The 55,867-nt window shown below is 61.9% G+C and carries 54 protein-coding genes (2 of these 54 cut by a window edge); 33 read left to right on the forward strand and 21 right to left on the reverse strand.

What is annotated here, in order from left to right; all coding sequences use genetic code 11:
* The 22 genes from thiL to ISP19_RS16835 form a co-directional block, all read left to right on the forward strand.
* On the forward strand, nucleotides 1-829 hold the 3' portion of the coding sequence (gene thiL, locus ISP19_RS16730; protein ID WP_204683553.1) for a thiamine-phosphate kinase. 131 nt of this gene lie to the left of the window's left edge; only the last 829 of its 960 coding nucleotides appear in the window; its start codon lies beyond the left edge, outside the window; it ends in the stop codon at nucleotides 827-829.
* Nucleotides 826-1,323: a phosphatidylglycerophosphatase A family protein gene (locus ISP19_RS16735; protein ID WP_204683554.1), complete on the forward strand. Its 498-nt coding sequence runs from the start codon at nucleotides 826-828 to the stop codon at nucleotides 1,321-1,323. Before thiL ends, ISP19_RS16735 begins: the two co-directional genes overlap by 4 nt.
* Before the next feature lie 20 nt (nucleotides 1,324-1,343).
* Nucleotides 1,344-2,156, forward strand: a complete 813-nt coding sequence (locus tag ISP19_RS16740; RefSeq protein WP_204683555.1) for a hypothetical protein — start codon at nucleotides 1,344-1,346, stop codon at nucleotides 2,154-2,156.
* Between the two features lie 66 nt (nucleotides 2,157-2,222).
* Nucleotides 2,223-3,191, forward strand: coding sequence for a potassium channel beta subunit family protein (locus ISP19_RS16745; protein WP_204683556.1), 969 nt, complete (start codon nucleotides 2,223-2,225; stop codon nucleotides 3,189-3,191).
* A gap of 214 nt (nucleotides 3,192-3,405) precedes the next feature.
* Entirely contained in the window at nucleotides 3,406-3,561 is a 156-nt protein-coding gene (hemP, locus tag ISP19_RS16750; RefSeq protein WP_239556918.1) for a hemin uptake protein HemP, read from the forward strand.
* A gap of 114 nt (nucleotides 3,562-3,675) precedes the next feature.
* Nucleotides 3,676-4,245 (forward strand): hypothetical protein, encoded by a 570-nt coding sequence (locus ISP19_RS16755; RefSeq protein ID WP_204683558.1) that lies wholly within the window; start codon nucleotides 3,676-3,678, stop codon nucleotides 4,243-4,245.
* Between the two features lie 175 nt (nucleotides 4,246-4,420).
* On the forward strand, nucleotides 4,421-5,692 hold the full coding sequence (locus ISP19_RS16760) for an efflux RND transporter periplasmic adaptor subunit (RefSeq protein WP_204683559.1): 1,272 nt from the start codon (nucleotides 4,421-4,423) through the stop codon (nucleotides 5,690-5,692).
* Nucleotides 5,693-5,762: 70 nt separating this feature from the next.
* Nucleotides 5,763-6,485: an ABC transporter ATP-binding protein gene (locus tag ISP19_RS16765; RefSeq protein WP_204683560.1), complete on the forward strand. Its 723-nt coding sequence runs from the start codon at nucleotides 5,763-5,765 to the stop codon at nucleotides 6,483-6,485.
* An 87-nt stretch (nucleotides 6,486-6,572) separates the two neighbouring features.
* Nucleotides 6,573-7,883 (forward strand): ABC transporter permease, encoded by a 1,311-nt coding sequence (locus tag ISP19_RS16770; protein ID WP_204683561.1) that lies wholly within the window; start codon nucleotides 6,573-6,575, stop codon nucleotides 7,881-7,883.
* A 15-nt stretch (nucleotides 7,884-7,898) separates the two neighbouring features.
* Entirely contained in the window at nucleotides 7,899-9,131 is a 1,233-nt protein-coding gene (locus ISP19_RS16775) for an ABC transporter permease (protein WP_204683562.1), read from the forward strand.
* Between the two features lie 38 nt (nucleotides 9,132-9,169).
* Nucleotides 9,170-10,489, forward strand: a complete 1,320-nt coding sequence (locus ISP19_RS16780; protein WP_204683563.1) for an ABC transporter permease — start codon at nucleotides 9,170-9,172, stop codon at nucleotides 10,487-10,489.
* A gap of 10 nt (nucleotides 10,490-10,499) precedes the next feature.
* The gene (locus ISP19_RS16785; RefSeq protein WP_204683564.1) at nucleotides 10,500-11,726 is read left to right on the forward strand and encodes an ABC transporter permease; all 1,227 of its coding nucleotides are present in this window, start codon (nucleotides 10,500-10,502) and stop codon (nucleotides 11,724-11,726) included.
* A 52-nt stretch (nucleotides 11,727-11,778) separates the two neighbouring features.
* Nucleotides 11,779-13,104, forward strand: coding sequence for an ABC transporter permease (locus ISP19_RS16790; protein WP_204683565.1), 1,326 nt, complete (start codon nucleotides 11,779-11,781; stop codon nucleotides 13,102-13,104).
* A gap of 11 nt (nucleotides 13,105-13,115) precedes the next feature.
* Entirely contained in the window at nucleotides 13,116-14,369 is a 1,254-nt protein-coding gene (locus ISP19_RS16795; RefSeq protein WP_204683566.1) for an ABC transporter permease, read from the forward strand.
* 29 nt (nucleotides 14,370-14,398) lie between these two features.
* Complete coding sequence (locus ISP19_RS16800; RefSeq protein WP_204683567.1) at nucleotides 14,399-15,703, forward strand: ABC transporter permease; 1,305 nt, start codon at nucleotides 14,399-14,401, stop codon at nucleotides 15,701-15,703.
* A gap of 1 nt (nucleotide 15,704) precedes the next feature.
* Nucleotides 15,705-16,940 (forward strand): ABC transporter permease, encoded by a 1,236-nt coding sequence (locus ISP19_RS16805; RefSeq protein WP_204683568.1) that lies wholly within the window; start codon nucleotides 15,705-15,707, stop codon nucleotides 16,938-16,940.
* Between the two features lie 94 nt (nucleotides 16,941-17,034).
* Nucleotides 17,035-18,378, forward strand: a complete 1,344-nt coding sequence (locus ISP19_RS16810) for a sigma-54-dependent transcriptional regulator (RefSeq protein ID WP_204683569.1) — start codon at nucleotides 17,035-17,037, stop codon at nucleotides 18,376-18,378.
* Nucleotides 18,379-18,659: 281 nt separating this feature from the next.
* Nucleotides 18,660-20,450, forward strand: a complete 1,791-nt coding sequence (locus ISP19_RS16815) for a hypothetical protein (protein WP_204683570.1) — start codon at nucleotides 18,660-18,662, stop codon at nucleotides 20,448-20,450.
* A 326-nt stretch (nucleotides 20,451-20,776) separates the two neighbouring features.
* Entirely contained in the window at nucleotides 20,777-22,144 is a 1,368-nt protein-coding gene (locus ISP19_RS16820) for a sensor histidine kinase (protein WP_204683571.1), read from the forward strand.
* Between the two features lie 60 nt (nucleotides 22,145-22,204).
* Entirely contained in the window at nucleotides 22,205-23,137 is a 933-nt protein-coding gene (locus tag ISP19_RS16825) for an SPFH domain-containing protein (RefSeq protein ID WP_204683572.1), read from the forward strand.
* Between the two features lie 103 nt (nucleotides 23,138-23,240).
* Entirely contained in the window at nucleotides 23,241-23,687 is a 447-nt protein-coding gene (locus ISP19_RS16830) for an NfeD family protein (protein WP_204683573.1), read from the forward strand.
* A gap of 220 nt (nucleotides 23,688-23,907) precedes the next feature.
* On the forward strand, nucleotides 23,908-25,170 hold the full coding sequence (locus ISP19_RS16835) for a threonine/serine exporter family protein (protein ID WP_204683574.1): 1,263 nt from the start codon (nucleotides 23,908-23,910) through the stop codon (nucleotides 25,168-25,170).
* Between the two features lie 319 nt (nucleotides 25,171-25,489).
* Here the strand turns inward: ISP19_RS16835 and ISP19_RS16840 are convergent, their stop codons facing one another.
* The 4 genes from ISP19_RS16840 to ISP19_RS16855 all read right to left on the reverse strand — a co-directional run bounded on the left by ISP19_RS16840 (nucleotide 25,490) and on the right by ISP19_RS16855 (nucleotide 29,324).
* Nucleotides 25,490-25,762 carry an XAC0095 family protein gene (locus tag ISP19_RS16840; RefSeq protein WP_204683575.1) on the reverse strand — a complete coding sequence of 91 codons (273 nt, stop codon included), beginning with the start codon at nucleotides 25,760-25,762 and terminating at the stop codon, nucleotides 25,490-25,492.
* Between the two features lie 652 nt (nucleotides 25,763-26,414).
* Nucleotides 26,415-26,744: an H-NS histone family protein gene (locus ISP19_RS16845; RefSeq protein ID WP_204683576.1), complete on the reverse strand. Its 330-nt coding sequence runs from the start codon at nucleotides 26,742-26,744 to the stop codon at nucleotides 26,415-26,417.
* Nucleotides 26,745-27,018: 274 nt separating this feature from the next.
* Nucleotides 27,019-28,716, reverse strand: coding sequence for a proline--tRNA ligase (locus tag ISP19_RS16850; protein WP_204683577.1), 1,698 nt, complete (start codon nucleotides 28,714-28,716; stop codon nucleotides 27,019-27,021).
* A 164-nt stretch (nucleotides 28,717-28,880) separates the two neighbouring features.
* Complete coding sequence (locus tag ISP19_RS16855) at nucleotides 28,881-29,324, reverse strand: DUF4124 domain-containing protein (RefSeq protein WP_204683578.1); 444 nt, start codon at nucleotides 29,322-29,324, stop codon at nucleotides 28,881-28,883.
* 170 nt (nucleotides 29,325-29,494) lie between these two features.
* On the opposite strand from ISP19_RS16855, the gene pssA reads away from it, so the two are divergent.
* From pssA to rimI, 3 genes are read left to right on the forward strand one after another with little or no spacing between them, the layout of a single operon-like run.
* The gene (pssA, locus tag ISP19_RS16860; protein WP_204683579.1) at nucleotides 29,495-30,271 is read left to right on the forward strand and encodes a CDP-diacylglycerol--serine O-phosphatidyltransferase; all 777 of its coding nucleotides are present in this window, start codon (nucleotides 29,495-29,497) and stop codon (nucleotides 30,269-30,271) included.
* A complete protein-coding gene (locus tag ISP19_RS16865) occupies nucleotides 30,268-30,747 on the forward strand; it encodes a DNA polymerase III subunit psi (protein WP_204683580.1) in 480 nt (159 codons plus the stop codon). The genes pssA and ISP19_RS16865 overlap by 4 nt, the downstream gene beginning before the upstream one ends.
* Nucleotides 30,747-31,217, forward strand: a complete 471-nt coding sequence (rimI, locus tag ISP19_RS16870; protein ID WP_204683581.1) for a ribosomal protein S18-alanine N-acetyltransferase — start codon at nucleotides 30,747-30,749, stop codon at nucleotides 31,215-31,217. Before ISP19_RS16865 ends, rimI begins: the two co-directional genes overlap by 1 nt.
* Nucleotides 31,218-31,423: 206 nt before the next feature.
* Here rimI and ISP19_RS16875 read toward each other — a convergent pair whose 3' ends face one another.
* Entirely contained in the window at nucleotides 31,424-34,336 is a 2,913-nt protein-coding gene (locus tag ISP19_RS16875; protein WP_204683582.1) for a valine--tRNA ligase, read from the reverse strand.
* Between the two features lie 306 nt (nucleotides 34,337-34,642).
* Between ISP19_RS16875 and ISP19_RS16880 the strand changes: the two genes are divergently transcribed.
* Nucleotides 34,643-35,596: a hypothetical protein gene (locus ISP19_RS16880; RefSeq protein ID WP_204683583.1), complete on the forward strand. Its 954-nt coding sequence runs from the start codon at nucleotides 34,643-34,645 to the stop codon at nucleotides 35,594-35,596.
* Between the two features lie 28 nt (nucleotides 35,597-35,624).
* A complete protein-coding gene (tsaB, locus tag ISP19_RS16885) occupies nucleotides 35,625-36,317 on the forward strand; it encodes a tRNA (adenosine(37)-N6)-threonylcarbamoyltransferase complex dimerization subunit type 1 TsaB (RefSeq protein WP_204683584.1) in 693 nt (230 codons plus the stop codon).
* Nucleotides 36,318-36,384: 67 nt separating this feature from the next.
* Here tsaB and ISP19_RS16890 read toward each other — a convergent pair whose 3' ends face one another.
* Nucleotides 36,385-37,425, reverse strand: a complete 1,041-nt coding sequence (locus ISP19_RS16890) for a YeiH family protein (protein WP_204683585.1) — start codon at nucleotides 37,423-37,425, stop codon at nucleotides 36,385-36,387.
* Nucleotides 37,426-37,519: 94 nt separating this feature from the next.
* On the opposite strand from ISP19_RS16890, the gene ISP19_RS16895 reads away from it, so the two are divergent.
* The gene (locus ISP19_RS16895) at nucleotides 37,520-38,416 is read left to right on the forward strand and encodes a LysR substrate-binding domain-containing protein (protein ID WP_204683586.1); all 897 of its coding nucleotides are present in this window, start codon (nucleotides 37,520-37,522) and stop codon (nucleotides 38,414-38,416) included.
* A gap of 85 nt (nucleotides 38,417-38,501) precedes the next feature.
* On the opposite strand, the gene ptsP is transcribed toward ISP19_RS16895, so the two are convergent.
* The 12 genes from ptsP to ISP19_RS16955 form a co-directional block, all read right to left on the reverse strand.
* Entirely contained in the window at nucleotides 38,502-40,244 is a 1,743-nt protein-coding gene (gene ptsP / locus ISP19_RS16900) for a phosphoenolpyruvate--protein phosphotransferase (protein ID WP_204683587.1), read from the reverse strand.
* A gap of 126 nt (nucleotides 40,245-40,370) precedes the next feature.
* Nucleotides 40,371-40,640: an HPr family phosphocarrier protein gene (locus ISP19_RS16905; RefSeq protein ID WP_204683588.1), complete on the reverse strand. Its 270-nt coding sequence runs from the start codon at nucleotides 40,638-40,640 to the stop codon at nucleotides 40,371-40,373.
* Nucleotides 40,633-41,025, reverse strand: coding sequence for a PTS sugar transporter subunit IIA (locus ISP19_RS16910; protein WP_204683589.1), 393 nt, complete (start codon nucleotides 41,023-41,025; stop codon nucleotides 40,633-40,635). The genes ISP19_RS16905 and ISP19_RS16910 overlap by 8 nt, the downstream gene beginning before the upstream one ends.
* A 43-nt stretch (nucleotides 41,026-41,068) precedes the next feature.
* On the reverse strand, nucleotides 41,069-41,962 hold the full coding sequence (gene rapZ / locus ISP19_RS16915) for an RNase adapter RapZ (protein WP_204683590.1): 894 nt from the start codon (nucleotides 41,960-41,962) through the stop codon (nucleotides 41,069-41,071).
* A gap of 5 nt (nucleotides 41,963-41,967) precedes the next feature.
* Nucleotides 41,968-42,918 carry an HPr(Ser) kinase/phosphatase gene (gene hprK, locus ISP19_RS16920; RefSeq protein WP_204683591.1) on the reverse strand — a complete coding sequence of 317 codons (951 nt, stop codon included), beginning with the start codon at nucleotides 42,916-42,918 and terminating at the stop codon, nucleotides 41,968-41,970.
* 168 nt (nucleotides 42,919-43,086) lie between these two features.
* The gene (gene hpf, locus ISP19_RS16925; RefSeq protein WP_204683592.1) at nucleotides 43,087-43,413 is read right to left on the reverse strand and encodes a ribosome hibernation-promoting factor, HPF/YfiA family; all 327 of its coding nucleotides are present in this window, start codon (nucleotides 43,411-43,413) and stop codon (nucleotides 43,087-43,089) included.
* Between the two features lie 162 nt (nucleotides 43,414-43,575).
* The gene (locus ISP19_RS16930; protein ID WP_204683593.1) at nucleotides 43,576-45,048 is read right to left on the reverse strand and encodes an RNA polymerase factor sigma-54; all 1,473 of its coding nucleotides are present in this window, start codon (nucleotides 45,046-45,048) and stop codon (nucleotides 43,576-43,578) included.
* Between the two features lie 142 nt (nucleotides 45,049-45,190).
* Nucleotides 45,191-45,907: an LPS export ABC transporter ATP-binding protein gene (gene lptB / locus ISP19_RS16935; protein ID WP_204683594.1), complete on the reverse strand. Its 717-nt coding sequence runs from the start codon at nucleotides 45,905-45,907 to the stop codon at nucleotides 45,191-45,193.
* A gap of 7 nt (nucleotides 45,908-45,914) precedes the next feature.
* The gene (gene lptA, locus ISP19_RS16940) at nucleotides 45,915-46,568 is read right to left on the reverse strand and encodes a lipopolysaccharide transport periplasmic protein LptA (protein WP_239556888.1); all 654 of its coding nucleotides are present in this window, start codon (nucleotides 46,566-46,568) and stop codon (nucleotides 45,915-45,917) included.
* Complete coding sequence (gene lptC, locus ISP19_RS16945) at nucleotides 46,516-47,199, reverse strand: LPS export ABC transporter periplasmic protein LptC (RefSeq protein ID WP_204683596.1); 684 nt, start codon at nucleotides 47,197-47,199, stop codon at nucleotides 46,516-46,518. Before lptC ends, lptA begins: the two co-directional genes overlap by 53 nt.
* Nucleotides 47,196-47,738, reverse strand: coding sequence for a KdsC family phosphatase (locus tag ISP19_RS16950; RefSeq protein WP_204683597.1), 543 nt, complete (start codon nucleotides 47,736-47,738; stop codon nucleotides 47,196-47,198). Before ISP19_RS16950 ends, lptC begins: the two co-directional genes overlap by 4 nt.
* A 17-nt stretch (nucleotides 47,739-47,755) precedes the next feature.
* Complete coding sequence (locus ISP19_RS16955) at nucleotides 47,756-48,766, reverse strand: KpsF/GutQ family sugar-phosphate isomerase (protein ID WP_204683598.1); 1,011 nt, start codon at nucleotides 48,764-48,766, stop codon at nucleotides 47,756-47,758.
* 157 nt (nucleotides 48,767-48,923) lie between these two features.
* On the opposite strand from ISP19_RS16955, the gene ISP19_RS16960 reads away from it, so the two are divergent.
* A complete protein-coding gene (locus tag ISP19_RS16960) occupies nucleotides 48,924-49,163 on the forward strand; it encodes a BolA family protein (RefSeq protein WP_204683599.1) in 240 nt (79 codons plus the stop codon).
* A gap of 48 nt (nucleotides 49,164-49,211) precedes the next feature.
* Entirely contained in the window at nucleotides 49,212-50,471 is a 1,260-nt protein-coding gene (gene murA / locus ISP19_RS16965; protein WP_204683600.1) for a UDP-N-acetylglucosamine 1-carboxyvinyltransferase, read from the forward strand.
* A 50-nt stretch (nucleotides 50,472-50,521) separates the two neighbouring features.
* On the opposite strand, the gene ISP19_RS16970 is transcribed toward murA, so the two are convergent.
* The 3 genes from ISP19_RS16970 to purM are packed head-to-tail and all read right to left on the reverse strand — an operon-like array spanning nucleotide 50,522 to nucleotide 53,019.
* On the reverse strand, nucleotides 50,522-51,229 hold the full coding sequence (locus tag ISP19_RS16970; protein WP_204683601.1) for a DUF3108 domain-containing protein: 708 nt from the start codon (nucleotides 51,227-51,229) through the stop codon (nucleotides 50,522-50,524).
* Nucleotides 51,230-51,273: 44 nt separating this feature from the next.
* The gene (gene purN, locus ISP19_RS16975; protein WP_204683602.1) at nucleotides 51,274-51,936 is read right to left on the reverse strand and encodes a phosphoribosylglycinamide formyltransferase; all 663 of its coding nucleotides are present in this window, start codon (nucleotides 51,934-51,936) and stop codon (nucleotides 51,274-51,276) included.
* A gap of 54 nt (nucleotides 51,937-51,990) precedes the next feature.
* Entirely contained in the window at nucleotides 51,991-53,019 is a 1,029-nt protein-coding gene (gene purM / locus ISP19_RS16980) for a phosphoribosylformylglycinamidine cyclo-ligase (protein ID WP_204683603.1), read from the reverse strand.
* Nucleotides 53,020-53,275: 256 nt separating this feature from the next.
* Here purM and ISP19_RS16985 point away from each other — a divergent pair, with 256 nt between their 5' ends.
* From ISP19_RS16985 to ISP19_RS16995, 3 genes are all read left to right on the forward strand, one after another.
* Nucleotides 53,276-54,268: a DUF2066 domain-containing protein gene (locus ISP19_RS16985; RefSeq protein ID WP_204683604.1), complete on the forward strand. Its 993-nt coding sequence runs from the start codon at nucleotides 53,276-53,278 to the stop codon at nucleotides 54,266-54,268.
* A gap of 139 nt (nucleotides 54,269-54,407) precedes the next feature.
* On the forward strand, nucleotides 54,408-55,016 hold the full coding sequence (locus ISP19_RS16990) for a CDP-alcohol phosphatidyltransferase family protein (RefSeq protein WP_204683605.1): 609 nt from the start codon (nucleotides 54,408-54,410) through the stop codon (nucleotides 55,014-55,016).
* Nucleotides 55,017-55,092: 76 nt separating this feature from the next.
* A protein-coding gene (locus tag ISP19_RS16995) for an AI-2E family transporter (protein ID WP_379946037.1) crosses the window boundary here: on the forward strand, nucleotides 55,093-55,867 show its 5' portion. Its footprint extends 398 nt past the window's final position; only the first 775 of its 1,173 coding nucleotides appear in the window; its start codon is at nucleotides 55,093-55,095; its stop codon lies off the right edge, out of view.

Consider the following 55,867-nt stretch of genomic DNA (forward strand, 5'->3'; position numbering starts at 1 on the left):
TACCTTGGTCGAAGGCGTGCATTTCCCGATCGGTACAGCGTCCGCCGATATCGGCTGGAAGGCGCTGGCCGTCAATCTGTCCGATCTTGCAGCCATGGGCGCAACGCCGGCCTGGGCCTTGCTGGCGTTGAGCTTGCCGAAGGCAGAACCGGCCTTTATCGATGAGCTGGCCACCGGCTTCGCGCAGCTTGCACGCGCATATCGGCTGGCACTGGTCGGCGGCGACACGACGCGCGGCGCGCTCACGCTCAGCGTTGCCGTGCACGGCTTCGTGCCACCGGGCAAGGCGCTGCTGCGTGCCGGTGCACAGGTGGGCGATGTCGTCTTCGTCACCGGTACGCTCGGCGATGCGGCGGCGGGCCTGGCGCTGTTGCAGCGGGGCGGTAATGCGGATGCGCGTTCGGCGTATCTGATTGAACGCCTCAACCGTCCGACGCCGCGGGTTGCCGCAGGCCTCGCACTGCGTGGGCACGCCCATGCATGCATCGATGTTTCCGACGGGTTACTGGCCGACCTCGGCCACATTTGCACGAGCAGCCAGGTGGCTGCGGAGATCGAGGTGTCCTTGTTGCCGCGCTCGTCCGCCTTGTTGGATCTGTTTGACGACGCAACCTCGCGCCAGTTTGCCTTGAGCGGTGGCGACGATTACGAACTGTGCTTCACCGTGCCCGCACAGCATGTGGCCGACGTCCAGGCCGATCTTGCGCGACTGGGCTGCGGCGCTACCCGCATCGGCCGCATTGTCGAAGGCAGTGGCGTACGTGTGCGTGATGCGGATGGACAATGGCTGGAACCCGAACACCGCGGCTGGGATCATTTCGGCGTATGAACGAACGCAAGACCTTGACCGACGCACAGCGCCGCGCCTTGCTGTCCAGTCCTGCAGGTTGGCTGGCCTGCGGCTTCGGGTCGGGCCTCACGCCGGTCGCCCAAGGCACGTTCGGTTCGCTGGCGTCGATCCTTCCGTGGCTGTGGCTGCGTCATGGTTCGTTGTCGCTGAACCTGCTGGTCATCGTTATCGGTTTTGCGATCGGCGTATGGGCTTGCGATGTCGCGAGCCGCACGCTGGGTGTGGACGATCATCGCAGCCTGGTGTGGGATGAATTCATCGGCCAGTGGATCGCACTGCTGCCCGCGCTGCTTGCGCCGTGGTGGGCGGTTGTCGCCGGCTTTGCGCTATTTCGCCTGTTCGATGTCTGGAAACCCTGGCCTATCCGCTGGCTGGACAAGCATTTGAAGGGCGGCCTGGGTGTGATGGTGGATGATGTGATCGCCGGCATTTTCGCGGCGATCGTGTTGTGGGTGATACTTCGTCTGTTTTGAACGTCTCTAGAGGATGGGTCATGGGCTTTGCCACGAAGAAAAAGTTTTTCGCTTTAACCCTGGCTTCGACACTCATCGCTGGATACGCCGGATCAGCTAGCAGCATGCAGGCGATGGATCCCAATGGCCCTACCGCGCCGCCGAGCAATGCGCCTTCCGTAGGATCAAGCTATTTCTCAAAGCACTTCAGCACCGATGCCCTGAGCATTGACGTCAAGAACGCCGTGCTCCAGGCCAATCTTGCGCCGGTCTCGTTCAAGAGGATCACGGTGCATACGCGCGATCAGGTGACTGCCAGAGGCGAGGGCACGGGACAGCCCAACCAGGCCACGTATACCGTCACCATCGAGATGGAAGACGGTGGCCATGGGCTGGTGCGACAGACACAGTCCGCACAAAGTCGTGACGGCAATACGATCGTGCGGTTCGAACTGTCCTATCGCGGATATTTTCCATTCCTCACCCAGAGCGTTCCGGCCAACGCCGATTCCCTGCCGCCGGTGATCGAAGCGCGCAAGGTGATGCACTTCGATACGCATACCGACGGCCATATCAACTTCACCTATTTGTACGGCCCAAGCGGAAAGCCGACCTTTGCCGATCCGGGGCAGGTCATTTGCGATAGCGGCAAAAGCTACAGTGCGTCGGAACTCAATCCGGCCATTCAAGGCCAGGCCTTGGAACTGAACTGCCAGAACGTCGACACGAACGGCATGACCACCAGCAAGATCAAACTGGCCTATCTGGAAAACTACGGCGTGGCGCTGATGGTGCACACGCAGAATCCCGAAAGTTCGCTGGACAGCACCATTGTCGATTTCACAGCGGAGTAACGGGTTTTAAGCCATATGATCGGCAGTCATCGCCGATGATGGTTCGCTATCGCCAAGGAGATTTCCATGCAGTACCGCCGTCTCGGCCACACTGGCTTGCAGTTGTCCGCGCTGTCTTTCGGAGCATGGGTCACCTTCGGCCGGCAGGTTGGGCGCTCCGAGGCGCGCGACATGATGGCGATGGCGTGGGACAACGGCGTCAATTTTTTCGATAACGCCGAAACCTACAACCACGGCGAGGCCGAACGCCTGATGGGCGACGTACTGGCTGACCTGCGCTTTCCGCGCGACAGCTACTGCGTGTCGAGCAAGGTGTATTTCGGCGCTGCGGAAAAACCGCGGCCGACGCAGCGTGGCCTGTCGCGCAAGCACGTGATCGAAGCCTGCAATCAGGCACTGGAACGCCTGCGCGTGGGACACCTGGATCTTTATTTCTGTCATCGCCCGGATCCGGAAACGCCGATCGAAGAAACCGTCGCCGCGATGGATACCCTGGTCCGCCAGGGCAAGGTGCTGTACTGGGGCACCAGCGAATGGCCGGCGACCGCCATTCACGAAGCGCATCGCGTTGCACAGGCCATGCACATGTATGCGCCGGTGGTCGAACAGCCGCAATACAACCTGCTGCATCGCGAACGCGTGGAGCAGGAATACGCGCCGCTGTACGCCAGCTATGGCATGGGCACCACGATCTGGTCGCCGCTGGCTTCGGGTTTGCTCAGCGGCAAATACAGTCAGGGCGTACCGCAAGGGACACGGCTTACCCAGCCGGGCTACGAGTGGCTGCGTGACATGGTGCTGGGTGAGAGCGGCGAACGCGTGGAGAAGGTCAAGCAGCTGCCCGCCGTCGCGGCGGAGTTGGGAGCGACGCCGGCGCAGCTGGCGATCGCCTGGTGCCTGGCCAATCCGCATGTCTCGACGGTCATTCTGGGAGCGAGCCGAAAAGAGCAACTGGAACAGAACCTGGGCGCGCTGGCCTTGCTGCCGAAATTCGACCTGCCTCTGAAAGAGCGCATCGAGCGCTTGCTGGCCTGATCGTCGCGCCCCGTCGCCCCGGCGCAGGCCGGGGCCCAGCGTCTTTAGCTTCAAAGGCCGGGAACAGCCGCCTTTGCGGGCGCGACGGATGCCTGGGCCAGACCTGTTGACTTATAAATGAGAATTATTATCATTTGACTCGTCACCCTGACGACGGAGCCGAGTCATGTCCACCACCGGTACGCTAACCCTTTCCCGTCCCTCGCAACCGCCGATGCTGGCCAGCATCGAGGCCGCTCCCGCCGCAGCCGTGCGCCGCATTTCCAGCCAACGCCTGCTCGCCGGGGAGCGCGAACTGGTCATCCAGCACCTCGGCAGCGAGTACCACCTGCGGTTGACTCGCAACGGCAAGCTGATCCTTACCAAGTAAGCGCCTGCGTGCCCTCTGTGGTGTGCAGAGGGCGCTCATTTGCCGATTCCTTTCTTACCTGTCCGCCAGCGCGCCCAGGCGCATGCCAGCCGGGTCTTCACTCAGGAGATCGCCATGTTCGGCTGGTTGGCCGCTCGTTCCACGTCACTCTGTAGCCGCGCGCCGTTAACCGTCGTATCGCGGCGCGTCCGACCCATCAAGCCGCAATCATTGCTAAGCACGTTGCCCGCGTTCGGCAGCGTGCTTTATCTGCACGCTTCAGCAGAGGCGGTGATGCGGGATAGCCTGCCATCGGGTTTGCTGGTCACGCAGCGCGCCTTCGCACCGTTGCTGGACACCTGCTGGCTGGTGGCCACCAGCGTGGTCACCGACGACGGTCCACGTGAATGGTTCGAATGCATCGACCGGTTTGGCCATCCGCGCGCGCGGCTGCATCTGCTGCCCGACACGGACTATCTCGCCTGGGATGCGCTGATGAGTTCGTGCGAACCGGATGGCGGGCTGCCGCGCTTGCCTGGCGCCACACCGCTGCGACCCGACAGCGCGATGGTGGTGAATTTCCAGTTGCGCAAGTTGGCTGGATTGTTGCTGTTGGAGCAGGGCCGTGCGGTTTCGCTATCGCCCTTGGGCGACCGCATTGCGGCGCGTATCGCCCATGCCGAATCGGCGGCTTTGCTGAAGTAAGCGTGTCCGGACCGTCCTGTCCATCTGTCCGCCTAAGTGTCCGCGGACAGCGGGTGGCTTGCGTAGTGCAATGATAAGTCATTGATCAATAGTCGATTATTGCGTGTCCGCAGGCTGGCACGCAGTTTGCTGAACATGGGTGGGGGCCGCACTGTCCGCGGCCAGGGACACATCAATGATTCGCGACACCTCCGCGCAGGACCGCCTGATCCAGGTCAAACCAAGCCGGAAGAAAAAAATGCTTTGGGTCGGGGCTGCCGTCGCCGTTGTAGTGGTGCTGGCTCTGATCCTGCCGGGTATCGCCCGGCTGTTTTCCGCCGACGCATCGGTCAGCGCATCGCGCCTGGCCTTCGCCACGGTGCAACGCGGTCCATTCATTCGCGATATCGCTGCCGAAGGCCAGGTGGTCGCCGCGGTAAGCCCGACGCTGTATGCCACCTACGGCGGTGCGGTCACCTTGCAGGTGCATGCTGGCGACACGGTGAAGAAAGGCCAGGTACTGGCGGTGATCGACAGCCCTGAATTGCGCAACAAGCTGTTGCAGGAACAATCCAACGCCGATGCGATGGAAGTCGATTACATGCGCGCGCAAATCGACGCGCGCAAGCAGCGTTCCGAAATGCAGACGGCGTACGACAACGCCAAGATCGACGCAGAAACCGCCGCACGCGATTTCGATCGCTATCAGAAAGCCTACAGCCAAGGCGGTGTGCCCAAGATGGACGTGGACCGCGCCCAGGACACACTGGACAAGGCCAAGATCACGCTGGAACACGCCAAGAATAATCTGGGCCTGGACAACGACAGCGAGACCTTTGATATCCAGGCGAAGAAGCTCGCCCATGAGCGCCAGTTGCTGCTGGTGCAGGATCTGCAACGCCAGGTCGACAACCTCAATGTGCGCTCGCCCGTTGACGGCCAGGTCGGCCAGCTGTTTATCGCCGAACGCGCCACCGTCGCCAAGGATGCGCAGTTGCTCAGCGTGATCGATCTGTCCGCGCTGGAAGTGGAAGTGAAAGTGCCGGAAAGCTTCGCGCGGGATCTGGCCATCGGCATGTCCGGTGAAATCAGCGGCAACGACAACACCTGGAAGGGCATCGTCAGCGCGATCTCGCCGGAAGTGGTCAATGGCGAAGTCGCCGCACGCGTACGCTTCGACGGCGAAACGCCCAAGCAACTGCGCCAGAACCAGCGCCTGTCCGTACGCATCCTGCTCGACCATCGCGAAAACGTGCTCACGGTGCAGCGAGGTTCGTTCGTGGATGAATCCGGCGGCAGCTATGCCTATGTGGTACGCGATGGCATGGCCACCAAGACGCCGATCCGCGTGGGTGAAAGCAGCATCGACAAAGTGGAAATCCTCGATGGCCTGAAGGAAGGCGACAACATCGTGATCTCCGGTACCGACAACTTCAAAGGCGCGCAGCACGTCGTGATCAGCCGCTGAGCAAGGGGATAGGGATGGGGTCCGCCCCAGTCCCCCATCCCTGTTCCCCTAACTACCAAAGGAAAAAACAATGCTGAAGATGACGCATCTCTCCAAGGTCTATCGCACCGAAGTGGTGGAAACCTACGCGCTTCGCGATTTCAACATCGATGTGAAGGAGGGCGAATTCGTCGCCGTGACCGGTCCGTCCGGTTCGGGCAAGACCACCTTCCTGACCATTGCCGGTCTGCTCGAAACCTTCACGGGTGGCGAATATCACCTGGATGGCATCGAAGTCAGCCAGCTCAACGACAACGCGCGCTCAAAGATCCGCAACGAAAAGATCGGTTTCATCTTCCAGGCCTTCAACCTGATTCCCGACCTCAACGTGTTCGACAATGTGGAAGTGCCGTTGCGTTATCGCGGCATGAAAGCGCCGGAGCGCAAGGAGCGCATCATGGGTGCGCTGGAGCGTGTCGGCCTGGCCTCGCGCGCCAAGCACTATCCGGCTGAATTGTCCGGCGGCCAGCAGCAGCGCGTCGCCATCGCCCGCGCGCTCGCCGGCAGCCCGCGCCTGCTGCTCGCCGACGAACCCACCGGCAACCTGGATACGCAGATGGCCCGTGGCGTAATGGAACTGCTGGAAGAAATCCATCGCGACGGCGCCACCATCGTGATGGTGACGCACGATCCGGAACTGGCCGCACGCGCACAACGCAATGTGCACATCATCGACGGCCAGGTGGTGGATCTGGCGGAAGATCCGCGCTTCCACACGGCCTATACCGCCGCCGCCGGACAAATACGCGGCTAGCGCGTTTCTCCCTCTCCCCTTTGGGGAGAGGGTTGGGGTGAGGGGCCACCCTCGCCATAACTTTCAGAAGACCAACATCGAGCCATCATGTTCGCCTACTACTCCCAGCTCGGCCTGCGTAGTCTCAAGCGCAACCCCATGCTCACCGCGCTGATGGTGATGGCGATCGGCTTTGGCGTGGCCGCGTCGATGATTACCTACTCGGTATTCCGCGCGGTATCCGGCGATCCGATTCCGCAAAAGTCTGCACAGCTGTTTATGCCGCAGATCGACAGCTGGGGCCCGGAGCAAAATGAAAAGGGCGATCCGCCCGGCGCACTGAATTATGTCGATGCGATGGCCTTGATGCGGGCGCATCAGGCTTCGCGCATGACCCTGATTTATTCGGTGATGTTGTCAGTGCTGCCGCATGATGCCAACAGCGTGCCGGCCTCGACCAATGGCTTCGCCGTGACGGCTGATTTCTTCACGATGTTCAATGTGCCATTTCAGTACGGCAGTGGCTGGAGCAATGCCGATGACGATGCCCGTGCGGCGGATGTCGTGATTACCCAGGAATTCAATCAGCGGCTGTTTGGCGGTGCGAACAGCGTAGGGCAAAAAATCACCCTGTCCGGGCACGACTACCGTATCGTCGGCGTGACCAGTCACTGGGATCCATCGCCGCGTTTTTACGATGTATGGGGCGAAAGCGGTTTCGACGATGCGCCCGATTTCTACCTGCTGCTCAACCGCGCCCTGGATCTCAAAGTCGACAACAGCGGTCGGAACAGCTGCCGCGGCGCGATTACCTACAACAGCTGGGACACATACCTGCAAAGCAACTGCGTCTGGCTGATGCCCTGGGTGGAACTGGATAACCCCGGCGATGTCGAGCGCTATCGCAGCTTCCTGCAGGCTTATTCGGCTGATCAGCAGCACGCCGGCCGCTTCGGCTGGGCGCCGAATGTGCGCTTGCCCAACGTGACGGGATGGCTGGATTACGAGAAGGTGGTGCCGCCCGAGAGCCGCATTTCGCTGGTGGTGGCGCTGAGCTTCTTCGTCATCTGCCTGGTCAACACGATCGGCCTGTTGCTGGCGAAATTCATGCGCCGGGCGGGCGAAATCGGCGTGCGTCGTGCGCTCGGTGCAACCCGGCATGAGATCTACGCGCAGTACCTGGTCGAGGCCGCGGCGGTTGGACTGGCCGGAGGCGTGCTGGGCTTGCTGCTTACCGCGGCGGGCATGTCCGGTGTCGGCCTGCTGTTCGAGCCCGAGATCGCGCGGCTTGCGCATCTGGATGTGTCGCTGATCGGTTTGACCCTGGCGTTGGCGGTCTTCGCCACCGTGGCCGCCGCGTTTTATCCCGCCTGGCGTGCCGCGCAGGTGCAGCCGGCCTGGCAATTGAAGTCCAACTGAGGCGAGGAAGCGAACATGCAGATTCACCCCATTCTCGCCGCACTGCGTCGACACAAAGCCGGTACCGTGCTGATCGCCTTGCAGATCGCGTTGACCCTGGCGATCGTCTGCAACGCGCTGTTCATCATCGACCAGCGCCTGGCGCACATTTCCGAGCCGAGCGGCGTCGATGAAGCTAACCTGTTCGTGATCAAGAATCTGTGGGGCGAGCAGTACTCCACCCAGCAAGCGGTGGAGCGAATCGAAGAGGACCTCAACACGCTGCGGCAATTGCCGGCGGTCCAGGATGCCACGCCCGTCGACGGCTATCCCATGGGTACAACCAATGAGGACAACTTCATCACGATGAAGCCGGATCAGCGCGCCCCGACCACCGACGCGTCGTTTTATACCGGGGATGATCACTTCCTGCGCACGTTCGGGCTCAAGCTGATCGCCGGCCGTGACTTTCGCCCCGATGAAATCGAGAACAAGGGATTGCGGGACAGCATCGTTCCACCGGTCGCCATCATCAGCAAGACGATGGCCGACAAGATTTATCCGAACGGCGACGCGCTCGGCAAGACGTTCTATGCCATGACTCCCACGCCGATCACCATCATCGGCATTGTGGAAACGCTGCATCGGATGGATGTGTCGACCTGGAGCGCGCCCTACACCGGTGAATCGATGTTGACGCCCGTACGCATGGCCATGCCCATAGGGATTTACTACGCCGTGCGGGCCAAGCCAGGTCAGCGCGATGTGGCAATGGGCGAGGCGCGCAAAGCGCTGTTTGCGGAAAACCGCATGCGCATCATCGATCCCAAGGACGGCATTCTGAGCTTTACCGAAATTCGCCGTCGTGCCTTCGACAGCGATCGCGGCATGGCCATCCTGATGGGCATCATCTGCCTGGTGCTGCTGGCGATCACCGCCGCGGGCATCGTCGGCCTCACCAGCTTCTGGGTGGGCCAGCGCCGCCGGCAGATCGGCGTGCGCCGTGCGCTGGGCGCGACCCATCGCGACATCCTGAACTACTTCATGACGGAAAACCTGCTGATCAGTCTCGGCGGTGTCCTCATCGGCGTGCTGCTGACGTTTGGACTCAACCTGTGGCTGGTGACCCGTTTCACGCTGAATGTGCTGCCGCTGACCTATGTACTGGGCGGCATCGTCATCCTGTTGTTGCTGGGGCAGGGCGCGGTGCTGGCGCCGGCGCTGCGTGCATCGCGCGTGCCGCCGATCGAGGCGACGCGGCCGGCATGAGCAGGCATCCACGCCAACGGACCGGGGAGTAAAACGAGATGCTTGCCTATTATCTCCGCCTGGGTCTGCGCAGCTTGCGGCGCAATCCGATCCTGACCACGCTGATGGTGCTGGCCATCGGCGTGGGCGTGGCGGCGTCAATGACCACCTACGCGGTATTTCGCGCCGTCTCCGCCAATCCCATTCCCGGCAAGTCCGGACAGCTGTTTGTGCCGCGCATCGATATATGGGGACCGCAGGCGCGCACTCAGGGCCGTCGCGTGCCGGACATGCTCAGTTATACCGACGCGATGGCACTGATGCGCGCGCATAGGGCGGTTAATCAGGCGGCGATTTATCCGGTCGGTTTTACGGTTGTTCCGCAAGACAGCTCGGTGAACCCGTTCGCGGTCAAGGGCGATGCGACCTATGCCGAGTTCTTTCCCATGTTCGATGCGCCGTTCGCTTATGGCAGCGGTTGGGATGCAAGTGAGGATGAAGCACACGCTGCGGTGGTGGTGATCAGCAGCCGTCTCAACCAGCAGCTGTTCGGTGGCGCAGACAGCGTCGGCCGCACCATCCATCTGGATGATCACGATTATCGAATCGTGGGTGTGCTGGCGAACTGGAATCCGCAGCCGCGCTTCTACGACGTCAACGTCTACTCGCGCACCTTTTCCGGAGCACCGGATTTCTTCGTGCCGTTCACGCATGCGGTGGATCTGCAAACGGATACCAATGGCAACAGCAGCTGTTATGGCAGCGCCGGCCGTGCGCCCGGCTGGCAAGGCTGGTTGCAGTCCGATTGCGTGTGGGTGTCGCTATGGGTGCAGTTGCCCGATACGGCAGCGGCGCGGGCCTATCGCAGTTTCCTGAAAGGATATGCCGCCGAGCAGAAGGCTGCCGGCCGCTTCGATTGGCTGCCCGAAGTGCAATTGGTCGGTTTGCGCCAATGGATGGATGTCGAGGAAGTGGTGCCGCCGGAGACGCGGATGTCCTTGTTCCTGTCGATCGGCTTTCTGCTGGTGTGCCTGATCAATACGATCGGCCTGCTGCTGGCCAAGTTCATGCGCCGCTCGGCCGAGATCGGTGTGCGGCGTGCATTGGGCGCTTCGCGAACGGAAATCGTCCGGCAGTTTCTGGCCGAATCGATCATGGTCGGTCTGGCGGGAGGCGTCGCGGGCCTGCTGTTTACCGGAATTGGCGTGCTGGCGATCGGCCTGGTGTTTGAGCCGGATATCGCGCGGCTTGCGCATATGAACCTCAGCCTGATGCTGCTCACCATTCTGTTGTCGCTGGCGGCATCAATGACGGCGGCGTTCTATCCCACCTGGCGTGCCGCGAACGTGCAGCCGGCCTGGCAGTTGAAGAGCAACTGAGGCGAACGTGATGCAGATCAGACCCATCCTCGCGGCACTCCGGCATCACAAGGCAGGCAGCCTGCTCATTGCCTTGCAGGTTGCCTTGACGCTGGCGATCGTGTGCAACGCGCTGTTCATCATTCATGGCCGGCTTACGCACCTGTCGCAGCCCAGCGGTGTCGACGAGGACCGGCTGCTGGTGGTGGAAAACCAGTGGGCCGGCAAGCCGGATGCCGGCCATATCGGCTCGATGATGAGCGCGGACCTGAACTTCCTGCGCCAGATGCCCGGCGTATCCAACGCCTACGCCACCGATGCCTATCCGTTGCGTGGTGGCGGCATGTCCTACGGCATCGGCCTGGTTCCGGACAAGTTGAAATACGCCGCCGAATCGGCCCTCTATTTTGCGGATGAAAACGGTATCGACACGCTTGGGCTGAAGCTGGTTGCCGGCCGTAACTTCCGTGCGGATGAAATCGGCCAGATAGATGCGCACAGTCCGATCGAGCCGGCGGAGGCGATCATTACCGTGGATCTGGCCAAGGCGTTGTTTCACGGCCAGGCCGCGGTGGGCAAGGTGATTTATCTCAGCGCCAAGCCGACCGTGATCATCGGCGTGGTCGAACGCATGCAGATCCCGTGGACCTACAGCGACATGGCGAAATGGTCCGGGAACTCCACCTTGATTCCCCTGCGTCAGCTGGTGGATACCTTCGATTACGTGGTGCGCACCGAGCCGGGGCAGGTGGACGAGATCGCCAGTCGCGTACGCGCCGCACTGTATGCGCAAAACCGCATGCGCGTGATCGATGCCGACGGTGGCGTACTGACTTATGCGCAGGTGCGCGCCAAAGCCTATAAGAACGATCGCGGCATCGCGATCCTGATGAGCGCGATCAGCCTGGTGCTGCTCGCCATCACCGGCGCCGGCATCGTGGGATTGACCAGCTTCTGGGTCGGCCAGCGCCGCAAGCAGATCGGCGTGCGGCGCGCATTGGGCGCGACGCGCAACGACATTCTCAGCTATTTCCTTACCGAGAACCTGCTGATCGCGGTGGCGGGGGTGACGATCGGCGGTGTGCTGGCGGTCGCCTTGAACTTCTGGCTGATGAAGCAGTTTGAAATCGATCGATTGGCGCCGGGTTATGTGCTGGCCGGCGTGGTGGCGTTGTTGGTATTGGGGCAAGCGGCCGTATTGGCGCCGGCGTTGCGTGCTTCGCACGTGCCGCCGGTGGAAGCGACACGGTCGGTATGAAAAGGACGGGATCCCCGCACGGGGATTTTCAATCATCAGGTGGAGGTGGCTCATGTTGGGCTATTACGTGGATCTGGCAATTCGAAGTCTGAAAAGAAGCCCTGGCCTTACGCTGCTGATGATCCTGGCGGTGGCTTTCGGCGTGGCGGCCTCCATGACCAGCTACTCGGTGTTTCGTGCGGTATCGGGTGACCCGATACCGTGGAAATCCTCGCAGCTTTACGTGCCGCAGATCGATATCTGGGGCCCCAAGGGACGCCTGGATCAGACCGATAACAACGATCCGCCGGATGCGATGGATTACGCCGAAGCGGTCGACCTGATGCGTGCTCATCGCGCCAAATTTCAGTCGGCGATGTATCGCGTTTCGCCGTCGATCGTGCCGCCCGATCCGACCATGCACCCGATCAACGTCGGCGGTCACGCTGTGTATAGCGAGTTCTTCCCGATGCTCGACGTGCCGTTCAAGTACGGCAGCGGCTGGAGTGCCGAAAGCGACGCGCAACGTGCCGCCGTGGTGGTGATCAGCAGCAAGCTCAACCAGAAACTGTTCGGCGGCGCGAACAGCGTCGGCAAGACGCTGGATATCGACGGCAAGGATTATCGCGTCGTGGGTGTACTGGACAACTGGAATCCTAAGCCGGTGTTCTATGACGTGGTGAACACCGGTGGTTTCACCACCGAGCAGGAGGATGTGTTCCTGCCATTCCAGCGCGCCATCGATGTGGCCATGCCGAACGACGGCAACACCAATTGTTCGGAAATGCCCAAGGGATCGGGCTTCGTGGGTTTGCAGCAATCGACCTGTGTATGGATCGCCTATATGGCCGAACTGGACGACAAGGCCGCCGCGGCCGCCTATAAGGACTATCTGGACGGCTATTTTCGTGAGCAGAAAGCGGCCGGCGGTTTCGATTGGCCATTGAACAACCGCCTGCGCAACCTGCCCGAATGGCTGGCATCCGAGCACGTGGTGCCGAGCGATACCAAGATCTCGCTGGTCGTGGCGCTGGGCCTGCTGGTGGTTTGCCTGGTGAACACCGCAGGTCTGTTGCTGGCCAAGTTCCTGCGCCGCAGTTCCGAAATCAGCGTGCGCCGGGCACTGGGTGCGCCACGGATGGCGATCTATACGCAGTTCCTGATCGAGGCGGGCACCGTTGGCCTGACCGGCGGCCTGCTTGGTCTACTGCTGACCTGGGTCGGGGTGTGGGGCGTGAGCTGGGTGTTGCCGAAGGAAATTTCCACGCTGGCGCATATCGATGTGAGCCTGCTCGTGCTGACCCTGCTGGTGGCGGTGGTCACCACCATGCTGGCAGGCCTTTATCCCACCTTCCGTGCTTCGCGCGTGCAACCCGCGTTGCAGCTGAAATCGAATTGAGGACCGGCACCATGACCTTGCATCCCATGATTGCAGCGCTGCGCAAGCACAAGGCAGGCGTTGTGCTGATCGCCATGCAGATCGCGCTGACACTGGCCATTGTCTGCAATGCGATCTTCATCATCTACGCGCGCGTCGAGAACGTGCGTCGGCCGACTGGAATGGACGAAAGCAACTTGTTCATGGTCACCCAGCAATGGGTCGGCGCGCCAAGCGGTGACGATGCGGCCAGCATCCAGAAGCTTGACGCCATGCAGCGCGAAGACCTCAATACCTTGCGCTCTCTGTCCGACGTGGAGTCCGTGACGCCGGTGGATACGCTGCCGCTGTTTCCGTCCAGCTGGAACGGTTCGGTCGCGCTGAAGCCAGGGACTGATTTGCGTAGCGGCACCGCGCGTAGCACCTATTACTTCGGCGACGAACAGTTGTTGAAGACGCTGGGCCTGCACCTGATTGCAGGCCGCAATTTCACCGCGGCGGATATCACCAACAAGGGATTTCGTGATCCTGCCGAAGCAAGCATGGTGATCATCACCAAGGCCCTGGCGGACAAGCTGTATCCGCAGGGCGATGCGGTCGGCAAGGTGATCTACCTGGATGGCGGCAACAAGCCGACGACCATCATCGGTGAAGTCGAGCGCCTGCAGGTGCCTTCGGTCGACAGTTGGGCCAGCAGTTTCGTCTGGAACTCGACTATCGAACCGATGCGCCTGAACGCCAATTTTTCGCGCTACGCGATCCGCGCCAAGCCAGGCCGGCTCGACGCGGCGATGCGTGCGGTGCCGCCGGCGCTGTACGCGGCGAACCCCATGCGCGTGCTCGATGACGACAGCATCAAATCGTTCAAGGATATTCGCGCCGAAGCGTACCGGGCCGACATCGGCATGGCGGTGCTGATGGGCGTGGTCTGCGTGATCCTGCTGGCGGTGACGGCGGCGGGCATCGTCGGCCTGACCAGCTTCTGGGTCGGTCAGCGTCATCGCCAGATCGGCGTGCGCCGCGCACTGGGTGCAAGGAAGGTCGACATCCTGCACTACTTCCAGTTGGAGAACCTGCTGATCGCCGGCACCGGCGCGGTCATCGGCATTGCCCTGGCGATCGGCCTCAACATGGTGCTGATGGAGAACTTCGCGATGGATCGCATGCCGGTGGTCTATGTCTTGTGCGGTCTGGTGATCGTGATGGTGCTGGGACAGGTCGCAGTGTTCGTGCCGGCACGGCGGGCATCCAATGTGCCGCCGGTGGTGGCTACGCGCACGGTCTGAGCGATTCGATACGGGAAAAAGGTTTCGTCATGCTGGTTTATTACCTCGATCTTGCCTTTCGCGGCCTGAAGCGCAATCGCGTACTCACGGCGTTGATGGTGCTGGCGGTCGCGATGGGTATTGGCGCGTGCATGACGACGTTTACCGTGTTGCATGTGTTGTCGGGCGATCCGCTGCCGGGGCGCAGCGGATCGCTGTACTACCCGCAGATCGATCCGCGCGATATGGAGAGTTACACATCCGGCGTGGAGCCGCCGGAGCAGGTGACCTGGCTCGATGGCCTGTATTTGTTGCACGCCAGGCGCGGTAGCCATCAAGCCTTGATGACGGGCGGCATGGTGCCGTTGCAGCCGGCGCAATCGAGCATCGATCCGTTCCATGCGAATGCGCGCTACACCACGGCTGACTTCTTTCCGATGTTCGGCGTGCCGTTCCAGTACGGCAGCGCGTGGAGCCAGGCCGAGGATGACAGCAAGGCCCGTGTGGTGGTGATCAGTTCCGCGTTGAACGACAAGCTGTTCGGCGGCAAGAACAGCGTGGGCAAGACCATCCGCTTGCAGCAGACGGATTTCCGCATCATCGGTGTCCTGGGCGACTGGCGCCCCAATCCGCATTTCTACGATCTGTACATGGGCGCCTATGCCGACTACGAAGATGTCTATGTACCGCTTTTTACCGCGCGCGACCTCTCCATGGACCACGACGGTACGACCGATTGCTGGGGTAATGGCGCCTCCGATCCGCAACACCTGGAGCAGTCCAGCTGTACCTGGCTGCAGTTCTGGGTGCAGTTGGATAACCCGGCCAGCGTAACGGCATACAAGGCTTTCCTTCAGCACTATTCGGAAGACCAGCACGCTGCCGGCCGGTTTGTACGGCCGCCGAACGTGCGCCTACGCAATGTGACGCAATGGCTGGATTTCAAGCAGGTGGTGCCGAGTGATACACGCCTGCAAGCGTGGCTTTCCGTGGGATTCCTCATTGTCTGCCTGATCAATACGGTGGGTTTGATGCTGGCCAAGTTCATGCGCCGCGCGGGTGAACTCGGCGTGCGCCGGGCGCTGGGCGCATCGCGGAGGGCCTTGTTTGGACAATTGCTGCTGGAGTCCGGCGTGATCGGCCTGGCGGGCGGCGTGTTGGGTCTGTTGCTCTCGCTGCTTGGCCTGTGGCTGATCCGCCAGCAGCCATCGGACTACGCCAAGCTTGCACACATGGATTCGCTCATGTTGCTGGCGACGTTTGCACTTTCCGTGGTGGCGAGCATGTTGGCCGGGTTGTTGCCCGCCTGGCGCGCTTGCCGCATTGCTCCGGCCCTGCAATTGAAGGCGCAATGACATGGATATCCGGCCGATTCTCGTGACCCTGCGGCGGCACAAATTCACCTGTTGCCTGCTGGTGCTGCAAATCGCTTTTACCTGCGCGATTGTCTGCAATGCGATTTTCTTGATTGGCCAGCGCCTGGAACGCATGCGCACGCCAAGCGGCATTGCCGAGAACGAGCTGGTTTACATCCAGATGGCGGACATCGGTAACCGTCCCGATGCCAAGGCCCGCGCTGCTGAGGATTTGGCAGCGTTGCAAGCGATTCCCGGGGTGAAATCGGCTGCCTTGGTCGACGAGTTACCCTTCGACATGGGATCGGACAACATGGATGTCCGGACTGACCCCAATCAGCGCATGGCTACGCTCAGTGCTTCGCAGTACTTCGGCGAAGGCCTCACGAAAACACTTGGCGTGAAGCTGATCGAGGGGCGTGACTTCCGTCCCGAGGAGTTTGTGGATCTGTCGGACGTCTACACTGCGCTGGCGCAGCAGCAGTATGAGAAATTGCCGAAGACCACCTTGATCACGCGCGATATGGCAGAGCGTCTCTGGCCGGGACAGGATCCGCTGGGCAAGCAGATCTATGTCGGCACCGGCCTTCCTTTCACGGTGATCGGCGTGCTGCAGAATCTGATCCGGCCAGGCCAGGATCGGCTGGAGCTCGGCGCGCAATATAGCTCAGTGTGGCCAGTGCGCATTCCACTGGTGCAGGGCGCATCCTTTCTGATCCGGTGTGCGCCACAGGATCGCGAACAGGTGCTCAAGTCGGCGGTCGACAAACTCAAGGCGCTGGATCCCAACCGCATTGTGTTGGGCAAGGGCACCATGGAGCAGCATCGCCGCGACTTCTTCCAGAACGATCGCGCCATGGCCGGCATTCTCTTCGGTGTGTGCCTGGCGTTGCTGGTGGTGACGGCACTGGGCATCGTCGGCCTGGCCAGTTTCTGGGTCGCCCAGCGCAATCGCAGCATCGGCGTGCGCCGCGCGCTGGGTGCTACGCGCGGCAACATCCTGCACTACTTCCAGACCGAGAATTTCCTGCTGACCACGATGGGCATCGTGCTCGGCATGGTGCTTGCGTACGGCATCAATCTGTTCCTGATCGTGCATTACGAACTGCCGCGCATGCCCGCCATGTATTTGCCGATTGGCGCCCTGATCCTGTGGGGCATCGGGCAGGTGGCCGTGCTTGGACCCGCGTTACGCGCCGCCGCGGTGCCACCGGTGGTGGCGACACGATCGGTCTGAGCCGGACAAAACAAAGTTCTCATATACGTAGGCCGATCGGCATGGCAACCTTTTGGGCAGGAGCGGCATCCATGCCTGCATGTGTAGGAAACGAATGCGAACCGTACTGATCATTGACGATAACCCGGCCGTGGGCGAGGCCCTGTCGCTGTTGCTCTCTCTGCATGATGTGCGGCCGCTGGTCGCGCTGACGCCGGATGAGGGCCTGGACAGGCTGGGGCGCGAGTCCGTGGATGTGGTCATCCAGGACATGAACTTCACCGCCGACACCACCTCGGGTGAAGAAGGCGTGGAGCTGTTCCGCGCCATCCGCGAGCGCCATGCGGACCTGCCAGTGATCTTGCTGACCGCGTGGACGCACCTGGAGACGGCCGTGGAGCTGGTCAAGGCCGGCGCAGCCGATTACCTGGCCAAGCCGTGGGACGACGCCAAGCTGCTGGCCACGGTGGAAAACCTGCTGGAGCTCTCCGAATCCACCCGCGAGGTGAATCGCACCCGGCAGGAGCGTCGCAAGCGCCGCGACGCGCTGCAACGCAAGTACGATCTGGACGGCTTGGTCTTTGCCAGCGAAGCGATGGCGCGGACGCTGGATCTGGCGTGTCAGGTCGCGCGTTCGGATGTGCCGGTCTTGATCACCGGTCCGAACGGCGCGGGCAAGGAGCGGATTGCTGCGATCGTGCATACCAATTCATCGGTGAAGAACGGTCCGTTTATCGCGGTCAATTGCGGTGCACTGCCCGGCGAGCTGATCGAGGCCGAGCTGTTCGGCGCCGAGGCCGGTGCGTACACCGGCGCCAACAAGGCACGCGAAGGGCGCTTTGAACTGGCCGATGGCGGCACCTTGTTCCTGGATGAAATCGGCAACCTGCCGCTGCCCGGCCAGATGAAGCTGCTGCGCGTGCTGGAAACCGGACAATTCGAGCGCCTGGGTTCGGGCCGCACCCGCAAGGTGAAAGTGCGCGTGCTGAGCGCGACCAATGCCGACCTCAAGTCGATGATCCGCGCGGGCACCTTCCGCGAGGATCTGTATTACCGCCTCAACGTGATCGACGTGAACTTGCCGCCGCTGTCCGAGCGCATCGACGACATCCTGCCGCTGGCTGAGCATTTCCTCGCCGGCCGTGCACAGCTCAGCGATGCCGCACGCGAAGCGTTGCTGATTTATCCCTGGCCCGGCAACGTGCGTGAGCTGAAAAACGCGATCGAGCGCGCCGCCCTGCTGGCCGGCAACGGCCCAATCACGCCCGAGCAGCTCAACCTGCCGCAACATGCCGGCACCGCGGTTGCGCGCAACCTGGATGAGCCAACCCGCGAGGTGGTTGAATCGGCGCTGCAGAAGGCGGAAGGCGTGGTGAGTCGCGCAGCCCAGTCGCTGGGCCTGTCGCGCCAGGCGCTTTATCGACGCATGGAGCGCTACGGATTGACGTCGCAGGCGTGATGTTCGCGCGAAAAATCAGTCGGTCATTACAACCGTAACAACAACCCTGATGTGACTGTCCCTGCTGCCGAAGTGGGGGAAGTACTCCAATACGCAATGGGATCGCCTGGATAAATCCAGGGCGACGGGCTGGTTTTTTCCATTGCCTTGACCATCATTCGTGTCTGGCGAGTTAGTTTTAGAAGCGACGAAGCCAAGGCAAGGGGCGTCATGTGCTTCTTGCTGATGATCGCCAGGCGTCAGGCTGTGCGACAGGTTTCTAATTGCGGCTGGGGTTGCTGATGACGTTGCTTTTCGTTGGTGGTTTTTTAATTTGCCTCACCATGACGCTTGCCATCGGATGGCCGATAGCGGTGTTTTTGGGATTCAGCACAAGGCTTGGTTCAATCGGGTTTTCTGTGGGCCTTGGTCTTGGCGTGATTCTTATCGGCTGCAGGGCAGTCCAGTTATGGTTTTCAATCGCGCAGGTTACATGGCACATGTGGCTTTGCGTGTTCGGTTACCTGCTTGCGGCATGGTGGCCGGTGAAAGTCAGGTCTGCCCTGGTGGATTACGTCGGAAAATATCGGGTGCATCTTGCCTTGATCGCGGTGGCCATTGCCGCGGTCGCCATGGCGCTTAATGTTCCCATCCTGCTGGGTGAAGCGATTCAGTTCGACGGATCTCGAAACGCGGATTCCTTCACCTTCGTAAGTAGCGCCAGGTATATGGCGCACCACGCCTTTTACGGGGACGGCGATTTCAATCCGTCGCGTCCTGTCTACAGCATATTGCGCAGTTACTTCGGCGAAGGCGCGATTCAGCCTCGTCCGGCTGCCGAGGGTTTGCTGGCATGGCTTGGGGCGACGTTTGATGCCGATCCCATGTATCTCTACAACGGTTTGCTGACGGCGGGGATGCTGCTGGGCGGTTTGTCCATCATGGCTTTTTTGCCTGAGCACATGGCTCTTTCGCCGGAAAGGTTCGCGCTGCTTCTGCCCTTGATGCTCGCGTGTCCGACGTTGCTTTTTGTGGCGATAAATTCCAATTTTGCAAATGCTTTCATGTTGGCCCCGGCGACGGTCTACGTTGCATTGGGCGGCGTGCAGAGAAGGTGGGGGACCTTTGTCGCTGGCGTCATTGCCGTGGGGTGTCTCATGTCAGGCTATCCGGAGCTGCTGCTCTTTGTTGGTCTTATGCGATTCTTTGCGGTAGTCGGCAGGGGAATCGTTACTGCCCGCTTTTTGCCGATTGCGTTCAATTCGGGCCTGCTCCTGCTGGAGGTTCTGGCGTCTTGTGCGCTATTCCCCTGGGCCGCCAAGAGTGCCTTGATTGTCTACCGGACAACGCTGGGAGTAAGTCGAGCCGGCGCGTCTGATCAAGTCGGAAACATGTATGCCGGGGTCCCTGCGGCGATCGTCGCTGCCGCATTCTTGTTGACGGCGTGGAACGATCTGAAGCGGTACGCGAGTGGAGAGCGGTTGCGTACGCTGTTTGCAGGGGTGCTGCTGGCCTTTACCGCCGCGCAGCTGCTGATGGTGATAAGAGGCTACCCCTATGGCGGCTTCAAGATCGCCGAATACTTTGTCACGGTGCTGAGCGCAATGGTGATGGTGTGTGGCGCTATCGGCCTTTCCGTTGAAGCAGGTGCCTCCCGCACCCGGATGCAGCAGTCACGCCTGGTATTGATTGCCAGCACCGTCCTGGCCGTCCTTTGGCAGGATGTCCGTCTGTTAAAGCGGTCATGGGCTTTTGCCGAGGACAGGCAGGTGACGCATGATCTGGTGGCGGCAGGCAGGTGGATGCAGCGCCATATTCCCAATGGCCCGGTAGCACTAGGGCATACGTCAGCGTCTTTCTACTATGGGCATTGGGTTCCCTACGTCACCGGCGCGCATCTGGTTTATGACTGGGCGGATCCTGATGCGGCAGGCTATCTCTCACCTTATTTGCGCGAGGCCGAGACGGTGCGCTTTTCCGATGCGCAGGTCCTATTGTTCATCGATGACATCGGGATGCCCGATGAAACACCGGATTCGGAACTGGCGCGCTTCGGCCGCATTCACCTTGTGTGCAAGCCATCTGATGAGTGACTCCTCGTCGTGGTCAAACGATGGGCATGCCCTCCGGGGCAGGGATGACCAAAAGCACGTGCGTAGACCGCTGGGGCCTGTTCAAAATGGCTGCAAATTGCACGGTTTGGGCCATCCTTGGTTCCGCTGCGTGCATGTGGCAGAGGCATGCAGGGGCCCCTGGTCCATGCATGAGAGAGTAGGGACTCGCCATGCACCGCCGTGAACATCCGCACATACATCCATTCTTGCAGTAGTGGCGAACTCGGCCTTAGACGTGTAGAACTGGCACATTCCTTGGGGAGACCAACGATGCGGCATCGTGCAGACCACACCGGGATGGACCCATGCGCCTGAGGTCGCTGGAAGTACGCCTGGCTGTTCTGCTTGCCGTGGCCGCCCTCACCGGCGCGCTGCTCTACATCGGCGTCACGCACTGGCCGTTGCCGCAGATTCTCGCCTGGCTGCATGAAGGTTTGAAACGAAGCATGCGCGCACCGGATCGCACCGATGCGGTGATCATCTGCGCGATTATCCTGCTGCCGTTGTCGTGGTGGTTCGCGCATATCGTGATGCAGCCGGTCAAGCGTCTGCTGCGTGCGCTGGAAGGTGCGGTGGCCAGTTATCGCGACGGCGATTTCAGCATTTCGATCGCGGTGCATCGTAGCGATGAATTGGGCGATCTGATTCGCGTGCATAACGAGTTGGGGCAGACCTTGCGCGAACAGCGCCAGAATCTTGCGCAACGAGAATTGCTGCTCGATACGGTGGTGCAGAACACGCCCGTCGCACTGGTGCTGACCGATGCCAACGGGCGCGTCGCTTATGCCAACATCGCGGCGCGGCATCTGTTCAACGAAGGGCGCAGCCTCAGTGGCCTGCATTTCGCCACGCTGATCGCCGATGCGCCCGAGGCCTTGCGCAAAGCCACCGAAGGCAGCGAAGACGCGCTTTTCAGCGTGGAAATGGACGGTAGCGAGGAAACCTTCCATCTTTCGCAACGTGCTTTCCGCCTGCAAGGGCGTCCGCATCGTCTGCAATTGTTCCGGCGCATGACGCGTGAGCTGTCGCGCCAGGAAGTGGCGGCGTGGAAGCGCGTGATCCGCGTGGTCAGCCATGAATTGAACAATTCATTGGCGCCGATTTCCTCGCTGGCGCATTCCGGCGCGGAGCTGGCTCGCCGCGGCACTATCGAGCGCTTGCCTGGGGTGTTCGCCACGATCGGCGAACGCGCCAAGCATCTACACGGTTTTATCGACGGCTATGCGCGTTTTGCCAAGCTACCTACGCCGCGTGTGGCCGCGGTGGAGTGGAAGCCTTTTCTGGATGGCCTGGCGCTGCACTGCAGCTTCCAGTTGCACGGGCATGCACCGACACAACCGGGCTGGTTTGATCCGGTGCAGATCGAGCAGGTGCTGATCAACCTGGTCAAGAACGCCCACGAATCCGGCAGTGCACCGGAGGGCGTGACCTTGGCGCTGACCCAGGTCGGGCATGAGTTACGCATCGAAGTAGCCGACCGTGGCCCGGGCATGAGCGAGGCGGTACTGGCGCAGGCGCTGCTGCCGTTCTATTCCACCAAGCGTTCCGGCACCGGCCTGGGGCTGGCGCTGGCGCGCGAGATCAGCGAAGCGCATGGCGGACGCATTGCGTTGGCCAACCGTGAGGATGGCGGCTTGCGTGTCACGTTGGTGTTGCCGCAATCCGCGAGCTGACCCCGTTACGGACAAAGACTAGCCTATACTCGGCCGATCAAACGGAAGCGAGGTAAGGGTATGGGAGCGACTATTTTTGGCTTGATCGTTATCGTCGTGGTTATTGTTGTAATAGCCAAGCTGGTGCGCATCGTTCCGCAAGGTTACGAGTGGACGGTTCAGCGCTTCGGCAAATACACGGGCACGTTGACGCCGGGTCTGCATTTCCTGATCCCTTTCATCTACGACATCGGCCGCAAGATGAACATGATGGAGCAGGTGCTGGATGTGCCGAGCCAGGACGTGATCACCAAGGACAACGCGGTGGTGCGCGTCGATGGCGTGGTGTTCTATCAGGTGCTGGATGCTGCCAAGGCGGCGTACGAAGTCGCCAGCCTGGAGCAGGCGGCGCTGGCGCTGGTGATGACCAACATCCGTACCGTGCTCGGCTCGCTGGATCTGGACGAATCGCTGAGCCAGCGTGATGCCATCAACGCCAAGTTGCTTACCGTGGTCGATGAAGCGACCCATCCCTGGGGTGTGAAGGTCAATCGCATCGAGATCAAGGACATTGCGCCGCCGCGCGATCTGGTCGATTCGATGGCGCGCCAGATGAAGGCCGAACGCGAGAAGCGTGCGCAGATTCTGGAAGCCGAGGGTTTGCGTCAAAGCGCGATCCTGAAAGCAGAGGGTGAGAAGCAATCGGCCATCCTCGCGGCGGATGGCAAGAAGGAAGCCGCATTCCGCGAAGCCGAAGCCCGCATTCGCCTGGCCGAGGCCGAAGCACAGGCCACCAAGCTGGTCTCCGATGCCATCGCCAGCGGTAACGTCAACGCGCTGAACTACTTCGTCGCCAACAAGTACGTGGAAGCGTTGAAGGAAATGGCGAACTCGCCGAACCAGAAGATGCTGTTGCTGCCGGTGGAGGCGACCGGAATCCTCGGCTCGCTGGCAGGCATTGCCGAACTGGCCAAGGAATCACTAGGGCAGCAACGGCTAAAGAACGAGAAGTAAAGACCAAGCGTGGAAGCGCACACATGCCGCGCTTCGCAGCTTTCTGTCACTTCTCACTCCTATTCACTCACTCCTAGCTTTTCCCCTCGGTCGGAGACGCTCCATGTCTGCGAATATCGCGGCGCATTACTTGTGGTGGATCGTGGCGCTGGTGTTGATCGCCATCGAAGTGATCATGCCCGGCTATTTCATGTTGTGGATCGGCATCGGCGCCGCAGCAACGGGTTTGCTGGTGTTGGTGGCGCCGGGGTTGCCGCTGCTGGCCCAGGCGATCGCTTTTGCCGTGTTGGCCTTCGTATCGTGCGCGGTGTACTGGTATGCGATCCGCCCGAAGCTGCAACGGAACGAATCGGGCGATGAGCGGCTCAACCGTCGTGGCGAGCAGTTGATCGGCCAACGCTATGTGTTGATCGAGGCCATCGTCAATGGTCGTGGCAAGGCCCGGGTCGGGGATGGGCAGTGGTTGGTCAGTGGACCGGACCTGCCGGCCGGGAGCACGGTGGAAGTGGTGGCGGTGGAGGGGGCGATGTTGAAGGTTCGGCCTGCATAGCTGCGCGTGGCGTCTTGCTGTTAGAGGGATATACACCGTGGGCTAAGCGCCAGACGGTATAACGTCATGCCAAGCCGCGCTGTTTACAGGGGCGGTCATGCCTGATAGTTCTCTGTGACATGCCTAACCAACACGCTTCTGGTAAGAATGGCGCCATGCCTGCATCGACCGCCCACCTCTCTTCGCCCGCATTTGCCGCCACCGCCAGGGTGGCCCGGGCATGAGTGGCCAGTTCGCGACCATCTCGCTCAATACCCGCATCGCTTTTCTGGTGGAGCTTGCCAGCCGCCTGCACAAGTACGGCACCTCATCGCCGCGCCTGGAAATGGCGGTCTCCGGCTCCGCGCAGCGTCTTGGCGTGGGTGCCGAAGTGTGGTCGAGCCCCACGGCGATCATCATCTCCTTTACGGATCTCGCGCATGGCGAATATGGGCGTCTGGCGCAGACCACCCAGGTGATCCGCCTGACGCAGGGCGATGTGAATCTCGACAAGCTTTGCCGCGCCGACGAGATCGCTGACCGGGTCATTGCCGGCGAGCTGGATCTGCGTGAAGGCTTTCGCCTGCTGCGTGAGCTGGAGTTGCCGGATACACGCGCTCAACAGGCAGCCGTGATCGGAAGCTATGGGCTTTCCGCCGCGGCCATCGCCGCGCTGTTTCTGCACAGTTCCTGGGTGGATTTGCTGGTCGCTGCCGTGGTGGGTCTGATCATCGGCACCATCACCATTCTTTCGGCCACGCGTCCGCGCCTGGCGGTGGCGAGCGATGCGATCTGCGCCATGGTCGCCACCTTGGTGGTGATCATCTTCAGCGCCTTCGTGGTGCCGCTGGCGATCAAGTCGGTGATCCTGGCCGGTTTGATCGTGCTGGTGCCGGGCATGTCGTTGACCACCGCCGTACGCGAGATTTCCAGCCAGCATCTGGTGTCCGGCATGGCGCGCATGGGCGGTGCGATGGCGACCTTGCTCAAGCTCACCTTCGGCACCGTGGCGGCCACGCAGATCTGCGCCGTGCTCGGCATTCAGCCGCGCGATTTCGCACTACCTGAATTGCCCAAGTGGGTCGACTATCCGGCGCTGCTGGTGGCGGCGATTGCCTTTGCCATCCTGTTCCGCGCGGCCAAGCGGGATTGGCCGGCGGTGATCGTGGCGGTGATCGTGGGCTATCTGGTTACGCGCCTCGGCGGTGAGATCTCGGTGAATTTGCCGGGTGCGCCCTTCGGCGTGTTCCTGGGTGGTCTGCTGCTCAGTGCGATGGCCAATATCTATGCCCGTTATGCGCACCGTCCCGGTGCCGTCATCCGCGAACCGGGCATTTTGCTGCTGGTGCCGGGCAGTGTTGGGTTTCGCAGTGTTTCCTATCTGCTTGCGCACGATGTGACCTTGGGTTTCGACACCACGGTGTTACTGGTGACTTTGCTGATAGCACTGGTGGGCGGGCTGATGTTCGGCGAATTGCTGGTGGCGCCGCGACGTTCGCTTTGAGGCAGCGTTCATTCTGCTTTACTTCCTCTCCTCGCTCCTCAGAGCCGAGCACATCCATGTGCTCTCCCCGCGTGCGCCGGGCTTGATCCGGGGGTTGGGGTGAGGAGCCGCGCTTGCCGATAGCGTCAATCTTCGCGTGATCAATGCCGCATTCGTTCTTGATGCTCGATGTGATTGTCTCCAACGCTTCACCAATCAGCCGGGTAGTTTGGTAGGTTGGGTTAGCGCAGCGTAACCCAACGATGGTTGTCGCTTCGATCGAATTCCGTTGGGTTACGCTGCGCTAACCCAACCTACCAAACCGCCGGCCTGGGCTTGATCAATGCCGCAAGCGGTCCCGATGTTCGATGCGGTTGTTCTGCTCCAATTGCTCCAGTGCCTCACCAATCAGTCTGCTGATCAGCTGGAAGGTGAGTTGCATCTCCCAGCGGGGAATCATCACGGTGCCATCGTCGTCGGTGGGCGACTTCTCATCGGCGGCGACGTCCGCCATGGCCAACAACAGGCGCTGAAGGTTTTTCAGTTCGATGTAGTCGTCTTCGGACAATAGGTAATGCTTCAACCCGAACGGGTCGATGTAGGTGGTTTCCATCGGCGTTCTCCACGCGTTTAGGTCGCCCGCGCATTGCGCGCGGGCGAAGGGACTGCAGGAAAAACCTGCTCGTTTCAGCGGAATGTGCAACTTCCGCTAGGACGATTACCCACTTGGGCCCGACGCCGCGCAGTCTGAGCGGCGGTGAAGTAGCGCTGATGTCGGCTTGGCGGGGTCACGCGTAGGCGTGCGTGCCGTAAAATCGGGGATAACCATGGTGAACTCACTCTCAGTTTGTTATGGCCAGCGGATCGTTTGGGGTGCTAGCCCAGGCGATCCGCGCTACTTCTCTAGTGTCGGGCGTGTCGTGGTCATCGCTGGGATGGGCACGTCCGACGCGCATACGATTGCATAAGCAAGATCGATGGTGTTCAAGAAGGGGCGAATTTTTTGGTGATGGAAAATTCGCCGCGTCCGCTTTGGCTCCCTCTCCCCTTCGGGGAGAGGGTTGGGGTGAGGGGCTGGGCTTGCGGGGAAATTCAGAGCTTGCTTGAAGTTTCTTTGCAGTCCATCGCGAGGTTGGCCCCTCACCTCGATCCTCTCCCCGGAGGGGAGAGGAAGAAAAGCGGGCAGTTTTATTTTCATCGCAACAGAAAATAAAAACGCCGGCTTCAAGCCGGCGTTTTCAATATGCGCATTCCGCCAAAGCAAATCAGATCGCGAGATCTTTTTCTTTCTTGCCGGCCTTCAGCGCATCGTTGAACCAGCGCGGGCGCTTGCCGCGGCCGGACCAGGTCTGCTCCGGATCAGCAGGGTTGCGGTATTTGGGAGCTACCGCGCCGGTGCCGCGACGCTTGGTGACAGCGCCACGTGCGCCGCCGAAAATATCGTCGAAGCTGTAGCCTTCGGCCTTGATCATGGCCAGCACTTTTTCGCGCAACTTGCCGACCTTTTCCTTGCGCAGCTCGTCCTGACGAGCCTGGGCCTTGCTGATCAGCTCGGTGAGCTGGGTGTGATTGAGATTCTTGATATCAACGGCCATAAGGGCGCTCCGGTAAATGAATTAAATGTTGCAGTACTCCGGGCTATTGAATTATCGAATAGGTGCCCGGTGGGATTTTCGATTTTCACGCATGAGTGGCCAAATTGCAAAACAATATCAGCGAGATAATCACTGTGCCTTGTCGGAATGGTCCTATGTGTTTATTGCGGGATGGTTAATGAGCAGAGAGTGGAGTAATGCTTCGCAGCTTTCCTTTGCACGCATAAAAAAAGGCCGCATGCAGCGGCCTTTTTCAATAAACGGATGAAGCAGATCAGCCGAGGATTTCGAATAGCTGGTCACGTGTAATGGCGCTGCTGTCAGCGGCATCACGCGCGCGATATTCCAAGGTGCCGGCCGCCAGACCGCGTTCACTCACCACTACGCGATGCGGGATGCCGATCAATTCCATATCGGCAAACATGGCGCCGGGGCGCAGGCCGCGATCGTCCCACACGGTTTCAATGCCGCGCGCGGTCAATTCGTTGTAGAGCGATTCGGCCGCGGCATGCACTTCCGGTGCGTTCTTGGGATTGATCACGCACACCGCCACGCGCCAGGGCGCCATGGCTTCGGGCCAGATGATGCCGGCGTCGTCGTGGCGTTGTTCGATGGCTGCGGCAACGATGCGGCTGACGCCGATGCCGTAGCAGCCCATCCACATCACCTGTTTCTTGCCCTGGTCATCGAGCACGGTGGCGTCGAGCGCCTCGGCGTATTTCTGGCCTAGCTGGAACACGTGCCCGACTTCGATGCCGCGCGCCATGTGCAGCGTGCCGTGGCCGTCCGGCGAGGGATCGCCGGCCACGACCTGACGGATATCTTCGATGCGCGTGATGCGTGCATCGCGTTCCCAGTTGGCGCCGGTGTAGTGGGTGTCGTTGGCATTGCCGCCGCAGACGAAATCGGCCAGCACCGCCGCACTGCGATCGACGATCACCGGAATCGAATCGGGCAGGCCGACCGGGCCGATAAAGCCGGGACGCGAGCCGACGGCGGCGAGAATTTCCTCTTCGCTGGCCAGCACGGACTCATCCGGCAGTTCGGCAAGCTTGGTCGCCTTGACTTCGTTGATCTCGTGATCGCCGCGCAGGCACAGCGCGACCAATCCTTGCTTGCCACGCACGAGCACGGTCTTGAGCACGCGATCGGCGCTGATGCCGAAATGCGCGGTGACGTCTTCCACCGTGCGCACGCGCGGCGTGTCCACGCGTTGCAGGTTGGCGCAGGGGGCAGGGCGTGCGATGGTCGGCGCGAGGGCTTCGGCTTTTTCGATATTGGCGGCGTATTCCGAGCCATCGGAGAAGGCGATGGCATCTTCGCCCGAGTCGGCCAGTACCTGGAATTCGTGGCTGGCATTGCCGCCGATCGCGCCGGTATCCGCCTGCACGGCGCGGAATTTCAGGCCCAGGCGGGTGAAGATGCGGGTGTACGCCTGGTACATCGCCTCGTAGGTTTCGGCCAGCGATTCCGGGCTGAGGTGGAAGGAGTAGGCGTCCTTCATCAGGAATTCGCGCGCGCGCATCACGCCGAAGCGCGGACGGATTTCGTCGCGGAACTTGGTCTGGATCTGATAGAAGTTGACCGGCAGCTGCTTGTAGCTCTTCAGCTCATTGCGCGCGAAGTCAGTGACGACTTCTTCGTGGGTGGGGCCGTAGCAGAATTCCTGCTCCTTGCGGTCCTTGATCTTCAGCAGCTGGCCGCCGAATTTTTCCCAGCGGCCGGTTTCTTCCCACAGTTCGCGCGGCTGCACGGAGGGCATCAGCATTTCGACGGCGCCGGCGCGGTTCATTTCCTCGCGCACGATGTGCTCGACCTTGCGCAGTACGCGCAGGCCCAGCGGCGACCAGGTGTAGAGACCGGCAGCGAGCTTGCGGATCATGCCCGCGCGCAGCATCAGCTTGTGGCTGTCGATTTCTGCATCGGCGGGGACTTCCTTGACGGTGGCCAGGTGGAATTGGCTGAGGCGCATGTGCGGCGAATCCGGCGACAAAAACGCGATTATAGCCGGGCTAGCGGCTTTCTCCGGCGATGAGTGCGAGTATTTGCAGTGGTGGCAGCGCTGTTGGTGGCACGCGAGCAGTCCCGCCCGCGAAGGGGCGGGCAATGGCTAGCCGAGCGACCGGGAAGCGTGCGTCAGCTGTTGTTGTCGCTGCAGTACTGCTGGTACGTGGACTGGCCGGCATCCAACTGCTGCTTGCGCTGGTCGGCGTTGAGCAGTTGCTGCTGGCCGCCCGCGCCCTGCATCACCACCGGACCGGCGCCTTGCAGGGTGGCGATGTTCGCCTTCAGCGAGGCACAGAGCTTGGCGCGGTTTTCCGGGGTGTCGGGCGTCTGCGCGTTGTTGCTGCTGCTTTGCGAGCTGTCGGTCGAGGACGAGGAGGTCGAGGCCGCACTGCTGCCGGACGAGGCGGGCGCTTCGGTGCCGGTGGCGACCGACACCTGGCTGTACTTGGTGTTCCCCGGCGGCGGGGTTTCCGAGAAATGGGTGATGCCCTGGGCGTCGGTCCACTTGTAGACCTGGGCAGTGGCCAGCGGCGCAACCAGTAACAGCACGAGGGCGATAGGCAGGCGACGCATGGGCGGGCTCCGACAGCGGATTGGGGTGATGCGCTAGTTAACATCCGGTGCAGGCCTGGACTCAAGCGGCGGCTTCGCCCAACTGCCGATAACGTGCTTCCTTGCACGTTCCCGGGGCGTTTTCCGGTACCCCTTGCTACACTGCGTGCCATCCCGTCACGGATGGATTCATGAGCGACACCACGCCAGTCCGGGCGCCACGGCATCCCGGTATTTATCTTTTGCCCAACCTGTTCACGACCGGCGCGATGTTCGCCGGGTTCTATGCCATCGTCGTGAGCATCAGCGGGCGTTTTGCGGACGCCGCCATCGCCGTGTTCGTGGCCGCCTTGCTGGACGGCATGGACGGCCGCGTGGCGCGCCTGACCAACACCCAGAGCGAGTTCGGGGTGCAATACGACTCGCTGTCGGACCTGGTCAGCTTTGGCTTGGCGCCCGCGCTGGTCATGTACAACTGGTCGCTGTCGAGTCTGCGCGAGTACGGGCCGCTGGGCGGCAAAATCGGCTGGGCGGCGGCGTTTATCTATGCCGTGTGCGCGGCCTTGCGCCTGGCCCGCTTCAACACCCAGGTAGGGGTGATCGACAAGCGTTATTTCCAGGGCCTGGCCAGCCCGGCGGCAGCGGCGGTGTGCATGTCGTTCGTGTGGAGCATGGACAACTTCGGCATCTCCGGTGATGAGCTGGACATGTTCACGCCCTTCATGGCGGTGATCGTCGGCCTGCTGATGGTCAGCCGCTTTCGGTACTACAGCTTCAAGTCGCTGCCGATGGGCGACAAAGTGCCGTTCCTGTGGATCCTGATCGCGGTGCTGATCCTGGTGCCGTTCTTCGTCGATCCGCCGCGCGTACTGCTGGTGGTATTCACCTTGTACCTGTTGTCCGGGCCGGTGGTGACGCTGTGGGGATTGGCCACGCATCGCAAGCGCCCGCGGCGCGGGGCGGCATGAGCGCGCTGATCGCCAGTCCTGCGCATCGCAGCCGTGTGCTGCAGGCGCTGGGTGTGGTGCCATGGCGTCGCCGCGCGTTGGCGGCCGTGCCGGAAGCGGCGGAAACCGCGGCCGTTGCCGAGTCGATCAGCAGTGCGGATGTGGTGATCGTGCTGCCGCCGGGAAGCGCCGTGCGCGAACTCGATCTGCTCGGGCGTGCGCTGTACGCATTCGGGCCGCAGCTGGCGCGCGCCGCGCGCGTTGAAGCGAGCGACAGCGAAACGATGCAGGTACCGCACGCCAAGGCTTATCTGGTGTTCGGCCAGGCGCAGGCGCACACGCTGGGCCGGGCGCTGCCGGCGGATGTCATGCGCGATGCGCATATCGTGCTGGCGGATGCTCCGGCCGAGGTGCTCGGCCAGGCCGCCGCCAAGCGCCGGTTATGGCAGGCCTTGCGCAGTGTGCGCCGCGCGCTTGCCGCAGGAGCATTGCCCTGATGGTTGCGGTCGCGCGCCCCTCACTTGAGATGCGCGCCATGCGCCGGGAAGACCTACCGCAGGTCGGCTTGCTGGAAAACGCGTCCTACGATTTTCCCTGGACCCAGGGCATCTTCGGCGACTGCCTGAAAGCCGGACATCCTTCCTGGGTGTTGTGTCTGGAAGGACGGATCATCGGCTACGGCATTCTTTCCGTCGGTGCGGGCGAAGCGCACATCCTGAATGTTTGTATTGATCCGGAGCAGCGCGGGCAGGGCTTCGGGCGTCACCTGATGAAGCGCTTGCTGGATATCGCGCGCTGGAATGGCGCCGAGCGGGTATTTCTGGAAGTGCGGCCGTCCAATCCGAATGCGCATCAGCTTTATGTGTCGATGGGCTTTCGCGAGATTGGGCGGCGACCGCGTTATTACCCTGCGCATGGTGGGCGTGAGGATGCGATTGTGATGGCGCTGGAGTTTGCGGTGTCGTGACCCGAACGCTTGCTCCCTCTCCCCTCCGGGGAGAGGGTTGGGGTGAGGGGACACTCTTGCGAAAGAGTTGATTGCGTAGCCCTGAGGCATCAGAGCGGATATTTGTCGTAACGGCGGCGTTTACGGCAAGCGCGGCCCCTCACCCCAGCCCCCGGATCAAGTCCGGGGCAGGCTCTCTCCCCGGAGGGGAGAGGGAGAAAAGCGGGTCAGCCCAGTTTTTGCAACTGCTCGCGCAAGGCCGTGAGCTGCGTGCTCCAGTCAGCAATGCGCTGACGTTCCTGCGCCACCACTTCAGCCGGTGCATTGGCCACGAAGTTGGCATTGCCGAGCTTGTTCTCGCACTTCTTGATCTCGCTTTCGATCTTGCCGATTTCCTTGGCGAGACGTGTTTTTTCGGCACCCAGGTCGATCAGGCCGGCGAGCGGGATCAGCACGCGCAGCGAACCGACCACGGCGGCCGCGGCTGCGGGTTCATCCGCACCGGAAGCAATCCACTGCGGCGCTTCCACGCGAGCGAGGAAGCTGATCTGCGCGGCGAACTTGGCTGCACGTGCGCGATCGCTGGCATCACCATCGGCCAGTAGCAGCGGAATGGTTTTGCCGGGCGGGATATTCATTTCAGCGCGAATGCGGCGAATGCCGTTGAGCACGTTCTTGAACCATTCGATTTCGGCGGTGGCGGCTTCGTCGGCGGGAATCTCGCTGGCCTTCGGCCACGGACGTTGCAGGATGCCGTCGGCCTGGATGCCCAACTTGGGCGCGACCGATTGCCAGATCTCTTCGGTGATAAACGGCACGATCGGATGCAGCGCGCGCAGCACGGTTTCCAGCACGACCAGCAAAGTGTGGCGGGTCGATGCGGCGGCGATCGCGTCGTCGCCGTTGAGCGCGGGTTTGGACAGCTCCAGGAACCAGTCGCAGTATTCGTTCCACACGAACTCGTACAAGGCCTGTGCGAGCAGGTCGAAGCGATAGGTGACGAAGTGCTGCTCCACCTCGCTCAGCGTTTGCTTGAGGTGGGTGAGAATCCAGCGCTCGGCTTCGGTGGCCGGTGCGCCCGACGGCGCGGGGATTTCGCCTTCCGGCAGGTTCATCAGCACGAAGCGCGCGGCGTTCCACAGCTTGTTGCAGAACGCCTTGTAACCCTCGGCGCGCTTGATGTCGAAGTTGATGGTGCGGCTGTAGCTGGCCAGTGCGGCGAAGGTGAAGCGCAAGGCGTCGGTGCCGATGGCGGGAATGCCGCCCGGGTAATCCTTGCGGATGCGCTTCTCGACTTTTTCGCGCACCTGCGGAATCAGCAATGACCTGGTCGATTTTTCCACCAGCGGTTCCAGCTCGATGCCGTCGATCAGGTCCAGCGGATCGAGCGTGTTGCCCTTGGACTTGGACATCTTCTGGCCTTCCGCATCGCGCACGATGGCGTTGATGTACACCTCACGGAAGGGCACCTGGCCGGTGAAGTACTTGGTCGCCATCACCATGCGTGCGACCCAGAAGAAAATGATGTCGAAGCCGGTGACCAGCACAGCGCTGGGCAGGAAGATCTTGTCGACCTGCCAGTTGGCGACGATGTCGCCGCGTTCGTTCTTGACCGGGCCGTTGGCCGGCCAGCCGAGCGTGGAGAACGGCCACAGGGCGGAGCTGAACCAGGTGTCCAGCACGTCTTCGTCCTGCTTCAGGGCGCCGATCGGCGCGACGGAGGCGTGTGCGCGTGCATCGGCCTCGTTTTCGCCCACGAAGATGTTGCCGGCTTCGTCGTACCACGCCGGAATGCGATGGCCCCACCACAGCTGGCGGCTGATGCACCAGTCCTGGATGTTGTCCAGCCACTGCGTGTAGGTGGTGGTCCAGTTCTCCGGCACGAACTTGATCTGGCCCGAACGCACGGCGTCGAGCGCGGGTTCGGTGATCGCCTTGCGGCCACCGACGCGGCCATCCGGCTGTGTGTCGCTGGTGAGATCGACGAACCATTGATCGGTGAGCATCGGTTCGATCACCGCATCCGAACGCTGGCTTACCGGCACCTGCAATTTGTGCGGCTTGGTTTCGATCAGCATGCCGGCGGCTTCGAGATCGGCGAGCACCACTTTGCGTGCTTCGTAACGATCTAGGCCCCAATACTTTTGAGGAATCCCAATGTCCGAAGCCAAATCCACCACACGTGAGACCTGCAGTGGCGTGGGATTTGAAGAGCGCTGCTGTGAGTACCAATCCGAGTTGCTAACGACTTTTGCTTCTTTCGTGAAAATGTTGATCGTCGGCAAATTATGACGCTGACCAATGGCGTAATCGTTGAAGTCGTGTGCAGGAGTGATTTTCACGCAACCGGTGCCGAATTCGCGATCGACATATTCGTCAGCAATAACGCGTATTTGGCGGTTTGTGATCGGCAGCGTGAGCGTCTTGCCGATCAGATGCTGGTATCGCTCATCGTCCGGATGCACGGCCACGGCCACGTCGCCCAGCATGGTTTCCGGGCGGGTGGTGGCGACCACCAGGCTTTCATCGCTACCGGTGACCGGATAGCGGATCGACCACATGTGGCCGTCGCGTTCGACGCTGTTCACTTCCAGATCGGAGACGGCGGTGCCCAGCACCGGATCCCAGTTCACCAGGCGATTGCCACGATAGATAAGGCCCGCGCGATACCACTCCACGAACACCTTGCGCACCGCGGCCGACAGACCTTCGTCCATGGTGAAGCGCTCGCGCGACCAGTCGGCGGCGACACCCAGGCGGCGCATCTGGTTGGTGATGGTGGAGCCGGATTCTTCCTTCCACTGCCACACACGTTCGACGAACGGTTCGCGGCCCAGGTCGTGACGGCTCTTCTGCTCGACGGCCAGCTGGTTCTCCACGATCTTCTGCGTGGCGATGCCGGCGTGATCGGTGCCGACCTGCCACAGCGTGTTCATGCCGCGCATGCGCTGGTAGCGGACCAGCATGTCCATCACGGTCTGCTGGAAGGCATGGCCCATATGCAGGGTGCCGGTGACGTTCGGCGGCGGCAGCTGGATGCAATACGGCTCACCGTGCCCCGACGGCTGGAATACGCCACTGGCTTCCCAGCGGGCATACCACTTCGATTCGATCGGACGGGGCTCGAAACTCTTTTCCATTCGGGGGCTCGCGTTTGCACGCCGGGGAGGGCGCGCGGTGGTCTGGGCAAGAAAACCCCCATTGTACGGACCGGAGCCGGGGCTGCCAAAAGCGCGGGCCATTCAGTCTTGGCGTCGGTCCATACGGAGGTCGTGGCCGGGCGCCTGGGCAGTTTTGCTGCATCTGGGCGGTTTCGTTCCCGGTGCGGAGAAATGGCCGGCGTTCTGGGGCGAAGGTTTTGCCGGCGCGTCGATCCAGCTTTGCTCTGCGTAATCCGCTATATTTTTCCGCTGATTTACGTCGTGATCCGGCAGGGCGGGGTGGGGATGGAAGAGCGTAACGAAGTCGACATCGCGACGGCAGGCCTGCCCAGGCCGGCTGCAACGACGCCTCGACCCAAGGTGGTCGTATGCATGACCAATCACGAACGTCCGGATTGCGCGCGGATCAATCAGGAAATCATCAAGCTCAACTACGCCGAGCCGTGGTTGATCGTGCATGCCTGTTCCGATCCCAGCTATCAGGGGCACATGGAAGACGTGCTGGTACGTTGCCAGCCGCGCACGATCATCTACGGTGCGCTGAATCTGCTGCAGCAGTCGTGCCGGGCGGCGGTGGAGGTCTACAACCCGCAGTACCTGCTGCATGTCGAAGCCGATACCTGGGTGTTCAACCAGGACATCATCCAGCGCTATATCGATCGGCTCGACCGCAATCCGAAGGCTTTTCTGGCGGCCTCCACCTGGAGTACCGACCAGCGCGTGCAATGGCGCCGTCAGCAGCATCCTTTCGCGAAAGCGAAGCTGGGGGCGGCGAAGCTGCTCAATGCCATGGGCAACGACTTCGGCGTGAAGCGCAAGCAGACCTTGTCCACGCAGTTCTTTATTGCGCGCAACGATCCACGTTTTTTCTCCATGCTGGACGGCATCCAGCCGACCATCGAGAACACGCTGGAATACGATTTCTATCAGGCGTTCGTGCAGGAGTTCGGCAAGCGCGGCGTGATCCACATCACCGAGCGCGAGCCCGTGCATCCGGACAACCGCCACTGGTGTCCGCCTTTGACCCTGCACGCGCAGCATTGGCCGGAAAAATTGCCGCGCCCGGCGAACGTTCCCACCGATGGCACGCCGATGGAAGGCGTGACCGGCCAATACGATATTCCGGGCAAGAAAGAGGTGTTGGCCGCCTACGGTTTCAAGCATGTCGGTCCGGCCATGCGCCAGTTGCTCGATGCGACCGATACCAGCTACTACAACCCCAAGGCCAAGCGTTATTGATGATGCCCGGTAATGCGAGAATGGCCGCATGAACCTGCTAGCCATCGAAACCGCTACCGAAGCTTGTTCCGTCGCCCTGGTCCACGGGGAAAACGTGATTGCGCGCAGCGAACTGGCGCCGCGTCGTCACGCCGAACGGGTCTTGCCGATGGCGGATGAGCTGCTGGCGGAGGCCGGCATCGGCAAGCATGCCCTGGATGCGATCGCCGTCGGCCGTGGCCCGGGTGCGTTCACCGGCGTGCGTCTGGCGGTGTCGCTGGCGCAGGGCATGGCGATGGCCTTGGATCTGCCGGTAGTCACCATTTCCTCGCTCGCCGCGCTGGCGCTGGAAGCCCCGGAAAGCAACGCCGCCATTCTGGCGGTGATCGATGCACGCATGGGCGAGATCTATGCCGCCAGCTATCGCCGCGATGACAACGGTGGCGTGCTGGCGCTGGATGAGGAACGTGTCTGTACCCCCGGTTCGCTGGTGCTGCCGCCCGAGGCAGCGTGGAACGTGGTCGGCAGCGGATGGGCAACCTATGCCGATGTACTGCTCCCACAACTAGGCAGCGCATTTCGCGCCGGCGATGGCCTCCGCTACCCACAGGCGCGGCATGTTGCAACCTTGGCAATCAGCGAGTTCAAGGCCGGCAAAGCCCACGCCCCCGAACTCGCACTACCGGTCTACCTGCGCGACAAAGTCGCCCTGACCCTGGCCGAGCAAGGCCGTTCCACCTAAGAACAGTGAGAGGCCGGTAGTGAGGCGCACGCATGCCCTCTCACCACTCACTCCTCTCCATTTACTCCTAAAGCTGCCCAATCACCATCTGCACCAGCAGACTGCTGATCGATACCGCCGCCCACACGCCCAGGCCCAGCAGGATCGGACGTGCGCCGGCCGAGGCCATCTTGCGCAGGTTGGCGGACAGGCCGATGGCGGTCAGTGCCACGATGATCATGAACTCCGCCGCGACATGCAGCACCGGGATCAGGGCTGCCGGGACAAAACCCGCCGTGCGCACCGCCGATGCCACCAGGAACCACAGGATGAACCACGGGAAGATGCGGCCCAGGCTGAAATCGCTGGCGACACCGGCATGCCTGGCGGCGCGCTTTTCACGCACGGCGACGGCGACGGCCAGGATCAGGCAGATCGGAATGATCAGCGTGGCGCGGGTCAGCTTGACGATGGTGGCGAAATCGCCGGCGGCCTTGCTGTAGCTGTAACCGGCGGCGACCACGGAGGAGGTGTCATTGATCGCCGTGCCCGCCCACAGGCCGAAGCCGAGGTCCGACAGGTGCAGCAGATGGCCAAGCAGCGGGAACAGCAGCACCGCCACGACATTGAACAGGAAGATGGTCGAGATCGCGAAGGCGGTGTCGTGATCATCCGGCTTGATGATCGGCGTGACGGCTGCAATCGCCGAACCACCGCAGATCGCCGTGCCCACGCCGATCAGTATCTGCAGCTTGTTATGCACCTTCATCAGGCGGCCGAGTATCAGTGCCGTGACGAAAGCGGTGGTCATGGTTACCAGCGTCACGGACAGCGATTGCAGCCCGGTCTTGGCCACCTGGGTCAGGCTCAGGCCGAAGCCCAGCACGATGATCGACCACTGCAACACTTGCTTGCTGGCGAACTGGATACCCGGATTGACCGTGCCGGGCAGGGACAGCGTGTTGCGGACCAGAATGCCCAGCACGATGCCAAACACCGGGCCGCCAATGACCGGGACGGCACGGCCAAGCCACCAGGCGGCCAGCGAAATGCCGACGGCAAGCAGCAGGCCGGAGGCGTGGGCGCGCAGGCCGGGCTGAGTCGCGGGGAGTGAGGCTGTGGCGTTCATAACCAGGGGCTGCCTGAAAAGGATGGGCTTATTGTCCGCGCGGTTACCTATTAGGAAAATTTGAAATATCTAATCATAGGTATAAGATTGACTGATGCTTAACGTCAGCCTGCGCCAACTCGAGGTTTTTGTGCAGGTGGCCCTGCACGGCAGCGTCCGCGCTGCGGCCGACCGTCTGCACCTCACCCAGCCCGCCGCGAGCATGGCGCTGGCCGAGATGGAACGGCAGCTCGATGCGCCGGTGTTTGATCGTGAACGGGGCCGGCTCCGGCTCAACGCCCAAGGCCGGGAGTTGCTGCCGCTGGCGCAGGAGCTGCTGGAGCGCCACGCCGAGTTCGGGCGCCGCGCTGCCGGCAAAGCCGTATCCCTGGCCGGCGAGCTGCGTATCGGCGCCAGCAACACCGTCGGCAATTACCGCGTGGGTGAACTGCTGGGTGATTTTGTGCGTGCGTATCCGCAAGTCGCGATCCGGCTGCGTGTCGCCAACACGGGGGATATCGCGGCGGCCATGCTTGATCACAGCCTCGATGTGGGGTGTGTGGAAGGTCCGGTGACTCACCCTTTGATCGAAGCGCGCCCATGGCGTGACGATGCATTGGTGGTCTGTGCGCCACCCGATCATCCGCTGACCAGGAAGCGTGGCCTCAAACCCGAGCATTTCGCGGGTGCGCGCTGGGTGCTGCGCGAACCGGGTTCGGCCACACGCACGACCAGCGAACGCGCGCTTGCGCAACTGCCACCGGGTGAAACGGTGATGGAGCTGGATCAGATCGAAGCGATCAAGCAGGCCGTTACGGCAGGGCTGGGAATTGCCTGCCTGCCGGAAGTCGCCGTGACGGATGCGGTAGCGACGGGTCGGCTAGTGGCTTTGAAAACGCCGTTCCTGGATTTGCGCCGCAAGCTTTCGATTCTGCTGCATCGGGAAAAGTATCGCGGCGCGGCGCTGGAGGCGTTTCTGCACTCCATGTCGTCGTTTGGTAGGTTGGGTTAGCGCAGCGTAACCCAACGGAATTCGATCGAAGCGATAAACATCGTTGGGTTACGCTGCGCTAACCCAACCTACCCACCTACCCAACCTACAAATGCTCGCAGGCCGTAAGCGAGGTGAGCAAGGCTTCGGCTTCTTCGTGCGTCCGCGCGCGAATCAGTTTCGGTGCGTGGGAGCGCAGCAAGGCGTGATCGAGTGTAGCGAGGCGGTCGCGTACGTGCAGGATCTTGCTGGGATGCATGCTGAATTCACACAGGCCCAGTGCAAGCAGCAAGGCGGTGAAACTCACGTCGCCGCCGATCTCCCCACACAGGCTGACCGGCTTGCCGGCACGCCGCCCCGCAGAAATGACGTGCGAGAGCAAACGCAGCAAGGCCGGTTGCAGCGGGTTATAGATGTTTTCCAGCGCATCGTTGCCGCGATCGGCGGCCAGCACGTATTGCGCCAAATCGTTGGTGCCGATCGCGAGGAAGTCGGCGTGTTCGAGCAATGCGCGCACGTTGATGGCTGCCGCGGGCACTTCGATCATCGCGCCGAGGGCCAGTTTTTCCGGCAGGTCGATGTTCTCGCGCTTGAGCTCTTGCCGCGCCAGCTTGAACAACGTGCGCACGGCGATCAGTTCATCCGGCTGGGTCACCATCGGCACCAGCACGCGCACGGGGCCATAGCACGCGGCGCGCAGGATGGCGCGGATCTGTGTGGAGAATACCGCGGGATGACGCAGCGAAAGGCGTACACCGCGTACACCCAGTGCGGGATTTTCTTCGCCGCGAATGACCAGTCCGGCCGCGTCCGCCTTGTCCGCGCCCAGATCGAGCGTGCGGATGGTTACGGGCGCACCACCCATGCCGAGCACGACATCACGATAGGCAATGAACTGTTCGTCTTCTGAAGGCAGACCCTTGTGGCGCAGGAACAGGAACTCCGTGCGATACAGGCCAATGCCATCGGCACCGCGCGCGCGCGCCATGGCCACGTCCGACGGCGACTCCGCGTTGGCGAGCAGGTGCACATCGATCCCGTCGCGGGTGCGCGTGGGTGCATTGGCGAGACTGGCGAGGCGCCGGCCTTCCAGTATGGCTTCGCGCTGCCAGGCGCGATAACGCGCCAGATCCTGCGCCGTGGGGTGCACGACAGCTTCGCCGTGCTCGGTATCCAGCAGGATCAGGTCATCATCGTGGATCGTGGCCAGCGCATCGCGCGTACCCACCAGCATCGGCAGGCTGAGACTGCGCGCCAGAATGGCGCTATGCGAATACGGACTGCCGGAACTGGTGATGACGCCCAGCAAGCCATTGCCCGCCAGATGCGCCATGTCCGCCGGCGCCAGCGTATCGGCCACGAGGATTTCGCCGACGCGCGCGGCCAGCTTGCGTTCCTCGGCGCTGGTCTGCCGTTGCAGGGCGGAAATGACGCGGCCGATGACCTGGTCGACGTCTTCCATGCGGCTGCGCAGATAAGGGTCGTCCATGGCGGCGAACACGCTCGCCAGGCGATCGCGCTGTTTCTTCAACGCGGCGCCGGCACGGTAGCGGCCAATGGTGATCATCTCGTCGAGGCCGCGCAGCAGTTCTGCATCGTCAAGCAGCAAGGTGTGCGCGTCGATGAATTCGTTGACTTCGCGCGCGAGTGCGCCATGCAGTTTGCCGCGCAGTTCGCGCAGTTCCTGGCGCGCTGTTTCCAGCGCGGTGTGCAGGCGTTCGAGTTCGGAGGCAATCTCCTCTTCATTCAGTGGGCGCGTGTCGACCAGATAGCGGCTGGGCTGAACCAGTCGGGCGCGGCCGAGTGTCATGCCGCGCGAAGCCATCGTGCCGGACAGGATTTGCCTCATGGGCGATCCTCGCGCTGCAGGCTGCCAGGAAGCTGGAAACGGCAAGGAGGCGCGGCGTGCGAAATTTCGCTACCCCGCTTGCTCGATGTTATCCATTCCCTGTGCCCTGGTCCCTGCCTCATTTCTTTACGCCCCTTCGTCGAATTTGCGATTGAACAAATCCACTACCGCATTGAGTGCCACCGATTCATCCGGGCCATCGGCGCGTATGGTGAGCGGCGTGCCGATGCCTGCAGCCAACATCATCACGCCCATGATGCTTTGTGCGTTCACCTCGCGACCTCTGCTGATCAGCCAGACCGTGGATTTGAAGCTTTGCACGAGCTGCACCAGCTTGGCCGATGCGCGGGCATGCAAGCCCAGTTTGTTGGAGACGACAATTTCTTTTTCAAGCATGGTCTATGAAGATCCCTCCGCGACCGCCGCTGGCCGCGATTTCCGCCAGTTCGTCCAGCGGCTTGTCGGCGTAATTGAGCACACGCAAAAGCATGGGCAAGTTCAAACCTGATACACAGCGCAGCCTTACACCAACAGAACTCAAAGACAGGCCGATGTTGCATGGCGTGGCGCCGTACAGATCTGCCAACACCAGCACACCTTCGCCGTGATCCAGTTCGCGCGCATGCTTGGCGGTCAGCGTGCGCATCACATCCGGATCGGCCCGGGCCGGTACTTCCACGGTGGCGACGCGCAGCGGCAGTTTCGGCAGCACGTGACGCGCCGCTTTCACCAATGCCTGGCCGACCGACTCGTGAGTCATGAGAAGCACGCCGACGGTCATGACACGGCGGCTTCGCTTGGGTTATGCAGAGACAACATGGAGATCACTCGAGTTCACGATGGAAAGTCAGCACGCTTTCGCGGCTGATGCGATAGTGCGCGGCAAGCTTTTCGACCAGGTACACCGAGCGGTGACGACCGCCGGTACAACCGATGGAGATGGTGACGTAGCTGCGGTCGTCCGCTTCGAAGCGGGGCAGCCATGCATCCAGCCAGCGGGCCGTGTCGGCAAAGTATTCGCCGACCGTTGGCTGGCGTTCGAGAAAGTCGCGTACGGGACCGTCCTTGCCCGAAAGCGGCCGCAAGGTAGGTTCCCAGTGCGGGTTCGGCAGGCAGCGGGCGTCGAACACAAAGTCCGAATCCAGCGGCAGGCCGCGGCGAAAGGCGAATGACTGGAACATCAGCGTCAGGCCGGATGCGGTCTGCGCGTAGCCGGTGGCGATCAAGCGGCGCAGCTGATGCACGTTCAGGTCGCTGGAGTCGATCACGCGTTCGGCAATCGCCATCAGCGGGCGCAGCAGCCGGCGTTCTTCTGCGATTGCGTCAGCCAGCGACAAGCCGCGCGCGGCAAGCGGATGCCGGCGACGGGTTTCCGAATAGCGCTTGATCAGCACTGCATCACTGCAGTCCAGAAAGATCAGGTGCACATGCACGCTCGCCGCCAGAGCGGAAAGCACCTTGGGCATATGCTGGAAATCTTCGTCGCGATTGCGCACGTCCACGCCGACCGCGATGCGCCGGCGATGGCTGTCGCCGCGGGTGGCAGCCTCGACCAGTTCCGGCAGCAGCGCGCTGGGCAGGTTGTCGACGCAGTAGAACTCCAGGTCTTCCAGCGCGCGCAAGGCCACGGTTTTGCCGCCACCGGACATGCCGGTGAGCACAACCAGATGGATGGCGTTCGGATCGTCGGCCAGAAGGATGCTGTCTTGCAGACTCATGTCGGTTACCAGGGAGGAAGACGGCGCATCTGATGGGCTTGGCGATCCATGAAGCTCAACGCCGGATCGATGCCCTTGCTCTTGAGCATATGGCTGCGTACGGCGGCTTCCACCAGTACGGCCAGGTTGCGGCCCGGCGCGACGGGGATGGTGATCATCGGCATTCGCACATCGAAGATTTCGCGGTGGCCTACGTCGCCGGTGATGCGTGTCATGGCATCGGTGACATCACCATCGCGCAGCGGCTTGAGATGGATGACCAGGCGCAGGTACTTGGAGGTCTTGACCGAGGTGTGGCCGAACATCTCGCGCACGTTGAGCACGCCGAGGCCGCGCACTTCCAACAGATCCTGCAACAGTTCCGGGCAGGCGCCATCGATGACATCTGGCGCGATCAGCGTGAATTCGGGGGCGTCATCGGCAACCAGGCGATGGCCGCGGCTGATCAGCTCCAGCGCCAGCTCGCTTTTGCCCGAGCCCGCTTCGCCGGTGATCAGTACGCCGATCGAGAACACTTCCAGCAGGACGCCATGCAAGGTCAGGCGCGGCGCCATGGTGCGTGCCAGGTGATATTGCATCCACGTCAGCAGCTCGTGGCCACGCTTGGAGCTGATCCACAGCGGTGTATTGGTTTCTTCCGCAACTTCACGCAAGTCGGCGGGGATCGCCTGATCCTTGGTGACGATGAAGGCCACCGGATGGGTAGCGGCGGCCTTGTGCACGACTTCCCAGCGCTGGCGCGAATCCAGGCTGTCGAGATAGCTCAGCTCCTCGGTACCGACGATCTGGATCTTGTTGGGGTAGATGACGTTGAGATAGCCCACCAGCGACGGACGCCGGGCAGGCGTGGAGCCGTATTCAAGCACGCGCATTTCGCCGCGCATGCCGGCAACCCACCGGAGCCCCATGCGCTCGTGGATGTCGTCGTAGAGTTGTCGTGCGGTAAGCCGATCCAAGAACGTTCCTTTTTTGCCGCGGAGCTGCCTGGTCGGGGGCGGCGGCAGGAACATTGTGCCAGTTCGAGGGCGACTGGTTGTAATCGGGAAAGGGAAAGTTGAGCTGAAGGGCAGGGCCGGGGGCGGTTTCAGCCCGCCTCCCGCGTGGGGAGGCGGGCGTGGAATGCTTCAGATGGTGGCCTGGCGGGCCGCGTAGACTTCACGCTGGTGCTTGTCACACAGCTTTTCACGGTAACGGCGCAACTGGGTCAGGAGCGTATCGAACAGCTTGTCAATGGAGACGTACATGTCACTCTCTGCCGCCTCAGCGTGCAGGGACTTGCCTGCCACATTGAGCGTTCCTTCGGCGCGTTGCTGGAGCTTGTTCACCGAAAGCACGATATTCAAACTGAGTATGCGGTCATCGAGGCGGGTCAATCGATCGAGCTTGGCCGTTGCATGATCACGCAGGGCTTGGGTGATATCGATCTTTTGACCACTGAGTTGGAATTGCATGGTGCGCCTCCTATTGCTAGAGCTGGCCGCCAGGGGCGGCGTGGGCGGTACGCGGATCGCCGTGAACGATCATTGCACCGTGAAGCGAAACCTTTGGTGTTGAATATGAGAACGCCTCGTTGAGTGGCAAGTTCCCCGTCGTGAACAACGGGGGCGCGTGGTTCAGCTATTGCGCTGTCGTTCGCTGGAGCTCGGAATACGCAGGATTTCACGGTATTTCGCGACGGTACGGCGGGCCACTTGAATGCCCTTGCCGTGAAGTTCTTCGGCGAGCGCCTGATCCGATAACGGTTTGCGCGGATCTTCGCCGTCAACAAGTTTGCGCAGCATGGCTTGGATGGCGGTGGCCGATGCACTGCCGCCATCTTCGGTGGAAACGCCGCTGGAGAAGAAATACTTCAGTTCGTAGGTGCCGCGTGGCGTGTGAATGTACTTGCGGGTGGTGACACGTGAAATGGTCGACTCATGCATACCCACCTCCTCAGCCACTTCACGCAGCACCAGCGGCTGCATGGCTTCCGGACCGTAATCCAGAAACGCGCTTTGCCGGCGCACGATGGCTTCCGCCACCTTTAGCAGTGTTTCGGCACGGGACTCCAGACTCTTGATCAGCCACCGTGCTTCTTGCAACTGCCCACGCATCCAGCTTGCATCATCGCTGCGCGCCTGCGCAATAAGACTGCAGTAATGCTGGTTAAGACTTAGTTTCGGCTGGCTATCGGGATTGAGAAGAACCCGCCAGCGGGTGCCGTCCTTGCGGGCGTAGACGTCGGGGGCGACGTACTCGACCGGGGTGGTGTCCATGGCCGCGCCCGGGCGCGGATCCAGGCTGCGGATCAGGATGGCCGCGCTGGTGGTCTCTTCCTCGGTGGCGTGCAGGCGGCGGGCCAGCTTGGCCATGTCGTTGCGGGCCAACAGCTCCAGTTCCTGCTCGACGATCCGCAAGGCCAGGTCGCGATACGGCGTGCTGGGGTCGAACTGTTCGAGCTGCGCACGCAGGCAATCCTGCAGATCGATGCTGGCGACACCGGCCGGATCGAAGCGCTGCAACTGGCGGCGTACGTTCTCGACTTCTTCCGGCGTGGCTTTCAGGTGCGGAGGCAATGCGGCGAGCACGGCATCCAGGCCTTCGCTCAAATAGCCGTCCGTATTCAGGGCGTCGATCAACACCGTCGCGATGGCCTTGGCGCGCGCATCCATCGGCGTGAGATTGAGCTGCCACAACAGATGTTCCTGCAGCGATTCGGGCGCGGCATTCTGCGGCTCCAGGCCTTCATCATCGCGATTGTTCTGGCTGCCGCTGCCATTGCTGGACGAAAAGTCGATCGGCTCGTCGGTGCTGATATCCGGCTCGGTCCACTCCGGCGCTTCGTCGTTGTTGTCGCTGCTGGAGGTGGCGTCGCTGCTTGCCGGAATTGGCTTGTCGAATTCACTTTCGAATTCGCCGTCGACTTCAGTTTCGTCCTGCTCGGCATCTGCATCTTCGGCGAATTCGAGCAATGGATTGCTCTCGGCAAGTTGGCGCAGTTCTGCGGCCAGCTCCAGTTGCGACAACTGCAAAAGGCGAATGGCCTGCTGCAGCTGTGGCGTAAGAGCCAGCTGTTGATTGAGACGGAACTGAAGCCCTGGTTTCATGCCTGCCTAGAGGGTGAAAGTGACTTCATCCTAACCCTTCGGCGGAACGCCGGCCATACTTGTCACGGCCGGAATGACCGGCCGAGCATGTGGATGTGAAACGGCGCAAATTAGGTCTTGTGGAGCGGATAAAGTTGCGCTATTACAGGCGGAATTCCCGGCCCAGGTAGACTTCGCGTACCTTTTCGTCCGCCAGGATATGGGCGGGCGTGCCGCGCGAAAGCACCTCACCCTCGTTCATGATGTAGGCGCGGTCACAAATGCCCAGCGTCTCACGTACGTTATGGTCGGTGATCAATACGCCGATGCCGCGTTCCTTCAGGTGGCGGACGATGCGCTGGATTTCACCCACCGAGATGGGGTCCACGCCGGCGAATGGTTCGTCCAGCAGCATGTAGCGAGGCTCGGCGGCAAGTGCACGGGCGATCTCCACGCGACGGCGTTCACCACCGGACAAACTGATGCCTTTCTGGCCTGAGATGTGGGAAATCTTGAGTTCGTCCAGCAGGCTTTCCAGCTGTGTTTCGCGCTTGCGCTGATCCGGTTCGCGCAGTTCCAGTACCGCCATGATGTTGTCAGACACGCTCAGCCGGCGGAACACGGAAGCTTCCTGCGGCAGGTAACCGATGCCGAGCTTGGCACGCGCATGCATCGGCAGGCCGGTGATGTCCTGCTTGTCGAGCTTGATCGCGCCGCCATCGGCTTCGATCAAGCCGACGATCATGTAGAAACAGGTGGTTTTGCCGGCGCCGTTGGGACCGAGCAGGCCGACCACTTCGCCCTGGCGGATCGAGAACGCGAAATCACGCACCACCTGGCGCGCACGGAAACTTTTTTGCAGGCCTTCTGCGGAAAGCATGTAGCGATTATTCCTTGGTGGAAGTGCTGCTGGCCGATGCCGGCGCGGCAGTACTGGAAGCCGGTGCCGGCTTGGCCGTGCCCGTTGCCGGGGTACTGGCGGCAGGCTTCTTGGCTGGTGTCGGGGCCGGAGCAGGCGACGCGGCCGGCTTGCCATTCTTCGGCGGCGGCAGCGGCTTCTGCTTGGGCAGGAAGGTCATGGTGACCTGGCCGGCATTGCCACTTTCGCCGACCATGTAGCCGGTCTGCGTGTTGTAGGTGAGCTTGGTGCCATGCGCGTCGCCCTTGTTCTGCTGATGTACGAATGCGTTGCCGGTAAGAATCGCGATGCCGTTGACGTTGTCGTAATACAGCTGATCGGCATCGCCGGTCATGAGATTGCCGTTGTCGTCGATCTGTTCGATGTGCGGACGTTTTGGCGCAATGCTGGTCACGATGATGTGATCGACCGAGGTGTCCTCTTTGGCCGTCCAGATCCGGGCAAGTTCGCCCGTGAGCTTCATGGTGCCCTGGGTGATCAGAACGTTGCCCTTGAACGTGCTGATGGAATTGGGTTCGTTGTAGCCGTCCATGCTATTGGCGTGCACCACGTGGATCGGCTGGTTGCGATCATCCTGCCTGGCCATTGCCGGTTGAAGCAGCAACAACAGACCGGCAGTCAACAGGCTTAGCCGTAGCATTGTTCTGGCTTGAGTACAGCACGCCGTGCACGTCATTGAGCAACTCCATATGGTTATCGTTTAGGCTGGCGCGCATGCCGATGCCGTTCATTACGGTTGCACCCTGCGTCATGGTGGCCGGGTCCGCTGTTTGCATGCGGTTCTCTTTCGGCCAGCCGGTGACATTGGAGGTACATAATGTTGCCATGGGACTTAATGCCCCCGTGAGGGCTTGTGTAAAGGCCGGGCGCTGCATGTACACCGGGCCATCCAGCCGCATCAGCGTGCCGCTCTTGTTGACCCAGCCGAACGGTGCGTTGCCGTGCCAGTCCGGCACTCCCGGTTTTTTCGCTGTGATATCGAATACCGGAGTATTGATGTACATCGACTCGTCGCCGGCGCGGCGATCCATGCGCGGCGAGGTCATGGTGAAGCTGAGCAGGCCGTTGACGTCGTAGCTCCATACCTTGCCGGTATAGAGCACGTAGTCGGAAATCGGCGGGCCGATGAAGTCGTTGACCTCGGGTGCGCCGACGACCCAGCTGCGCAGCATCCAGCTGGCGGGTGCGGCAATGGCCAGCAGCACGATGGCGACGGTCGTGCGGTTGTCGCGCAGGTATTGGCGAACATTCACCGCCAGTGCTCCTGCTCGGCCGCCGTCCTGCCCTGCGCGTGCAGGATCAGGTCGCAGACTTCGCGTACGGCGCCCATGCCGCCCGAAAGCTGTGTCTGCCAATGCGCGCGCTCCGCGACCCACGGATGTGCATTGGCGACGGCGACGGCCAGGCCGCACACGCTCATGGCGGGCAGGTCGGGTAGATCATCGCCTACGAACGCCGCTTCTTCGGGCTGAATGTTGAGCGCTTCAATAATCTGCCGCATGCATTCGCGCTTGTCGCCCTGGCCTTGGTAGACGTGGGCGATATCCAGCTCTTCGGCACGCAAGGCCAGCGGATGGCTGATGCGTGCGCTGATGATCGCGACATGGATGCCATTGGCCTGCAGGCGCTTCAGGCCGAGGCCGTCGTGCACGTGGAAAATCTTGGTTTCATGGCCGCTTTCGCTGTACCACAGGCGACCGTCGGTGAGCGTGCCATCCACGTCGAACGCCGCCAGGCGAATCTTGGCGGCGCGAGCGAGCAGGTCGGCGGGGAGGTTGCTGAGATAACCCATGTTGTCGTGTTGTCCGTTCAGACCACGCGCGCGCGCAGCAGATCGTGAATGTTCAGGGCGCCGACGACGCGCTGCGCGTCGTCGACCACCAGCAGGGCGTGGATCTGGTACTTCTCCATCATCTGTGCCGCTTCGATGGCGAGTTTGTCGGCACCGATGACCTTGGGGCCGCGCGTCATCAGGTCACTGACCTTGGCGTTGCGCAGGTCGACGCGGTCGTCATCCAGCGCGCGGCGCAAGTCACCGTCGGTGAATACGCCCAGCAGATGCTGTTCGTGATCGACCACGGCAGTCATGCCCAGGTGTTTGCGGGTCATTTCCATCAAGGCTTCGGTGAGGCTCGCGTTGGGGGAGATCGTGGGTATGCCCGGGCCCGTGTGCATCACGTCGCTGATATGCAGCAGCAGGCGGCGTCCCAGGCTTCCGGCCGGATGGGAACGCGCGAAGTCCTCAGAGGTAAACCCGCGTGCTTCCAAAAGTGCGATGGCCAGCGCGTCTCCCATCACCAGGGCGGCGGTGGTGCTGGCGGTGGGGGCCAGGCCCAGCGGGCAGGCCTCGGCGGAAATGCCCGCGTCCAGGTGCACGTCGGACTGGCCGGCCAGGGAGGAATCCGGGTTGCCGGTAATGGAGATCAGCGGAATCCCCTGGCGCTTGATCACCGGCAGGATGAACAGGATTTCGTCCGTCTCGCCCGAATTGGACAGGGCCAGCACCACGTCCTGCGGCAGGATCATCCCCAGGTCGCCGTGGCTGGCCTCGCCCGGATGGACGAAAAAGGCCGGCGTGCCGGTCGAGGCCAGGGTGGCGGCGATCTTGCGCCCCACGTGGCCGGACTTGCCCATGCCGGTCACCACCAGGCGGCCCTTGCAGCTCAGGATCAGGCGGCAGGCGTCCACGAAGTTCTGATCGATGCGCGGCTCCAGGGCGCGGATGGCGGCAGCTTCCGTGGCGATCACCGTGCGCGCGCTCTGCATGATGGCGGCGGCCGCCACCCGGGTGGACTTGGGCTTGGCAATGGGTGCGTTCATGCGTCCTCAATGGCAACTGGGAGACCTCTGTCGTTTCTGCGACAGCAGATTTCCATTAACATGGCATATTCGCATTCTATCTTGATGCCTGACGCCACATGCTCGCCCATCGATATCGGGCGACCGGCGTTCAGGATCCCAGTGATTTGAGAGACTAATGGACGCAGCCCGCATCCAGGCAATGATTGAAGCCGGCCTGCCCGGCGCACAGGCAAACGTGCAAGGGGACGATGGCGTGCACTTCGAAGCCGAAGTGGTCGCGTCCCAGTTTGCCGGCAAGCTGCCGCTGGCTCGTCATCGGCTGGTCTACGCCACACTGGGCGACCTGATGGGGGGCGCGATCCACGCGCTCGCGCTCAAGACCCTCACCCCGGAAGAAGCCGCTGCGCGCCGTTGACCGCCCGCTGCAACCGCTTTCCGGGTTTCGCATTTCCAAGGATTCCCGATGGCCAAAATCCTGATCAGCGGCGGTGAGCCGCTACGCGGCGAGGTTGGTATCTCCGGCGCCAAGAACGCCGTGCTGCCGATTCTCGCTTCCTGTCTGCTGGCCGATGAGCCAGTCACAATCAGCAACGTCCCACATCTGCATGACGTCACCACCACCATGGAGCTGCTCGGCCAGATGGGCGTGCAGCTGGTGCTGGACGACCGCATGAAGATCCAGGTCGACCCGCGCTCGACCGATCGCTACTTCGCGCCGTACGAGCTGGTGAAAACCATGCGCGCCTCGATCCTGGTGCTCGGGCCGCTGGTCGCGCGCTTCGGCCAGGCGGAAGTCTCGCTACCCGGCGGGTGCCAGATCGGTTCGCGACCGGTCGACCAGCACATTCGCGGCTTGCAGGCGCTGGGCGCGGAAATTACGGTCGAGAACGGCTACATCCGTGCACGTGCCGATCGCCTCAGGGGTGCGCGCATCATCATGGACATGGTTACCGTGACCGGTACCGAGAACGTGATGATGGCCGCCGCGCTGGCTTCGGGCACCACCATCATCGAAAACGCGGCGCAGGAACCGGAAGTGGTCGACCTCGCCAACTGCCTCAATGCCATGGGCGCGCAGATCGAAGGCGCCGGCACGTCCACCATGGTGATCCATGGCGTGGAGCGCCTGCATGGTTGCTCCTACGAAGTGCTGCCCGATCGCATCGAAACCGGCACCTTCCTGGTCGGCGCCGCCATGACCGGTGGCAAAGTACGCGCCCGCAACGCACGCGCCAGTACGCTCGATTCGGTGCTGGCCAAACTGGAAGAAGCCGGCGCGCATATCTCCACGGGTCCGGACTGGATCGAACTGGACATGCAAGGCCGTCGTCCGAAAGCGGTGAACATCACCACGGCGCCGTATCCGGCGTTTCCCACCGACATGCAGGCGCAGTTCACCGCGCTCAATTGCGTGGCCGAAGGCGTAGGCATCATCACCGAGACGGTGTTCGAAAACCGCTTCATGCACGCACATGAATTGCAGCGCCTTGGTGCGGATATTCGCCTGGAAGGCAACACCGCCATCATCCAGGGCGTGGACAAGATGAGCGGCGCGCCGATCATGGCTACTGACCTGCGTGCTTCGGCGTGTCTTGTTTTGGCTGGCCTTGTTGCCGAGGGCGATACCACGGTCGATCGCGTGTATCACATCGATCGCGGTTACGAGAACATCGAAGAGAAGCTCGGCACGCTGGGTGCGAAAATTCGTCGCCTGCCGACGTGATGGCTAGACGCGCACGTACAAAAAAGGGCCGCTTTTGCGGCCCTTTTTCTTTATGGCGAGCTGTAATGCACCAGCTGCAAAGTCAAATCGCCGCCCTCGCTCTGCGCCAGCTTCACCGGTACCGCGAATCGCTTGGGCACATACCAGGCGTCAAAGTGACTGTCTGCATCGGTGCGTGAAACACGTTCGGCCTGGAAATTGCCGGCCGGTACTTGCACCGCTTCGGCGCCTTGCACTTTGAATTGCTGTTGCTCTACCTGCTGCCTTACCCCAACCGGCAAGGTCATGCTTTGACTGCCGCTTCGCAGTGCCAGGCCAATCGCGAGTGAAAGCGTATTGCGATCGACCATGCCAGGTTGCGCGGCATAGGTGGTCGGACCTTTGCCTTCGTCCACGCTCACCTGTTTGGTATTCCAGTTCACCTGCATCGAGCGGTGCTTGACCTTGAACGCCATGACCTTCGAGGTGTAGCTCTCGGTTTCCGGTGCATTGTTGTTCCAGCGGAAGCGCGTGACATCGCTGGAGTTGGCGCCCAATGCTGCGGCCAGTCCGGAAGTGCCTTGTATCTGGTTGCTGTATTCGTATTCGCCGTTGCCCAGGGACTTGAGCGTGATGGTTGCCTGGCCCATGGGTTGACCACCCTGTGACACCTCATAGGTTGCGGTAAAGGGTGCCGGCGGTGCGGCGAGTACGGCAGTGGTGGACAAGGCCAGCGAGAGACCGGCAAGAAAGCGGTAGGGGAATTTGAGTGTGCGCATGAGTCGGCAGTTTACGCTCTGATGCTGAACGCGTCGTTGCAGTTCTAGCGGACGAGCTTCCCATCTTGCATCCGCAAAGGCTTGCGGAGTGGCTCGCCATCGAACGTGATGCCATGTGCTGCCAAGGCCAGCCGGTTTGCGGCGATCAGTTCGACAACCGCCGGCAGCAGTTGATGTTCGAGTGGAAGCAGGCGGGACGCCAGCGAGGCTTCGTCATCGCCAGCTTCGATCGACAGGACGGTTTGCGCGATGACCGGCCCGCCATCCAGTTCCGCCGTGACGAAGTGCACGCTGGCGCCATGTTCGATGTCGCCAGCCTTGATGGCGCGGCGATGCGTATGCAGTCCGCGGTACTTGGGTAGCAGCGATGGATGGATATTGATCATGTGGCCCACCCATGGTTTCAGCGCGTCGCCGTCGATGATGCGCATGAAACCGGCCAGCACCAGCAGATCCGGCTTGTTCGCGGCGATGCGTTCGAACAGGGCGAGATCGTAGTCGCGCCGCTCTGCAAAAGCCTGCGGTTCAAGTACGCAGGTCGGGATGCCGGCCATCTGCGCCAGCTGCAATGCACCCGCGTCAGGTTTGTCACTGGCAACCAGCACGAAATCCGCCGCCAGTTCACCGCGATCGCACGCAGCCAGCAGCGCGGCAAAGTTGCTGCCGCGTCCAGAGGCGAGGACGGCAATGCGAAGCGGTGAGGGCATGAGGATTTTGCTGTTTGGCCTGCTCTCCCCATGGGCGGGCAGGCCGGTGTGGCATCAGCCGATATGTACGCGCTCGTCGCCTTGCGCCTTGACCACTTCGCCAATCACCGAACTGCTCAAGCCGTGTTTTGCAAGCAAGGCGGACGCGGCGGAAACGGCGTCGCGCGGGAGCAGAATGGTGAAGCCAACGCCGCAGTTGAAAGTGCGCCACATTTCTTCACGCGCCACCTTGCCCTCGCGCATCAGCCAGTCGAATACCGGCGGCAGCACGATCGCCGACGCGTCGATGTTCAGGCCCAGATCATCGGGCACCACGCGGATGATGTTTTCCTTCAAACCGCCACCGGTGATGTGCGCCATGCCGTGCACAGGCACGGACTTCAGCAGCTCCAGCATCGGCTTGACGTAGATGGTGGTGGGCGCCATCAGCGCATCGGCCAGCTTCACGCCGCCGACCACCAGATCCAGCGGGTTGCCCGCACGTTCGACGATCTTGCGGATCAGCGAATAGCCATTGGAATGCGCACCGGAAGAGGCTACGCCGAGAATCACATCGCCCGCAACGATGTTATCGCCGCTGAGCAAGGCATCCTTTTCCACCGCGCCGACGGTAAAACCGGCCAGATCGTATTCGCCCGGCGGGTACATATCGGGCATTTCCGCGGTTTCGCCACCGATCAATGCGCAGCCGGCCAGCTCGCAGCCTTTGGCGATGCCGCCAACCACCGCGACGGTGGTGTCCACGTCCAGCTTGCCGGTGGCGAAGTAATCGAGGAAGAACAGCGGTTCGGCGCCCTGCACCAGCACGTCGTTCACGCACATGCCCACCAGGTCGATGCCGATGGTGTCGTGCCGCCCCAGCTGCTGGGCGAGCTTGAGCTTGGTACCTACGCCGTCGGTGCCGGAGACCAGCACGGGTTCCTTGTAGCGCGTGCCGAGATTGAACAGACCGCCGAAGCCACCCAGTCCGCCCATCACTTCGGGGCGGAAGGTACGCTTGACCAGCGGCTTGATGCGTTCGACCACGGCATTGCCGGCATCGATGTCCACGCCGGCGGCGCGGTAGGTGAGGGCGTCAGACATGGCGGACTCGCGCTTTCAAAAGCAAAAGGGACGTTCTGATCCATTCTGTGCGGGCGCCCATGCTGCCGTTGGCGCACAGCTCTCCGGGCTGCCGGCCCGACAGACCGTCGTCTGCCTTTACCGCCACCCCTGTGATCTGCACGTAAACGGCGCCGATGGCACGTACACAGAATGGATCAGAGCACCGCTAATGATAGACGTTAAGGGTCGGATTGGGCAGACTTTCCTTCGAGTCCCCACCCCGACCGGCCCGCCCATGCGTCTTTCACGTCTGCTGATTGCCACTTTGCTGCTCGGTCTGGTCGTTGGCCTGCCGCGGATAGCCCGTAGCCAGGAGACCTCGCCTTATACGGTGGTGGTGCCGGTGACCGATGTCAGCGACGCACAGCGTAGCCAGGCGTTTTCCACCGCCTTGGGGCAGGTGCTGGCGCGCGTATCGGGTGGCCAGGATCTGAGCAGCAAGGCCGGTTACGCCGATGCCATGCAGAACGCCGGCGGCATCGTCAAACAGTTCCAATACCAGCGCGGCGAGGGCAATCCGCCCAGCCTCACCTTGTCGGTGACCTTCGACCAGGGGGCGGTACATCGCCTGGTTGACCAACTGGGTGCGACCACGGCTGGGGTGAAGCCGCCGCTGTTGCTGGTGGTGAAGGGTACGGATGGCAACATCCTTGGCAAGGATGATCTCGGCGCACTGGCTGATGCGGCGGGCAAGGCCGGTTACCAGGTCAGCTATGCCGATCCGTCGCAACTGCCTGACCTGGGCAAACTGGAGACCTCCGATCCAGCAGCGCTCTCTGCGATCGCCCGGCTTTATCAGACCGGCCTGGTGCTGGTCGGCGAACTGCACGCCAACAGTGCCGACTGGACGCTGATCAGCGGTGGCCAGGCCCAGCACTGGAGCGCCCAGGGCAATAACGAAGACAGCATGTTCGCCGACGCCGGCAAAAGTGCGACGGATCGCCTGAGCCAGGCGCTTAATGTGATCGGCGCGGGCACGGTCGACGGCAAGTTTTGGGTCAGCGGCCTGCATTCGGCGATGGATTACGCCAACCTGATGGCAACACTGCGAGCCGACCCGTCCGTGCAGAAAGTCAGCACCCTGGGCGGACAGGATGATGGCGTGCTGCTGGCCGTGAAGGCTGGCATGCCGCTCGATGGCTTGGCGGCGAATCTCACGGCAGGCGGTCGCCTGATGCAAGGCAGTTCGCATGATGGGGCGGACGTCAGCCTGCGTTGGCTCCATTAGAGAGCCTATCTTGACAGCTCCCACGGTCCGCATTGCCCACCTATGGCCGCCAAGCGGTGCCGCGCGACTCGACTTGACGGCCAGCCAGGCGCATCGTCGCGCAACATCACCTGGCGACCATAGTTGAACAATGCGAACCATGAGCGCTACCAAGAAAGGCTCTTTCATGGTTGCCACGATGCCCTCTGCGTCGCGCTTGTCGCCCTGGCGACATCTTCCCAACGCCATCTCGATGCTGCGAGTCGTGCTGGTGGCGCCGATTTGCTGGTTGCTACTGCTTAGAAATTGGCCGTCGGCGCTGAGCCTGGTTGCGGTAGCCGGTGTTTCCGACGGCGTGGATGGTTTTCTGGCCCGGCATTACGGCTGGCAGAGTCAGCTGGGCGGCCTTCTCGATGCGGTCGCCGACAAGCTGCTGCTGGTCTGCTGCTTCGTGATCCTGGCCTGGCTGGGCGAGGCGCCAGTGTGGCTGGCGCTGATTGTGTGCGGACGCGACCTGGTGATCGCATCCGGCGCCCTGCTGTGGCTCCTGCTGATTGGCCGCATCGATCCGCATCCCAGCCTGGTGTCCAAAGCCTGCACGCTGATGCAGATCGTGTATCTGCTGACGGTGTTGCTTGCCTTGATGCATTGGCCTGCGCCTGCATCCGGGCTGTTTGCGTGGCTGGTGGCGTTACTGTGTATCGCCAGCGGATTGGATTACGTCGTCCGCTGGTCACGCCGCGCCTGGCGCGAGCGCCGGCGCGCATGATGCATTTCCATCACATCGCAAGGCTTTGAACAGCCCGCCACATCAGCGACACTTGTCGCCTACGCCGTCCCAACTGATGAGCCCCTTCGTGCCCATAAGCCAAGAGACATCCCGCCGCTGGCAGATGCTGGCGATCACCGTCGTCATCGGCCTGCTGGTGTGGCTGTTGGCACCGGTGCTAATGCCCTTTGCCGTAGCGGCCATGCTTGCCTATCTCGGCGATCCGCTGGCCAACCGGCTGGAGAAGCTCGGGCTGGGGCGTACGTTGGCGGTAAGCATCGTATTCGTGGTGCTGATGCTGGCGATCGCGGCCGCCTTGCTACTGCTGGTGCCGCTGATCGCGCGCCAGATCGAAAACCTGGTGGAGAATTTTCCGCATTACGTGCAATGGGCTAGAGACGCCGCATTGCCGTGGTTGCAAGCCAAGCTGCATCTGGATCCGAACGCTTTCGACACCGATCGCCTGATGGCCGAGCTGAAGCAGCATCTGGGCTCGGTCGGCACTGTGCTTGGCAAGATCTCCCGCTCCAGCTTTGGCGTGGTGATGTGGCTCACCAATCTGGTGCTGGTGCCGGTGGTGTGGTTCTACCTGCTGCGTGACTGGGATCGCCTGGTCGTGTGGGTCGACCGCATGCTGCCGCGCTCGATCGAGCCCACCGTTGCGCACCTGGCGCGTGAATCCGATGCGGTGCTCGGCGCCTTTGTACGCGGGCAGTTGCTGGTGATGCTGGCGTTGGCCATTTATTACGGCGTGGCATTGACCCTGGTGGGTCTTCCGGTGGGACCGCTGATCGGCATGATTGCCGGCCTGCTCAGCTTCGTGCCGTATCTGGGCTTTATTACCGGTTTTG

This window comes from Dyella flava, from assembly GCF_016904955.1.
GTDB classification, from domain to species: Bacteria; Pseudomonadota; Gammaproteobacteria; order Xanthomonadales; family Rhodanobacteraceae; genus Dyella_B; species Dyella_B flava.

What these genes read in the sequence shown, in the direction of transcription:
- ISP19_RS16735 (WP_204683554.1), top strand. Translation starts at nt 826, where the DNA reads ATGAACGAACGCAAGACCTTGACCGACGCACAGCGCCGCGCCTTGCTG.
- ISP19_RS16740 (WP_204683555.1), top strand. Translation starts at nt 1,344, where the DNA reads ATGGGCTTTGCCACGAAGAAAAAGTTTTTCGCTTTAACCCTGGCTTCG.
- ISP19_RS16745 (WP_204683556.1), top strand. Translation starts at nt 2,223, where the DNA reads ATGCAGTACCGCCGTCTCGGCCACACTGGCTTGCAGTTGTCCGCGCTG.
- hemP (WP_239556918.1), top strand. Translation starts at nt 3,406, where the DNA reads ATGCTGGCCAGCATCGAGGCCGCTCCCGCCGCAGCCGTGCGCCGCATT.
- ISP19_RS16755 (WP_204683558.1), top strand. Translation starts at nt 3,676, where the DNA reads ATGTTCGGCTGGTTGGCCGCTCGTTCCACGTCACTCTGTAGCCGCGCG.
- ISP19_RS16760 (WP_204683559.1), top strand. Translation starts at nt 4,421, where the DNA reads ATGATTCGCGACACCTCCGCGCAGGACCGCCTGATCCAGGTCAAACCA.
- ISP19_RS16765 (WP_204683560.1), top strand. Translation starts at nt 5,763, where the DNA reads ATGCTGAAGATGACGCATCTCTCCAAGGTCTATCGCACCGAAGTGGTG.
- ISP19_RS16770 (WP_204683561.1), top strand. Translation starts at nt 6,573, where the DNA reads ATGTTCGCCTACTACTCCCAGCTCGGCCTGCGTAGTCTCAAGCGCAAC.
- ISP19_RS16775 (WP_204683562.1), top strand. Translation starts at nt 7,899, where the DNA reads ATGCAGATTCACCCCATTCTCGCCGCACTGCGTCGACACAAAGCCGGT.
- ISP19_RS16780 (WP_204683563.1), top strand. Translation starts at nt 9,170, where the DNA reads ATGCTTGCCTATTATCTCCGCCTGGGTCTGCGCAGCTTGCGGCGCAAT.
- ISP19_RS16785 (WP_204683564.1), top strand. Translation starts at nt 10,500, where the DNA reads ATGCAGATCAGACCCATCCTCGCGGCACTCCGGCATCACAAGGCAGGC.
- ISP19_RS16790 (WP_204683565.1), top strand. Translation starts at nt 11,779, where the DNA reads ATGTTGGGCTATTACGTGGATCTGGCAATTCGAAGTCTGAAAAGAAGC.
- ISP19_RS16795 (WP_204683566.1), top strand. Translation starts at nt 13,116, where the DNA reads ATGACCTTGCATCCCATGATTGCAGCGCTGCGCAAGCACAAGGCAGGC.
- ISP19_RS16800 (WP_204683567.1), top strand. Translation starts at nt 14,399, where the DNA reads ATGCTGGTTTATTACCTCGATCTTGCCTTTCGCGGCCTGAAGCGCAAT.
- ISP19_RS16805 (WP_204683568.1), top strand. Translation starts at nt 15,705, where the DNA reads ATGGATATCCGGCCGATTCTCGTGACCCTGCGGCGGCACAAATTCACC.
- ISP19_RS16810 (WP_204683569.1), top strand. Translation starts at nt 17,035, where the DNA reads ATGCGAACCGTACTGATCATTGACGATAACCCGGCCGTGGGCGAGGCC.
- ISP19_RS16815 (WP_204683570.1), top strand. Translation starts at nt 18,660, where the DNA reads ATGACGTTGCTTTTCGTTGGTGGTTTTTTAATTTGCCTCACCATGACG.
- ISP19_RS16820 (WP_204683571.1), top strand. Translation starts at nt 20,777, where the DNA reads ATGCGCCTGAGGTCGCTGGAAGTACGCCTGGCTGTTCTGCTTGCCGTG.
- ISP19_RS16825 (WP_204683572.1), top strand. Translation starts at nt 22,205, where the DNA reads ATGGGAGCGACTATTTTTGGCTTGATCGTTATCGTCGTGGTTATTGTT.
- ISP19_RS16830 (WP_204683573.1), top strand. Translation starts at nt 23,241, where the DNA reads ATGTCTGCGAATATCGCGGCGCATTACTTGTGGTGGATCGTGGCGCTG.
- ISP19_RS16835 (WP_204683574.1), top strand. Translation starts at nt 23,908, where the DNA reads ATGAGTGGCCAGTTCGCGACCATCTCGCTCAATACCCGCATCGCTTTT.
- ISP19_RS16840 (WP_204683575.1), bottom strand. Translation starts at nt 25,762, where the DNA reads ATGGAAACCACCTACATCGACCCGTTCGGGTTGAAGCATTACCTATTG.
- ISP19_RS16845 (WP_204683576.1), bottom strand. Translation starts at nt 26,744, where the DNA reads ATGGCCGTTGATATCAAGAATCTCAATCACACCCAGCTCACCGAGCTG.
- ISP19_RS16850 (WP_204683577.1), bottom strand. Translation starts at nt 28,716, where the DNA reads ATGCGCCTCAGCCAATTCCACCTGGCCACCGTCAAGGAAGTCCCCGCC.
- ISP19_RS16855 (WP_204683578.1), bottom strand. Translation starts at nt 29,324, where the DNA reads ATGCGTCGCCTGCCTATCGCCCTCGTGCTGTTACTGGTTGCGCCGCTG.
- pssA (WP_204683579.1), top strand. Translation starts at nt 29,495, where the DNA reads ATGAGCGACACCACGCCAGTCCGGGCGCCACGGCATCCCGGTATTTAT.
- ISP19_RS16865 (WP_204683580.1), top strand. Translation starts at nt 30,268, where the DNA reads ATGAGCGCGCTGATCGCCAGTCCTGCGCATCGCAGCCGTGTGCTGCAG.
- rimI (WP_204683581.1), top strand. Translation starts at nt 30,747, where the DNA reads ATGGTTGCGGTCGCGCGCCCCTCACTTGAGATGCGCGCCATGCGCCGG.
- ISP19_RS16875 (WP_204683582.1), bottom strand. Translation starts at nt 34,336, where the DNA reads ATGGAAAAGAGTTTCGAGCCCCGTCCGATCGAATCGAAGTGGTATGCC.
- ISP19_RS16880 (WP_204683583.1), top strand. Translation starts at nt 34,643, where the DNA reads ATGGAAGAGCGTAACGAAGTCGACATCGCGACGGCAGGCCTGCCCAGG.
- tsaB (WP_204683584.1), top strand. Translation starts at nt 35,625, where the DNA reads ATGAACCTGCTAGCCATCGAAACCGCTACCGAAGCTTGTTCCGTCGCC.
- ISP19_RS16890 (WP_204683585.1), bottom strand. Translation starts at nt 37,425, where the DNA reads ATGAACGCCACAGCCTCACTCCCCGCGACTCAGCCCGGCCTGCGCGCC.
- ISP19_RS16895 (WP_204683586.1), top strand. Translation starts at nt 37,520, where the DNA reads ATGCTTAACGTCAGCCTGCGCCAACTCGAGGTTTTTGTGCAGGTGGCC.
- ptsP (WP_204683587.1), bottom strand. Translation starts at nt 40,244, where the DNA reads ATGAGGCAAATCCTGTCCGGCACGATGGCTTCGCGCGGCATGACACTC.
- ISP19_RS16905 (WP_204683588.1), bottom strand. Translation starts at nt 40,640, where the DNA reads ATGCTTGAAAAAGAAATTGTCGTCTCCAACAAACTGGGCTTGCATGCC.
- ISP19_RS16910 (WP_204683589.1), bottom strand. Translation starts at nt 41,025, where the DNA reads ATGACCGTCGGCGTGCTTCTCATGACTCACGAGTCGGTCGGCCAGGCA.
- rapZ (WP_204683590.1), bottom strand. Translation starts at nt 41,962, where the DNA reads ATGAGTCTGCAAGACAGCATCCTTCTGGCCGACGATCCGAACGCCATC.
- hpf (WP_204683592.1), bottom strand. Translation starts at nt 43,413, where the DNA reads ATGCAATTCCAACTCAGTGGTCAAAAGATCGATATCACCCAAGCCCTG.
- ISP19_RS16930 (WP_204683593.1), bottom strand. Translation starts at nt 45,048, where the DNA reads ATGAAACCAGGGCTTCAGTTCCGTCTCAATCAACAGCTGGCTCTTACG.
- lptB (WP_204683594.1), bottom strand. Translation starts at nt 45,907, where the DNA reads ATGCTTTCCGCAGAAGGCCTGCAAAAAAGTTTCCGTGCGCGCCAGGTG.
- ISP19_RS16950 (WP_204683597.1), bottom strand. Translation starts at nt 47,738, where the DNA reads ATGGGTTATCTCAGCAACCTCCCCGCCGACCTGCTCGCTCGCGCCGCC.
- ISP19_RS16955 (WP_204683598.1), bottom strand. Translation starts at nt 48,766, where the DNA reads ATGAACGCACCCATTGCCAAGCCCAAGTCCACCCGGGTGGCGGCCGCC.
- ISP19_RS16960 (WP_204683599.1), top strand. Translation starts at nt 48,924, where the DNA reads ATGGACGCAGCCCGCATCCAGGCAATGATTGAAGCCGGCCTGCCCGGC.
- murA (WP_204683600.1), top strand. Translation starts at nt 49,212, where the DNA reads ATGGCCAAAATCCTGATCAGCGGCGGTGAGCCGCTACGCGGCGAGGTT.
- ISP19_RS16970 (WP_204683601.1), bottom strand. Translation starts at nt 51,229, where the DNA reads ATGCGCACACTCAAATTCCCCTACCGCTTTCTTGCCGGTCTCTCGCTG.
- purN (WP_204683602.1), bottom strand. Translation starts at nt 51,936, where the DNA reads ATGCCCTCACCGCTTCGCATTGCCGTCCTCGCCTCTGGACGCGGCAGC.
- purM (WP_204683603.1), bottom strand. Translation starts at nt 53,019, where the DNA reads ATGTCTGACGCCCTCACCTACCGCGCCGCCGGCGTGGACATCGATGCC.
- ISP19_RS16985 (WP_204683604.1), top strand. Translation starts at nt 53,276, where the DNA reads ATGCGTCTTTCACGTCTGCTGATTGCCACTTTGCTGCTCGGTCTGGTC.
- ISP19_RS16990 (WP_204683605.1), top strand. Translation starts at nt 54,408, where the DNA reads ATGAGCGCTACCAAGAAAGGCTCTTTCATGGTTGCCACGATGCCCTCT.